Origin of the sequence: Nostoc sp. DedQUE08, from assembly GCF_034530895.1 — a bacterium.
Classification (GTDB): Bacteria; Cyanobacteriota; Cyanobacteriia; order Cyanobacteriales; family Nostocaceae; genus Nostoc.
On sequence record NZ_JAVRCD010000042.1, the window covers coordinates 1 to 57671 of the forward strand.

Annotated in this window: 49 protein-coding genes (1 of these 49 running past the window's edge); 26 read left to right on the plus strand and 23 right to left on the minus strand. The window is 41.8% G+C overall.

The genetic code is table 11. From position 1 onward, the window contains the following. Positions 1-269 precede the first annotated feature (269 nt). Complete coding sequence (locus tag RMY64_RS24455) at positions 270-1328, minus strand: serine/threonine-protein kinase (RefSeq protein ID WP_322701360.1); 1059 nt, start codon at positions 1326-1328, stop codon at positions 270-272. A 125-nt stretch (positions 1329-1453) separates the two neighbouring features. Then, positions 1454-2347 (minus strand): alpha/beta fold hydrolase, encoded by an 894-nt coding sequence (locus RMY64_RS24460; protein ID WP_322701361.1) that lies wholly within the window; start codon positions 2345-2347, stop codon positions 1454-1456. Between the two features lie 186 nt (positions 2348-2533). Here RMY64_RS24460 and RMY64_RS24465 point away from each other — a divergent pair, with 186 nt between their 5' ends. Next, the gene (locus tag RMY64_RS24465; protein WP_322701362.1) at positions 2534-3280 is read left to right on the plus strand and encodes a Uma2 family endonuclease; all 747 of its coding nucleotides are present in this window, start codon (positions 2534-2536) and stop codon (positions 3278-3280) included. A gap of 137 nt (positions 3281-3417) precedes the next feature. Next, positions 3418-4197: an MBL fold metallo-hydrolase gene (locus RMY64_RS24470; protein ID WP_322674219.1), complete on the plus strand. Its 780-nt coding sequence runs from the start codon at positions 3418-3420 to the stop codon at positions 4195-4197. 50 nt (positions 4198-4247) lie between these two features. Here the strand turns inward: RMY64_RS24470 and RMY64_RS24475 are convergent, their stop codons facing one another. Beyond that, positions 4248-5273: a mechanosensitive ion channel family protein gene (locus RMY64_RS24475; protein ID WP_322674220.1), complete on the minus strand. Its 1026-nt coding sequence runs from the start codon at positions 5271-5273 to the stop codon at positions 4248-4250. Positions 5274-5386: 113 nt separating this feature from the next. Between RMY64_RS24475 and RMY64_RS24480 the strand changes: the two genes are divergently transcribed. Next, positions 5387-6304: a histone deacetylase gene (locus RMY64_RS24480; RefSeq protein WP_322674221.1), complete on the plus strand. Its 918-nt coding sequence runs from the start codon at positions 5387-5389 to the stop codon at positions 6302-6304. A 202-nt stretch (positions 6305-6506) separates the two neighbouring features. Beyond that, positions 6507-10985 carry a translation initiation factor IF-2 N-terminal domain-containing protein gene (locus RMY64_RS24485; RefSeq protein WP_322701363.1) on the plus strand — a complete coding sequence of 1493 codons (4479 nt, stop codon included), beginning with the start codon at positions 6507-6509 and terminating at the stop codon, positions 10983-10985. A 347-nt stretch (positions 10986-11332) separates the two neighbouring features. On the opposite strand, the gene RMY64_RS24490 is transcribed toward RMY64_RS24485, so the two are convergent. Beyond that, entirely contained in the window at positions 11333-11707 is a 375-nt protein-coding gene (locus tag RMY64_RS24490) for a cytochrome c (RefSeq protein WP_322674223.1), read from the minus strand. A gap of 208 nt (positions 11708-11915) precedes the next feature. Here RMY64_RS24490 and petG point away from each other — a divergent pair, with 208 nt between their 5' ends. Next, the gene (gene petG, locus RMY64_RS24495; RefSeq protein ID WP_063721252.1) at positions 11916-12029 is read left to right on the plus strand and encodes a cytochrome b6-f complex subunit V; all 114 of its coding nucleotides are present in this window, start codon (positions 11916-11918) and stop codon (positions 12027-12029) included. A 61-nt stretch (positions 12030-12090) separates the two neighbouring features. Here petG and rsmD read toward each other — a convergent pair whose 3' ends face one another. Beyond that, positions 12091-12681 (minus strand): 16S rRNA (guanine(966)-N(2))-methyltransferase RsmD, encoded by a 591-nt coding sequence (rsmD, locus tag RMY64_RS24500; protein ID WP_322701364.1) that lies wholly within the window; start codon positions 12679-12681, stop codon positions 12091-12093. Between the two features lie 75 nt (positions 12682-12756). Then, positions 12757-13392, minus strand: a complete 636-nt coding sequence (gene hisH, locus RMY64_RS24505) for an imidazole glycerol phosphate synthase subunit HisH (protein WP_322674225.1) — start codon at positions 13390-13392, stop codon at positions 12757-12759. Positions 13393-13450: 58 nt separating this feature from the next. On the opposite strand from hisH, the gene RMY64_RS24510 reads away from it, so the two are divergent. The 3 genes from RMY64_RS24510 (at position 13451) to RMY64_RS24520 (ending at position 15980) form a co-directional block, all read left to right on the plus strand. Further along, positions 13451-13972, plus strand: coding sequence for a peptidase C15 (locus RMY64_RS24510; RefSeq protein WP_322682957.1), 522 nt, complete (start codon positions 13451-13453; stop codon positions 13970-13972). Between the two features lie 31 nt (positions 13973-14003). Next, the gene (locus tag RMY64_RS24515) at positions 14004-15371 is read left to right on the plus strand and encodes a DUF3370 domain-containing protein (protein WP_322701391.1); all 1368 of its coding nucleotides are present in this window, start codon (positions 14004-14006) and stop codon (positions 15369-15371) included. Between the two features lie 171 nt (positions 15372-15542). Next, positions 15543-15980, plus strand: a complete 438-nt coding sequence (locus tag RMY64_RS24520; RefSeq protein ID WP_322701365.1) for a response regulator — start codon at positions 15543-15545, stop codon at positions 15978-15980. Positions 15981-16131: 151 nt separating this feature from the next. Here RMY64_RS24520 and RMY64_RS24525 read toward each other — a convergent pair whose 3' ends face one another. Then, positions 16132-17463 (minus strand): hypothetical protein, encoded by a 1332-nt coding sequence (locus tag RMY64_RS24525; RefSeq protein WP_322701366.1) that lies wholly within the window; start codon positions 17461-17463, stop codon positions 16132-16134. A 184-nt stretch (positions 17464-17647) separates the two neighbouring features. Here RMY64_RS24525 and RMY64_RS24530 point away from each other — a divergent pair, with 184 nt between their 5' ends. Then, positions 17648-17974 (plus strand): ABC-2 family transporter protein, encoded by a 327-nt coding sequence (locus RMY64_RS24530; protein WP_322701367.1) that lies wholly within the window; start codon positions 17648-17650, stop codon positions 17972-17974. A gap of 484 nt (positions 17975-18458) precedes the next feature. Here RMY64_RS24530 and RMY64_RS24535 read toward each other — a convergent pair whose 3' ends face one another. The 4 genes from RMY64_RS24535 to hetZ all read right to left on the minus strand — a co-directional run bounded on the left by RMY64_RS24535 (position 18459) and on the right by hetZ (position 23939). After that, complete coding sequence (locus tag RMY64_RS24535; RefSeq protein WP_322701368.1) at positions 18459-19007, minus strand: Shedu anti-phage system protein SduA domain-containing protein; 549 nt, start codon at positions 19005-19007, stop codon at positions 18459-18461. Between the two features lie 97 nt (positions 19008-19104). Beyond that, positions 19105-21408 carry a DUF3488 and DUF4129 domain-containing transglutaminase family protein gene (locus RMY64_RS24540; protein ID WP_322701369.1) on the minus strand — a complete coding sequence of 768 codons (2304 nt, stop codon included), beginning with the start codon at positions 21406-21408 and terminating at the stop codon, positions 19105-19107. Positions 21409-21763: 355 nt separating this feature from the next. Next, positions 21764-22741, minus strand: a complete 978-nt coding sequence (locus RMY64_RS24545; RefSeq protein WP_322701370.1) for a PatU — start codon at positions 22739-22741, stop codon at positions 21764-21766. Next, on the minus strand, positions 22734-23939 hold the full coding sequence (gene hetZ, locus RMY64_RS24550) for a heterocyst differentiation protein HetZ (protein ID WP_322701371.1): 1206 nt from the start codon (positions 23937-23939) through the stop codon (positions 22734-22736). Before hetZ ends, RMY64_RS24545 begins: the two co-directional genes overlap by 8 nt. 205 nt (positions 23940-24144) lie before the next feature. On the opposite strand from hetZ, the gene RMY64_RS24555 reads away from it, so the two are divergent. After that, positions 24145-24618 (plus strand): hypothetical protein, encoded by a 474-nt coding sequence (locus tag RMY64_RS24555; RefSeq protein WP_322674233.1) that lies wholly within the window; start codon positions 24145-24147, stop codon positions 24616-24618. A gap of 553 nt (positions 24619-25171) precedes the next feature. Here RMY64_RS24555 and sds read toward each other — a convergent pair. After that, positions 25172-26143 (minus strand): solanesyl diphosphate synthase, encoded by a 972-nt coding sequence (gene sds / locus RMY64_RS24560; RefSeq protein WP_322674234.1) that lies wholly within the window; start codon positions 26141-26143, stop codon positions 25172-25174. A 967-nt stretch (positions 26144-27110) separates the two neighbouring features. On the opposite strand from sds, the gene RMY64_RS24565 reads away from it, so the two are divergent. Next, positions 27111-27263 carry a hypothetical protein gene (locus RMY64_RS24565; protein WP_322690443.1) on the plus strand — a complete coding sequence of 51 codons (153 nt, stop codon included), beginning with the start codon at positions 27111-27113 and terminating at the stop codon, positions 27261-27263. A gap of 72 nt (positions 27264-27335) precedes the next feature. On the opposite strand, the gene murI is transcribed toward RMY64_RS24565, so the two are convergent. The 4 genes from murI to RMY64_RS24585 form a co-directional block, all read right to left on the minus strand. After that, positions 27336-28202: a glutamate racemase gene (gene murI, locus RMY64_RS24570; protein WP_322701372.1), complete on the minus strand. Its 867-nt coding sequence runs from the start codon at positions 28200-28202 to the stop codon at positions 27336-27338. A gap of 129 nt (positions 28203-28331) precedes the next feature. Next, positions 28332-30245, minus strand: coding sequence for an N-acetylmuramoyl-L-alanine amidase (locus RMY64_RS24575; protein ID WP_322701373.1), 1914 nt, complete (start codon positions 30243-30245; stop codon positions 28332-28334). 501 nt (positions 30246-30746) lie between these two features. Beyond that, entirely contained in the window at positions 30747-32621 is a 1875-nt protein-coding gene (locus RMY64_RS24580) for an N-acetylmuramoyl-L-alanine amidase (protein ID WP_322682947.1), read from the minus strand. 628 nt (positions 32622-33249) lie between these two features. Next, positions 33250-34728, minus strand: a complete 1479-nt coding sequence (locus tag RMY64_RS24585) for a cation:proton antiporter (protein WP_322674238.1) — start codon at positions 34726-34728, stop codon at positions 33250-33252. A gap of 325 nt (positions 34729-35053) precedes the next feature. On the opposite strand from RMY64_RS24585, the gene RMY64_RS24590 reads away from it, so the two are divergent. Then, positions 35054-35797 carry an SIMPL domain-containing protein gene (locus RMY64_RS24590; RefSeq protein ID WP_322701392.1) on the plus strand — a complete coding sequence of 248 codons (744 nt, stop codon included), beginning with the start codon at positions 35054-35056 and terminating at the stop codon, positions 35795-35797. Between the two features lie 138 nt (positions 35798-35935). On the opposite strand, the gene RMY64_RS24595 is transcribed toward RMY64_RS24590, so the two are convergent. Beyond that, positions 35936-36298, minus strand: coding sequence for a single-stranded DNA-binding protein (locus tag RMY64_RS24595; protein ID WP_322682945.1), 363 nt, complete (start codon positions 36296-36298; stop codon positions 35936-35938). 375 nt (positions 36299-36673) lie between these two features. Here RMY64_RS24595 and RMY64_RS24600 point away from each other — a divergent pair, with 375 nt between their 5' ends. From RMY64_RS24600 to ribD, 4 genes are all read left to right on the plus strand, one after another. Then, positions 36674-37681 carry a rod shape-determining protein gene (locus RMY64_RS24600; RefSeq protein ID WP_322674271.1) on the plus strand — a complete coding sequence of 336 codons (1008 nt, stop codon included), beginning with the start codon at positions 36674-36676 and terminating at the stop codon, positions 37679-37681. 101 nt (positions 37682-37782) lie between these two features. Next, positions 37783-38577, plus strand: a complete 795-nt coding sequence (gene mreC, locus RMY64_RS24605; protein ID WP_322674239.1) for a rod shape-determining protein MreC — start codon at positions 37783-37785, stop codon at positions 38575-38577. A gap of 25 nt (positions 38578-38602) precedes the next feature. Further along, complete coding sequence (gene mreD / locus RMY64_RS24610; RefSeq protein WP_322701374.1) at positions 38603-39220, plus strand: rod shape-determining protein MreD; 618 nt, start codon at positions 38603-38605, stop codon at positions 39218-39220. 350 nt (positions 39221-39570) lie between these two features. After that, on the plus strand, positions 39571-40812 hold the full coding sequence (ribD, locus tag RMY64_RS24615; RefSeq protein WP_322701393.1) for a bifunctional diaminohydroxyphosphoribosylaminopyrimidine deaminase/5-amino-6-(5-phosphoribosylamino)uracil reductase RibD: 1242 nt from the start codon (positions 39571-39573) through the stop codon (positions 40810-40812). Positions 40813-40942: 130 nt separating this feature from the next. Here the strand turns inward: ribD and RMY64_RS24620 are convergent, their stop codons facing one another. From RMY64_RS24620 to RMY64_RS24630, 3 genes are all read right to left on the minus strand, one after another. Next, positions 40943-41161 carry a hypothetical protein gene (locus tag RMY64_RS24620; RefSeq protein ID WP_322674241.1) on the minus strand — a complete coding sequence of 73 codons (219 nt, stop codon included), beginning with the start codon at positions 41159-41161 and terminating at the stop codon, positions 40943-40945. 367 nt (positions 41162-41528) lie between these two features. Beyond that, on the minus strand, positions 41529-43343 hold the full coding sequence (locus RMY64_RS24625; protein WP_322701375.1) for a protein kinase domain-containing protein: 1815 nt from the start codon (positions 43341-43343) through the stop codon (positions 41529-41531). Between the two features lie 270 nt (positions 43344-43613). Continuing rightward, a complete protein-coding gene (locus RMY64_RS24630; RefSeq protein ID WP_322701376.1) occupies positions 43614-44663 on the minus strand; it encodes a hypothetical protein in 1050 nt (349 codons plus the stop codon). Between the two features lie 485 nt (positions 44664-45148). On the opposite strand from RMY64_RS24630, the gene RMY64_RS24635 reads away from it, so the two are divergent. The 9 genes from RMY64_RS24635 to RMY64_RS24675 all read left to right on the plus strand — a co-directional run bounded on the left by RMY64_RS24635 (position 45149) and on the right by RMY64_RS24675 (position 55180). Further along, positions 45149-47077: an alpha-amylase family glycosyl hydrolase gene (locus RMY64_RS24635; RefSeq protein ID WP_322690420.1), complete on the plus strand. Its 1929-nt coding sequence runs from the start codon at positions 45149-45151 to the stop codon at positions 47075-47077. Positions 47078-47235: 158 nt separating this feature from the next. After that, the gene (locus RMY64_RS24640; protein ID WP_322674245.1) at positions 47236-47910 is read left to right on the plus strand and encodes a hypothetical protein; all 675 of its coding nucleotides are present in this window, start codon (positions 47236-47238) and stop codon (positions 47908-47910) included. 150 nt (positions 47911-48060) lie between these two features. After that, positions 48061-48498, plus strand: a complete 438-nt coding sequence (locus RMY64_RS24645; RefSeq protein ID WP_322674246.1) for a DUF29 domain-containing protein — start codon at positions 48061-48063, stop codon at positions 48496-48498. 279 nt (positions 48499-48777) lie between these two features. After that, positions 48778-50352 (plus strand): type II CAAX endopeptidase family protein, encoded by a 1575-nt coding sequence (locus RMY64_RS24650; protein ID WP_322701377.1) that lies wholly within the window; start codon positions 48778-48780, stop codon positions 50350-50352. Positions 50353-50859: 507 nt separating this feature from the next. Next, a complete protein-coding gene (locus tag RMY64_RS24655; protein WP_322701378.1) occupies positions 50860-50985 on the plus strand; it encodes a hypothetical protein in 126 nt (41 codons plus the stop codon). Between the two features lie 144 nt (positions 50986-51129). Then, positions 51130-51405, plus strand: coding sequence for a TM2 domain-containing protein (locus tag RMY64_RS24660; RefSeq protein ID WP_289798872.1), 276 nt, complete (start codon positions 51130-51132; stop codon positions 51403-51405). Between the two features lie 179 nt (positions 51406-51584). After that, positions 51585-51845: a hypothetical protein gene (locus RMY64_RS24665; RefSeq protein WP_322701379.1), complete on the plus strand. Its 261-nt coding sequence runs from the start codon at positions 51585-51587 to the stop codon at positions 51843-51845. 159 nt (positions 51846-52004) lie between these two features. Further along, positions 52005-54494, plus strand: a complete 2490-nt coding sequence (locus tag RMY64_RS24670; protein ID WP_322674250.1) for a heavy metal translocating P-type ATPase — start codon at positions 52005-52007, stop codon at positions 54492-54494. A 254-nt stretch (positions 54495-54748) separates the two neighbouring features. Beyond that, on the plus strand, positions 54749-55180 hold the full coding sequence (locus RMY64_RS24675; protein ID WP_322674251.1) for an FHA domain-containing protein: 432 nt from the start codon (positions 54749-54751) through the stop codon (positions 55178-55180). A gap of 80 nt (positions 55181-55260) precedes the next feature. On the opposite strand, the gene RMY64_RS24680 is transcribed toward RMY64_RS24675, so the two are convergent. Next, entirely contained in the window at positions 55261-55608 is a 348-nt protein-coding gene (locus RMY64_RS24680; protein ID WP_322665545.1) for a hypothetical protein, read from the minus strand. Between the two features lie 422 nt (positions 55609-56030). On the opposite strand from RMY64_RS24680, the gene RMY64_RS24685 reads away from it, so the two are divergent. After that, on the plus strand, positions 56031-56951 hold the full coding sequence (locus tag RMY64_RS24685; RefSeq protein WP_322701380.1) for a TIGR01777 family oxidoreductase: 921 nt from the start codon (positions 56031-56033) through the stop codon (positions 56949-56951). A 156-nt stretch (positions 56952-57107) separates the two neighbouring features. On the opposite strand, the gene RMY64_RS24690 is transcribed toward RMY64_RS24685, so the two are convergent. After that, entirely contained in the window at positions 57108-57353 is a 246-nt protein-coding gene (locus tag RMY64_RS24690; RefSeq protein WP_094352470.1) for a hypothetical protein, read from the minus strand. Positions 57354-57518: 165 nt separating this feature from the next. Beyond that, positions 57519-57671, minus strand: the 3' portion of a protein-coding gene (locus RMY64_RS24695) for a hypothetical protein (protein WP_322674253.1). It continues 270 nt past the right edge of the window; the window shows 153 of its 423 coding nt (coding positions 271-423); its start codon lies off the right edge, out of view; the stop codon is at positions 57519-57521.

Here is a 57671-nt window from a genome sequence, read left to right on the forward strand (position 1 = left end):
TTTGAACTGGATTCATCCACCTTTTATCTCCGTTAACGAGTATTTGAACTGGATTAATCCACCTTTTATCTCCGTTGACGAGTGTTTGAACTGGATTCATCCACCTTTTATCTCCGTTGACGAGTATTGGATACTCATGCAAATTCCAGCAATTTTTACAAGCGTGGAATACACATAATTTTAGGGACACAATATATTGTGTCCCTATGCGTGTAGTCTATTCAATTGAAAACCGTTGTAACTCTAAGCCAGATGCAACCTAATTAATCTTAATTTCCGATTTTTTCTTGGCAATCAGAGCTTAAATCAAAGCTTTGACATTCTCTAGCTTCCAGTAATTGCCTAACTGTATTACCAGGCTGATAACTTATCAAAGTTCCTGCAACCGCAGTCAGTGTAACAAAAGTAGCTAGTCCCAGCAAAGTCGCTCGTTTTCTAGGTTTGATTGTACTGATGAAATTATCTAACCCAGTCGCACTACCAACAACCTCAATTGTCCCAAGTGCTTTAAAAGCAATAGCTGCATTAGCATAGCGGCGTTTTCGGTTACGTTCCACCATTTTCATCAACCACCATCGGAAACGCGGACTAATTTGAGGAACTAATTGCTGGAAATTAAAGCGATAGTTATCATCAATTAATTTGCCAATCTCAACAGAACGGGTATTAGTAAGTAAGCAAATTAGTGTTGCTCCTAAACTATATAAATCTGATGCCTCTGTCAGAGAATGACCAAACTGTTCCTCTGGTGGCATAAAACCTAGAGTTCCGGCTATAAAGCTGCTCAGAGCTACTTTCGCACCCTGTCTTCTAGCCAATCCAAAATCAACCAGGTAAGCATTTAGTTCTTTATCAACCAAAATATTCTCTGGCTTAATATCCCGATGAATAATTGGGGGAACTTGCTTTTGCAGATAAACCAAAATTTCTAAGATTGACAGAGCAATTTGCTTAATTTCTTCAGGATGAAAGCTGCGTTTTAATCCCAAGGATGGGGCATTTTTATATTCCTGCACCAGATAAAAAGCCCCTGGCATTTCAAAGCAATCTATATAGCGAGGAATGCGAGAATGATTCAGTTGTTGCAAGATTTCTATTTCGCGCTGATATGCTTTCACACCTGATAAATCTGCACCTGCACGAGCAAAACAAAACTCTTTAATTACCACCTGTTGATTAGATTTGAAAACATTAGCTAGATAAGTAATCCGTCCCCCTTCTCGGTTGCGTCCTAGTTCGCTGATGACTTGATAGCCAAGTTCTGAAAAATCTGGATGGTGATTTAAGGGTATTACCCCTTTATCTCCATTACGCATATCAAGCTCCATTTCACACATCATACGAGTTTGATTATGTCAAGGCGCAATTAAAAGATTAAGATCCACTCACCCAGATTGTTAGCCCCATTTTTACCCTGCTTGGGCTAATACATATCGGCACAAAGGCGAAATTATCACCTTTGCGCTAGCCAATGGACAATCTGGGCATTGACAACCTCTGGAACCTCATCGTGAGGACAATGACCGGCATTGGGAATGGGAACAATTTTGATATCTTTGCCATTCTCCCGTGCCTTTTCGTAAATCTTGGCCCCGGTAATTGGTGTCCAAGGGTCGTCAGCACCCCAAATTACTAATAAAGGACGTTCTACTTTGGGCAAAAGTTCCTCTGGGCTTGGGCCAGGAGGGGCTGTGAGTATAGATGCGAAGACTTGTTGCGCTCCTGGGTCGCAAGAGGGAGTATAAAGTAGATCAACTAATTCATCGGTGACAGCTTCACGGTTCCGGTAAACTTGGTACAGAGTGCGGCGAATTTGGGCTTTTTGGCGGATGCGATTATAGACCAATTTACCTGTAATTGGCGATCGCACAAACCGATTAAAAGCTGCCATCACCATCCGTAGCGGTGGGTTCAATTCGTGAGGACGATGGCTCAATCCACCCGCAGAGTTAATTAAAATACCACCAGCCGCGATTTCTGGATGTTCTACCAGTACAATCAAGCTCAAAAGTGCGCCGATGGAGTTGCCAATAAATACAGCAGGTTCGTGTATGTGTGCTGTGCAGAAATCTTTCAGCAGTTCCACCCAAACTTCCACACTGTAATCAATGGGCGCTTTATCGGAACCACCAAAACCCAAAAGGTCTATGGCAAATACCTGGTAGCCAGCATCAGCTAAAACCGGGATATTTTTGCGCCAGTGTCCAATGGAAGCGCCAAAGCCGTGAACCAGAACCAAAGGGCGTCCTGTACCCATGACAGTGTACTGAATTTTGTAACCCTGCCAAGTCCAAATAAATTTTTCAAAGGCGTCTTGAGTTGCAAGCGGTTGTGTAGTTACAGTCATTATTAAGATTAATAAAGTCTTTCTTCAAATATAGTAATTTTCTCTGACCTAAAATGAAGTTTCAACAAAATGCTATTTTAAAATCAGTTCCAGTTGAGTTAAAGTCTTTGCCCTATAACCTATTTTGAATTGGAGCGTACCCCTTTGGGGATCTTGCTACGCATAGCGTCTCGGAGAGAAGCGACCATGACCCTTTCTGCTAACCAACTCAAGACCGAAATTATCTACCTCAGTTCTGATGGTAAACCAATGGCAGAGAGCGATCCAGCACGGGATTATCTAATTTATGCTGTAGAAGCCTTAGACATTTATTTCCAAGACCGAAGTGATGTTTACGTATCAGGGAATCTATTTGTTTACTACAAAAAGGGCATTCCTAGCGCTGTGATTGCTCCTGATGTCTTTGTGGTATTTGAGGTAGACAAGAAAAAGCGCGTCAGCTACAAGGTTTGGGAAGAAGGGGGTAAAGTCCCTAATTTTATTTTGGAAATCACTTCTGCAAGCACCCAAGAAAACGATGAAGAGGATAAACCCAAGAAATATTCACTTTTAGGTGTGCAAGAGTATTTTCAGTATGACCCAACCGGAGATTACCTCAATCCACGACTAAAGGGTTCTTATTTATTGGAGGGCAAATATCAACCGATTACATCCAACTTTTTACCCGATGGTGTCTCGTCTATTCACAGTGAAGTATTGGGTTTAGACCTCAGATTGATTGACGGAGAATTGCGGTTTTTTAACCCCCAAACTGGGAGAAAATTGTTAAGTCATAAAGAAACAGAACAAGCGCGACAAGAAGCAGAACAAGCGCGACAGGATGCAATACCTAGATTATTGGAGTTAGGCTTGAGTATAGAACAGATTGCCAGTACTCTTAGTTTATCGGTTGAAGATGTGTTACTTATTTTATCGTTGGATCTGGGGAGATGATCTTTAGAGCTATAGGTAAAAATTACTATAATTGAAATTACGATCGCTCTGTGGTGAGAACGCAGTAGTAACTTCAATGCCTGCAATAAAGCTGACATCATTGATAATGAAGGTAGGCGTTATCTTCACATAAGTTTATGTTTCTAACTTGGTTAGACAGCAACTCTTGGCTGCTGGAAATTGGCGGACAACGAATACTAATTGACCCTTGGCTGGTTGGTTCGTTGATTTTTAGCAATTTGGATTGGTTATTTAAAGGTTCGCGATCGCAAAATCGTCCAATCCCAGATAATATTGATTTGATCCTGCTATCTCAGGGTTTAGAAGACCATACTCACCCACCAACGCTCAAGCTGTTAGATCGCAGCATCAAGGTTGTAGCTTCTCCCAATGCTGCTAAGGTAGTACAGCAGTTAGATTACACCCAAGTAACAGTATTGGCTCATGGTGAAACTTTCACTTTAAATAATCAAGTAGAAATCAAGGCTTTCCCCGGCTCTCCAATTGGCCCGACTCTGGTAGAAAATAGTTATCTCCTCAAAGAATTGGAAAGTGGTTTAACTGTATACTACGAGCCTCACGGGTATCATTCTCCACAACTTCAGCAATCTGCACCTATCGATGTAGTGATTACGCCGTTTATTGATATGACGCTACCTTTGCTTGGGCCGATTATTAAAGGACAAAATAGTGCTTTAGAAGTCGTCAAATCATTACATCCTCAAGTAATAATACCTACTGCTGCTGGTGGGGATGTGTCCTTTGAGGGCTTGCTGATGAAACTCATTCAAACTAAAGGAAGTGCTGAGGAATTTTGTTCGTTATTAGAAAAGAACAATCTTTCGACGCGGGTATTTGAGCCAAAACCAGGCGATCGCTTTGAACTACCATTAGAAAAACGAGCATTAGCAATTTAAATTCGAGGACAGATACTGCTTGCCATGTTATTAAACTAACATGGCAACTACTAATTTTTTTCCATAGCTGAATTATCTTGCATATATACTTCTCTAATCGGAAAAGGAATTTGAATTCCTGCTTGCTGATAGCGTTTGTGTAATTTTTTGACAAATAGATGTTTCCCAATCCGCTGATCGAAGTATTCACTTACCCGCATATAAAGCGTAAAATCTATACTAAAATCATTAAAAGTATGAAATCTGATATATGGTTCATTTTCTTTTAATTCTGGTGCAATTTCTTGCATAACTTCTTTAGCAACTTCTACAGTCACTTTTTCAACTTGTTCTAAATCGCTATCATAACTGACACCCACATCCATTGTTAAAGTAATTTCCTTTGCAGGTAAATGATAATTGGTGAAAATAGCCGAAGACAACTTAGAATTAGGAACAATGACTATATTATTGGAAATTTCTTTAATTGTCGTATTCCGCCAAGAAATATCTATAACATATCCCTCATGACCAGCATCTAATTTTACATAGTCTCCGGTTCTAACTTGCTTAGAAATAACTAAGTAAAAACCAGAAAACAAATTTGCAAGTGTGTCTTGAAGTGCCAAACCAACTGCTAGACCACCAATACCTAAAGTTGTGACTATTGGTGTAATTTGAACGCCTACCGTTTGCAAGATGATTAATGTTCCTAAAACTAAAACAGTAATCTTAGCAAGGTTAGAAATTAGTGATGTGGGAATCCCTTCTGCTCTGCGAATATATAAATTCAGGAAACCAGCAGTCAATTTAGCCAAGACTAAAGTTATTGAATATAGAAATGCCATCGTCAGAATTTTTTGCAGTACGATGGCAACATTTGGCTTGAGGGGAGCGCTCAGAACTGCCCAAAAAAAACCGCCAATGACAAACCAAAGAAAAGTCATCCGGTGTAGAGAGTGAAATAGAATTTTACTCCCGGCAATTCGTTTATTAGTAACGAATGTTTCTAGTTTTTTAAAGATAACTTTTTCACCAATTATTCCAGCCAGAAAGCCAGATACAATAAACACTATCGGCGTAATCCATTCCATCATATAAATTTTAAATTTGGAGTTTTACATTTTAGGATAACAGCACTATTGCTGCAATTATGGCTAAATTTTACCTTGTTATTTGCCGGATTATCTGCTTGAGATTTTCTTTCCTTATGGACTTGCCAATTATTTACCACCCAGATTACATTGCTCCTCTACCTGAAGGACATCGTTTCCCGATGTCTAAGTTCCGACAACTCTACGAATTGCTGTTAGCTGATGGTGTAGCGAATCAAGAACAATTTCACACTCCTGAACGTCCGCTACTAGAATTGATAGAGTTAGTCCATACTCCAAGCTACGTTCAAGCTTATTGCGAAGGAACCCTAGACCCCAAAGCACAACGTCGCATTGGTTTACCTTGGAGTCCAGCACTAGCAAATCGTACTTGTGTAGCGGTAGGTGGTACGATACTGACTGCAAAACTGGCACTAAGTCAGGGTTTAGCCTGTAATACGGCTGGTGGAACTCACCATGCCTTTCCCAGTTATGGGTCTGGTTTTTGTATTTTCAACGATTTAGCGATCGCTTGTCGCGTTTTACAAAAATTCGGACTCGTCCAAAAAATCCTGATTGTCGATTTGGATGTCCATCAAGGAGACGGTACAGCTTTTATCTTCCAAGACGACGACAGCGTTTTTACTTTCTCCATGCACTGCGAAGTCAATTTCCCCGGTACGAAACAAAACAGCGATTTGGATGTTCCTTTGCCGATAGGAATGGAAGATGACGCTTATTTACAAACCTTGGCGAATTATTTATCAGATTTATTGTCTAAAGTCAAGCCAGACTTAGTATTTTATGATGCAGGCGTTGACCCTCATATAGGCGATCGCTTGGGCAAATTAGCCTTAACTGATGCTGGCATTTTTCGCAGAGAAATGCAGGTTCTGAGTACCTGTATGAGTAGCGGTTATCCAGTCGCCTGCGTTATTGGCGGCGGTTACGCTGATGATATGAAATCTTTAGTATGGCGGCATTCCCTGCTACATCGGGCTGCTAGTGAAGTTTACCGTCACTATAAACTATAGTCATTTAGTGGGCAATACTAGCCAAAATCGTAAAGTTTTTAAACGCAGAGGAACGCAAAGTAAACGCAAAGGTACGCAGAGTATTGCCAAATTTAATTCGTAGCGAATAGGACTAAAATAAACTTTGCGCTCCTCTGCGCTTACCTTTGCGCCTCTTTGCGTTTAAATTTAAACCCTATTTTGAAGGCATTGGCAGTACTGGATGAACAACGGCAAACTCAGAATATACGAACTAGCAAAAGAATTAAATTTAGATAGCAAAAAGCTATTAGTAATTTGTGAAAAACTCAAAATTGTAGTCAAAAGCCATACTAGTACAATCTCAGAATCAGATGGAGAACGCATTCGTCTAGCGGTAAATAAACTAACAGCAAAATCCTTAAAAACTAAAACAACCTCTGAAGATTGGGGCTATACATTTATAGCTTCAGCAATTGATAGCTTTATCCGCCATCTTGAAGGTGAGGCTGCCTTGAAATCATATTCCGATTTTAGGGAGCGGCGCGATCGCGCCAATCAGTTAATGTATGAATGTGTCGGTAAAAAGCCTTCTCTATTTTATGTGCGTCGCAAAGGTGCGGGGAAAGAAACAAGAGAGGAAATCTGGGATTTGACAATAGCAACAGACTCCGATGATTTTCCATTACCCGCAAGACTTGACAAGCTCAGAAAAACATTAGGATTTAGAGCAGCTGTACAAAAAGATGGACGCGACGGTATAAAAATACTTTCGGCTCAATTGTTACAACTCTCACGGGGACACGCCGACAGCTATGCCATAGCTTGTCGCTTGCGTTTACTGGCTAATCATCAGCATCATCTCGATATTCCGCCAGCGACATTGAAGCGCATCGCTACCGCGCCAGTTTGTGGCGACCATATACCTACAGAAGATCAGCTAAAAGCTTGGAAAGCATTTTTGCAAATTGAAGAAAAAATCGCGAAAGCGCGTCAATTTTGTGTGCGTTACGTAAGTCATAACTATAACTTCAAAAGACGAATCAGTTTTGAAATTGATCTAAACTCAGCCACCCTTGACGGCTTTTATCAAAATTCCCTCGAAGTAGATAATTTTTGGGAACGAGCAAGAGGCACAAAAAACGAAGATTTAAAACTTTTTGAAACTGCTCCCGTTGGTAAAAATTGGATTAGCGGTCGTCAATTAGGGACTGTTGAAGAAATCGATCCCAACCGTTGTATTATCAGCCTCAGATTAGAACGCGATTTGGCTGAATTCATGGCAACAGAGCGTTATAAGTTGCCAGATACAGGATTTTTGTGTTTCGAGGCAGTTGGTGATATTCAACAGATTCAGCGCAAGAAAAAAGCTTTAGATGATTTGAATAATGGTTATACTCAAAATCCCTATTTGGGTAACTTTTTATTCGATGCTTCTCAAGCTAGACAGATCAAAACAACTGTTGAACTGCAACCACAAGATTTATTATTATCTTCTGCAAATCCTGGGCAGAAAGCAGCAGTGGAGAAGGTACTTGCCGCAAAGGATCTTGTTCTCATCCAAGGGCCACCAGGTACTGGGAAAACTACCGTAATTGCGGAGATTTGCTATCAAATTGCCCTTCGCGGGGGACGCACTCTAATTGCTTCTCAAGCCAATTTAGCAGTAGATAACGCCCTGAGTCGATTAGTTCACAACCCAGTAATTCGCGCTGTACGCAAGGGGAAAGCCGAAAAAGTTGGGGAAGAAGGACAGCCATTTTTAGAAGACCAAGTGATTGGCAGATGGCTAGAAAATACTGCAACTGACTGCGAAAATAATCTGACTCAACGGCTGGAAAATATTAAAATTTTCACTCAATTGCTGGCATCATCACAAAGATTTACCGCTTATTTACAAGCAGAGGAAGAATTTAATCAGCAACAAACTAAATTCAATGAAAATAAGATAAAACTAGAGGTAAACTTTCAAAATCAAGAAAAAGATTACAACGAAAATGTAGATAAACAGAACGAGGTTGAATCACTAATTGCCAAATTAGAAAATATATTAAAGACTTTACCAAATATCAACTGGGAAGCTTCAGAAGTTACAAATTTATTGCCACTTCTTAAACCCTACACAGAAGGTAACAGTTTAGTAGAAGAGTTTTTAGCAAATGTTCGTAAAATCATCAAATATACTGATGAGCTTGGCTTTGTGCGTCCGGCGCTTGGTGCTTTTGGTTTAGCGGCTTGGTTGCGTAAAACTGTAGCAATAGAAATTTCTGGATTTAAAACTTCTTTGACTGATGCTCAAGAAGCAAGTAAAGCCATCTTAGAAGTTGCAGCATCAGTGGAGGTTATCAAACAAAATTTCGCCTCGTTAAATCAGTTACAACCAGATTATCAGCAATATCTTACCAAGCTGCAAAATATACAGCAAACAATCCAGATATGGCAAAACCGCAAACGGGAAATAGATTACATTATCTCAGCAGTTAAAGAATGGAAAGCTACAGCACCTTCTCATCTCTATCAAACTTTAAAAGATTGTTATCAATCAGTTATACCACTCACAGAAAATTTAGTTGACTTACCGCTAGGTTTATTGATGTTTGCTAATACATTAAAAGTCCCAATCTTACCAAACAATCATAAAATAAATCTACCTGAATGGGAAGTATTAGCAAAGGCGATCGCTTATGAAATAGACGGAGGTTTTACTGACAGGCGGGGTAAACAGCATAATTTTAGCTATTTTTTACAAGAAAATTTTAGTCAGATTCCAATGGTGCTATCAAAAAGCGATCGCACTCAATGGCAAGAAACCTATCAACAGTTTAACAATTATCAGCTACTCAACCCCAAACAACGAAAATTACTGGTTGAGAATACCCAGGTTTTCTTAATTAGAATGCAACGGACTTATGGTACATCATGGGAATGGAATAATATCGACTCTACTCTCACCCGTATTACACAAGAATTGTTAGATATTATCCTTGCAAATGCGCGTCAATGCGTTTTAAAAGTCAAAACGGAAACCGAGCAACAACTTCAGCATCTACAAGGACAATTAAATGAACTTCAGAAAAATAAAGTTAGCCAACAGCAAATATCTATTACTCAAGCTGAGGTAGAAAAAGCACAGCAGGATGCTAATTTCCAACTAGGACAAGTGATTAATATCTTGCAAGAGCTTAATCAAAAAAATATCCCTTCTCAATTACGTATTTTAGTTGAAAAATATCTGGCAACACAATCAAATATTTGGGAGCATCCCCAAGAATTTGCAAATCAAGTAAATTACTGGGAAACTTCCATTAGTCAGCTTGAAACCTTAATCTCATTATTAGAACCTTTTGCCGTAATAGAGATAATTAAACATTCTCTAAATGAGCATTTATCAAAGTTACAAGAAGAAACTGAAACTTCTATACAGCATCTACAAAAATTACAAACTAATTTACGTGAAATAGATCAGAAGTCACAACCGCAGCCATCAGGAAACCTAAGAGAAGAACGAAGCTGGTGGTTGACAGAATGGCAAACAATACCTGATAAATTTAAACCAGAAAATTCCCAAGCCGACTTATTTAGTATAGAGTTTTTACGCAATATCAATACTCAGTTTGAATCTTGGCAGCAACAACTCCAGATAGACGAAACTTATCTCAATAAATATCATAATTTTGTTCAAGATTGGATAGGAAAATTAAGAGAGCCAACTGAAGGCGATAGGGACGATTTAAGGCGCATTTATTTAGATAATGCTAATGTCGTTGGTATCACTTGTGTTCAGGCTGCAAATAGAGGTTTTTCAGAAGAATTCAAATCTTTTGATGTCGTTATCATTGATGAGGTTAGTAAGTGTACTCCACCAGAGTTACTAATTCCAGCTTTGAAAGGCAAAAAGCTAGTAATGGTAGGCGATCATCGCCAATTACCACCCATGCTTGATACTAGCACTTTAGAAGAAGTAGCTCAAACAATTGGCAATACACGAGACGAACTACAGTTTTTAGAAGAATCATTATTTAAAAGTCAGTTTGAATCTGCTGATGAAAGCATCAAACAAATGCTAACTACACAGTATCGAATGCATCCATTTATTATGGGTGCAATCAATCAGTTTTATGATGGTAAACTAGAATCTGGTATTGTAGAGGCGGACACGAAACGCGCACATCATCTAGCAAGCGAAATCATCCAAGAATCTCAGCATCTTATTTGGGTAAAAACGCCTATAGAAAATCAATTTTTAGAGCAACGAAATGGAACTTCTTACTTTAATATTCCAGAAATTAATGCGATTGAACGTTTGTGTCATCAGTTTGAGAATACTTGGGCTTCTAAAGTTGCTAATGGGGAACCAAAAAAAGAAATTGCTGTAATTACATTTTATGGCGCTCAATTAAGAAAAATCGATGAACGTCTGCAATCTGAACTTTTTCCTTCGCTAGAAATTCGTACTGGTACAGTAGACAGATTTCAAGGTATGGAAAGACCTGTTGTAATTGTCAGTATGGTTCGCAACAATAGCAAAGGAGATGTGGGATTTGCCAAGAAACCAGAACGGGTTAACGTTGCATTTTCCCGCGCTCAAGAACTATTAATAATTGTAGGTTGCCATAATTTATTTACCCATCAATCAGGTAAAGTCGGAAGTATGTATTCTGAAGTATCAAATATTGTTAGTCTTCACGAAGGTTTCGTTGATGTTTCTCGCCTCTTCAGCTAAATCTGTGGTGTGCTTACGCATAGCCCGCCGCAGGTATTGCGCGCGACATAAAAACCTAAATTTCATAAACTGTAACTTAGGCTAAGTATCTTAACGGAATTTGCTCCTAAACAGGACTTACGCAACTGGCACAGTGCGATCGCTAGCCAGTAGTACATAAGTATTTAATTACCCAGAATGTATTTGATATTTACAAGCTCAAGCACAATTTGCTTTTTAATTATTTAATTGAGCAACTAAAACGTCCAGATATTGCTGCCTTCTATGTAGTTTTTGGGTGCTCGGTGCGCTTCGCACATCATTGCTTGTGCCAGTTGCGTAAAGTTCTGAACCAAAAATTCTTAGGTCTACAAAGACTCTAAATAGTTCAAAAGATCCGCCATTTCTTGAGGACTAGGTTGGAATTTTGGCATTGGCGGTGTTTCGCCACTGATCACTTGGTGAATCAGCCCATACCGAGACTTGTGCTTTGAAACAGCTTGCAAACTGGGCCCCACTCGCCCGTCTGCTTCCAAGCCATGACAACCAGCACAGTTAATTTGAAATATCGCGTGTCCTTGAACTGGGTTTCCTGTTAGGGATAGAACACTCTTGACGTATGGATCGGAGGCTTGAACCAACTGAACACCAAAAAAGCCCAAAGGGACTCCTAGCAGTATAGTCAGCGTCAATAAAACGATCCGCTGAATCAAAATTTCAGGTTTGTTAATCTGGTTATCCAAAAGGTTTGCTGTGAAAGTCTAGGTGTGCTAAAAAGTTTTCATTTCCTACACATAGCTTAAAAGTTCTTGATTGTGTCTGCAAGCACAGAAGACTATTTTTTTGTGACCAGTCGCACTCCAAAGGGCTGTAGGGCGCAGGATTCATACGAAATTTGGTAAAATCAAAAACAGGCAACGAATATTTAATAATTACAAAGAGGAGATTACAGTGGTTGAACCCCTGCTATCAGGTATTGTCCTTGGTCTAGTTTTCGTAACTCTCGCTGGACTTTTTTACGCTGCATATAAGCAATACAAGCGCCCCAATCAGCTGGGGGGATGAGGGAGTGCTGGGTTAGGAGTTAGGAGTTAGGAGTTAGGAGTTAGGAGTTAGGAGTTAGGAGTTAGGAGTCATATTCTTCTTCATCTCCTTTATCTGCTCCTGATTCCTGATTCCGAATTCTGTAGAAAGTAAGTGATGTGTTGCCGTAAACTTTCTGGCGGCAAATTTCCCAAGCGGGAATCTCTGGCGGTGTCCAACCTTGTGAGGCGTGTTCAACTGCGATTTCACCGCTAGGATCTAAAAGTTGATAGTGAGCGATCGCTTCTAATACTGGCTGGTACAATCCACTGGCATAAGGTGGATCGAAGTAGATTCTATCAAACTGCTTACCTGATAAAATCTTTAACTGCTGGGTAATATCTCCCCGCAATACCCGAAATTGCTGGTCGGCATTAGTTAACTGCTGCCAATTTTGTTGGATGGTGGCACAGGCTCGGCTCGATTGTTCAATTCCCATTACTAGGCTGGCTCCTCTACACAAAGCCTCTGCGCCCATTGAACCAGTACCAGCGCATAAATCTAGCCAGCGACAAAGAGCAATTTCTCCTTGCCAAATATTAAATACTGCCTCCCTTACCCGCGCACTAGTGGGTCTAGTTTCTTTCCCTGGTAAAGTTTTTAGCTGGCGATTACCGTAAATTCTCAGGCTCATTATTCATTGGGCATGGAGCATTGGGCATTGATTTTTGATAATTGGACTTTGGACTTTGGACAAATGACAAAATAATTATGCAGGAATTTTTTCGCGGACTTGAGCAACGAAATTAGATAGGATTTGCAATCCGATATTAGAGGATTTTTCGGGGTGAAATTGTACTGCCATCAGGTTTTCGTGAGCGATCGCAGCTGTGACGGTTTGAGTACCGTGAGTGATAGTTGCTGCACGGATTAGCGGGTCTATTGGGTCAACATAGTAGGAATGGACAAAATATACCCAAGGATCGGAGGGTAAATGCTCCCACAAAATACTTTTTGGTTGAGTGATTTCTAGTTGATTCCACCCCATATGAGGAATAGTTATGTCAGCTTCTGGACGAAACCGCCGCACTTTTCCTTTGATAATTCCTAGCCCTGGTTGAGTACCTTCGGCACTTGATTCAAAGAGAATTTGTAATCCTAAACAAATTCCCAAAAAAGGTTTACCAGATGCGATCGCTTCTTTAATAGGTTGTTCTAAACCACGCGATCGCAGGTGTTGCACTGCTGGATCGAATGCTCCCACTCCCGGTAGGACTATAGCATCTGCCTGCTCTAATTCCTTTGGAGAATAAGTAACATTCGGAGTTGCCCCAGCTTTTTCCAACCCTTTGCAAACTGAGTGCAAATTTCCCATCTCGTAATCTACGACCGCAATTACTGGCATTTACCTGCTCCTTGTAAATTTATTATGGAGGGTTTTTCTATTCTAAATAATATTTGTTATGAAGAAAAGAATTCTATTAACTTCTTTTGACATTTGGCTAAAAGATCAACAGTCAAATTCTTCTGATGATTTATTACTTGAAGTGAGCAAACTTGAGTTGATACCACATGACTTAACTTTTTTACGCCAGTTACCCGTAGATGTGCAACTTGCTAGTACTCAGGTAATGGAAAAAATCAAGGCAATCCAACCTGATTACATCATCTGTTGTGGCATGGCTGCAAGCCGTACACAATTAAGTGTGGAAGCAGTTGCTAGCTGTGGAGAAATTGTTTTGCAGACAGAAGTTGATTTAGAAAAATTAGTGGCGGGAGCAGCAAAAATTCAGATTAGCTATGACTGTGGAAAATTTGTCTGTGAAGGTCTTTACTATTCAGTGTTGGACTACTTAAGCCAAAATAAACTCACAGCACGTTGTATTTTTGTCCACGTTCCGGTTCTCAATCAAGAAAATTTGATGGGTATTATTGCCGATTTCGTATTAATTATTAACAAACTGGCACTTTCATCAAGTTGTTAATGTCTGTATGGTGAAAGAAATATCTAAGTATATGTTGCCATTGTTACTAATTTTTCCAATTGCCCAATCAACTCCTGCCAAGCTACCACCTGAAGAAGTCGTACAACCACAAGAAGTACGTCCTTTACCAGGTCAATTGGATACAGTGCCAACCTTTAACAGCAATAGTCCAGAATTGGTTTTGAAAGAAGGGATTTTACTTTCCACCTTTCCACCAGATGGGAAAAAAGTGCCAACAGCGCATCTGAATTTTCCCTTTCGGGGACGATTTGATATTTTTGCCCATCACGTTGCGAAGGCTGAACCACCAGAGAATTTGCGTTCTCTATATTTAGGGATAATTTTGCATAACCCTAGTTTGGAACCAGTGAAAGTAAATATTTGGCAGGCGGCGAGTTATTTAAGTCAACCGGATGCACCATTTATTCAGTTACCATCTTTTAGTCAAAATCTTTTAGGTAAAATTTTTGCCGGGCCAGGCGATCGCGTCATGTCTGATGTGCTTCGGGGAGTACGACAAGAGATTTTTCCTGCCCAAATTGAGATTCCACCAAAGCAAAGTCGGATGTTACTCAATTTACCAATTCCTGTACAGGGATTGACACCACCTTTAAATGGTCGGTCTACATTCATACGACTGCAAAGTGATGGCACTGTCTATGCAGCTAGCCTAGCGATGTTTGCACGGGAGAATCCTGATGGCAGCGAGCGATCGCCTACCTTAGAAAAGTGGCAGAATTTACTAGATAATGGTGATTTAGCTGGGCCACGAGATAAAATTCCTACTCCCTTAGAGGAAACTGGCAAACCAAGAATTTATGGGCGTGTTGCGGGAGTGGTTGGTGGTTCGCGATGGAGAGCCTTATTAGTAGATAATCCTAAAGCTAGATATCTAACCATTCCCCAGCCTGGTCAAGTGTTTTCCTACGCTCTGAGTACCCTGCATGGCGGTACATTAGGAACTGGTCAAATTCAAAGTGCGCCTATGCTGGTGCGCTATCCTGATACCGCATATCGCGCTCATGGCAACTATGGAATTCAATATAATCTGAAGTTGCCGTTATACAACAATACTCAAAGTCCTCAAACTGTTAGTGTGTCGATACAAACACCACTCAAGGAAGATCGGTTAGTCAAACCAGGGTTACGCTTTCTGAGTACACCCGCTCCTCAAGTATTCTTTCGAGGGACAGTGCGAGTACGTTACAAAAATGACCAAAATCAGCCGCAAACTCAGTTTGTGCATTTAGTACAAAAAAGAGGTCAACCAGGGGAACCGTTAGTTTTATTAAAGATGAAAGCTGGCGATCGCTCTTTGGTAGAAGTAGACTTTCTTTATCCACCGGATGCTACACCACCGCAGGTATTAACAGTTTCAACTCAGGCTGAACCTCGGTAATGAGTCATGAGTAATGGGTAAGGACTTTTTTCTAATTACCTGTTACCAAAAAATAATTAAAGCCTGTTCTAGAGCTTTTCACCCCAAGTTTCTATATTTAGGGTGAATACTTATTCCGCTGCATACACTGCAATAGAAATAGCAGACTTTAGCAGGAAATAAAAGGACGGCATGACAACAGATCAAAAAATGAATCAAGAAACTGAATTAAATTCGCTCCAGCCGCTTGTTGGAATCTTGATTTTACTGGTAGAGGATGAGCCAGATATTGCAGACTTACTCATCTTCATTTTGGAAGCAGCCGGTGCAGAGGTGATGGCTTTAACTGATGCAGAAGAAGCTCTTGCCTTAGTTGAATCGCTTCATCCCGATATTCTGCTGTGCAATATGAAATTGCCCGAACATGATGGAAATTGGTTAATTGAGCAAATTCGAGTGCATTCTCGCCAATTTTTAAGACAGTTACCTGCGATCGCTATCACTTCTTATACACGGGAAGTCTCAAGCTATAAGGCTTTGAATGCTGGTTTTAATCGATTTCTAGTCAAGCTTGAGAGTCCAGAAGAAATTGTAGATGAGATTGTTCATTTGTTATCTACCGATCTGTAAATATAACTAGCCAGCCTCAATCTCGTTTTTGATACTGATTTCACACAATACTCTATGGGAGCGCACAGCTAGCTATACACTCCTAAAAACGATTTTAAGAAAGGAAACCATAGAACCCTAAGTGAGTAGGGTAAAATGTTGGATATATTTGTTAGCTTCGTTGAAAACCCTTTGCTGGCTTTTGTTGCCCTTTACCCTTGGGCTTAGATTTGCTAACTTCTCCTAAAGCTTCCTGAAATAAGTTATGCAAATGTATGGGTACACTGGCAATGTCTGGCAACTCTGGCTCAATCGGTTTGTGGAATTCTTGCAAAAGTGTATCCAAGTCACTTTCAAGCCTAAATGGACGTTGCAAAAATGTTTGCAACACCTTTTCTAATTGAGTTGGATACTGTTGCGCCAATCGATGCCAAATAAAAGCATTAATACTTTTATCTTCGAGGTAGTAGCGAATTAGTTTTTCTGCCCCTTGAACACTTTGCCAGTCCTCTGCCGACAAGATTGCTTGTACTTTACTATAGGTTGGTAAAAACATTTGTCCCCAACGGGGATGAGAAAGAGCCGTTACCTGTTCTGCTTTCTTGAGTTCAGCAGGTAAATCAACCTTTGGCATCACCATTTTGCTCTTGCTGCTTTTGTTGTTAAACATCTCAGAGACTATGTTGGAATCTGCACCAAATTCTTGTGCAGCTGCTTTTATTTCCTCATCGCCAATTCCAGCTGCTTCTGCTACTTCCGCAAGAGATTTAGAAGTATCAATTCCTGCGGCTGCAAAGGTTTTTTCAGTAATTACTTCTTGAAGCTCCGCTATTTTTTTATTAAGCTGGTATCCAGGTAGTGTGATTTCATCAGTGCCAAAAAAGTCCACAAACTGCTGATGATATTTTTCTACTGACTGCCAAGCTTCTTCTAGCAAGTCTGGAGCATCGCTGTAAAGATTACTTTTATAGTTTTCTTTGAAATTACCAATTGCTACGGCAAGTTTTGGTTTACCTAATTTACCCATGATTGTGTAGGGGCCAGAAAACGTCCAGTAGCTATCGGTAACGGGAGAAATGCGAGTTAGCAAGATTTCTCCAACTTTCAACCGAGATATTGCCTGTAATGTTTGGGTATTGTTTGGCTTGACGATGTAGCGTTTATCTGTCAACCAGTTTGTCAATTCAAAGCCATCAGGTACAATATTATTAATGGCAAATAAGCCAATAAAAGTATGATGCCAACTGTTAATTAGGCTGCGATCGCTTTCTGCTAAATCTGGATGGCTTTCGATAAATAACTCTAAAGGAGACTTATCACCGACTTTCCCGGCTGTCAAAAAGCTATCGATGGTTAAATCCTGCTGTGTATTATCACCACTTCCACGGCGCAACTGTTCTGCTGCATAAGTTTCCAGCGCTTGTGCCAGTTCGCCTTCAGCATCAAGGACAAAATCAACTAAGGCTTGTTTTAATTCGTGCGATCGTTCTAATATGACATCCACAAGTTAATCTCTCGGTGCAACAGATGTAAATTATAGCCTTTGAGAGAATTTCAGCATCTAGCAATAGCTAGATTTATGGAGATGCACACTTAGCAGAATGGCTTTTTGGATATGGGATTTATTTGTTTTTTGTCAAGCCCTGATGCTGTGCATTTGGGGTTGTTCACTGGATTGACAGTTTTCAGTGGCGACATTGTTTGTCAGCTTTAATATTTTGACAGGTAGCCTCAGCTTTTATCTGGGCAATTCCGAAGGACTGACACAACAGTGGCGAAATGCCATGCTTACCTTCATTACCTATTCAGCGACTTTGTTTGAGAAAACAGTGAAACTGCTGCTGTACAAGTTGATTCCAGTTGGATTTGTGACTTATTTGCCGATTGAGGCATTGCGATCGCTAGCTTTGATTCATTCTGTACTATCTGTGGCTGGGTCAACTACCGTGCTATTGGTTGGTGCAGGTGTGTTTTACCACGGTTTATGTCGCTACTCCTCAGGCAATTTGATGTAGATACGAGGCTAAGTTCTTCCAATGTTTAAAGTAGAGCTATCTTGAGGTAATTAATGAGACAATACACGATTTAACGTTTTAGAAAATTACTGTTAAAGCAAAGTTAGCCTCATGCTCATTTAAAATGGCGAATTTTCTTCATCTATATCAGTTTCTATTACATAATACTGTACATCATCCCCAGGTTTAGTAGTCAATAAGTTTATTTGTAGTTTCTGTAACCAAGGTAGCTTGTAATAAATCTGCCCAGCCTCAGCTATTTTGCGAATCAGAGCATCGTAGGTTCGGATTTGAAGATGAGGATTATTTTTATTATGACTAGGACTTACGCACTATACAAATCAACCAAAACGTGTATTACGGTATTTAGTCTTTTCAGAGGCTTCAGATAACCCTGATTTATTCCGACATTTGCGATCGCTGGATGCAAAACATGGCTAAAATACCCAAATTGTGTTTAGTACTTATGTACGATGCGTAAGTCCTAATGACGTGCTTTTAATCTTCGTTTTTCTTCATTATTTTTAAACTCATGCTCCCTTCCAATGATTAAAACACCTTTTGGTTCTGTAAATGTAGTTATTCCATACGCACTTCTGATTGTTTCTTGATTAGTAGTGCAATAGTCAATGTATCTTGTAAGCTGATTAATTCCTCTATTCGCTGCATCTCCAAACCTGAAATCACCGTTCTTATCTTCAATCCAAATAGTCTCATTTGCTCCTTTTAACTCTAGAACCCACCATGTAATTCCATCCGAGTTCTCTCCTGCAAATAAGTAATCAGGTTTCAAACCTTTTGTTTGTGAGCCAACACGCGGACGAATAAGCTGTTGAGGAATAACCCAAGCGTTGTGATGCCCTGTTAAAAAGAAAACAGAAACAAATGCTAGTATTTCCGGATTTACTCTCAAAAAAACATCGATTTCTGTCTCATCACAACTTCTAAATACAAGAAAAAGAAATTTATTTAATTGTTCTGGAGTAACGTCAAAACGATTAACTTGAAATTCCTCAGGTGGATAGACACTCATTACTTAGTAATTTACAATTTTAGGTTTGCTTCACTTCCGTGTTATTTGCTACCAAGGTTTCTTAATGGACAACCTTTTTATATTATTTATCAATGAGTTACTTAGCAGTCTTTTTAAGACTTTGCCATCTTTGTCGCAGTTGCTGCAAGTTAGGTGTATGACCGCCATAACGCCAACTAACATAAGCTTGACAAATTTCATCTATGACCTCAGCAGTTGCTAGAGTATGATGCTGGTATGAGACTCTGGCATACTCTAAAGGTGTTTGTGCTGGATGTTTGCCTAAACCTTTTTGGGTTGTCCATTGCAACATTTGTTGATAAAGGTTCTCCATCGCTGGCAATTTCTTTAACCATCGGCGGTTGCGCCACTGTCGCCACTGACCCCAACCCAGCCAAGCGAAGAAAGCCGTTGTAGTCCCCACAATTAAGCCAGTTAATACGCCGAACCAGCCTTGAGAGAATAAAGCTAAAAACCAAGCGATCGCTCTAATCACCCAACTCAATATTGTCTCAAATACATTATTCAACCAACCTGTCAGCGGAGAAGGTAGCCAGCCAGCAACCCAATGCCACAATTGGCGTAACACACTAAAAGTTTGAGTGTCTTCAATTGAAGGTGGTATCAGAGGATGATTGGGAATAGGGTCAAAGGCAAACCAACCATATTTCGGAAAATACACTTCCGTCATCGCATAAGCGTCAGTATTACGGACAACATATAACCCTGTAAATGGATTAAACTCTCCCGCACTAAACCCTGCTACCAACCGCGCTGGGATACCAATGGAACGCAACATTATTGTGAGAACTGTAGAGAAATGGTCTGGATAGCCTCCTTTTTGCTTAAACAAAAAAGTTTCTACCAAGTCTTCTTTTTCACTCAAATAAGGTAGTTCTAAGGGATTTTGGGGAACAGAGTAGCGTTGCTTTAAATATTGAGCTAAATAGAGAGCCTTTTCGTAGGGTGAATCCAGGCTTTTAGCAGACTTTGCGACTTTTTCTTGATTATAGTTAGCGAGGATTTCTTCGCTACGTTGCCGGACTTTTTCGGCAATTTCGGGAGGAATTTGTAGATAATGCTTTTTAATTTGTTCTGGATATTTAGTAGAAGCTTCACCTAATTTAGTGCGATCGCGATATGGTACTTCTGAAACTACTGTGTAGGTGAATCCTTCTGATAATTCTACAGGCGATCGCAATCCGTCTTCTTTATCAAGAGCGATCACTGGTGCTGGAAAATAAACTTCCTTGGGATTAGCCATCGCTGGAATTAGGTTAGGCAAATCCGATACCACTGTATAAGTTTGTACGACCTCTTGGGTTTTAGCAGTGAGTACAGATGGGGGAATAAAAATTTGGTAAGACCAAGGCGATCGCCTGATAGTTGTAACATTTTCATTCCGAGAAACCTCCCATCCCTTACTTGTATAGCGATCGAATCCTAATACTCGCCAAAAACCCTCAGCTTGCGATCGCACCCGCATGACAACCTTGGGTTTCATCTCGCCCCGCAGGTTTTGATTCATTTGGCTATTAAAACCGTAATAAAAATTATTATCTACTTTACCTGGTTGACCAGTTTTATTTTGTCCCGTACCACCGCTACCACTGCCTTGATTCTCACCTTTCCCTTGACGGACATAACCGGGATTAATGATACTACGACCTGTGAAATTACTTTTTACTTGAATAGCAGAACTTACAGGAAAATTCCGTAATTGATAACCAGGAAATCTGGGTAAAACAGCAAAAATTGCCAGCCCCAGACCGACAATTAGTAAAAAAGTTAGAATTAAAAATTTAAAATTAAGACTTGAGGAATTCTTCTGATTGAATTTTTCCTTTTGAGTTTTTAATGGCTGCAAACCCAAGCGCGAGCGGTAATCTAGTACTAAAGTTGGCAGAGCGATCGCTAAAAATAACAGCAACACAGGTGCAAATGCTAAAGTCTGACTTAGGGTTGCTGCTACACCCAATAAAATCAGTCCGATCACAATCGAATAGCCCAAATTTTTCCGGCGCGGTGTATCAAAGCTGTGTAACACCTGGAGTTGAATTAATAACTCTGCCAAACCCAACCGCGTATCATTCAACTCTCCGACTAATCGCCCAAAGAAAGCACCCAGTGCTACTAACATTCCAATGGCGATGCAGAATTTAATTGCAACATTGCGATCGCGGCGACGATAATAACTCCAAATTGCACCCACAACACTCAGGGGTAACGCCCAAAAACTGAATGAAGTCTCAGCGGCAATATCCGTCGCCACAATTCCCAAAATAACCAACGCTAGCACCAGCACCCGCAATAAAATTGAATCTTCCACTTCAATCAAAGGCGACCCCTGCGGATTTTGCCGCCAGAAACTACCTACAGGGATACGCCAAAACCGATTCATCCTGGATAAGTTAAACATTTGAGTCTAGTAGAAGCAATGATGTAGATGCAAAAAACACAATGCGGGGGACGTAATTGCCTACCCTAGTACTGTGTCAAAAAAATTAATTATGGATAGGGGTAGAGATGGAGATATACGAGAAATGGGTGATACGGTGAATTGAGAAATAATCAAATACTTTCTCAATATCCCAATGTCCCCATATTCTCGCGTCCCTGTGTCTTTGTAATAACTGCTTCTCGTAGACACCCTAATGACCGCTTGTTGAAAAATAGGATGAGCTTCAAAACCAGGAAAATCCTCTTAATATATATCGGCGTTGATTGACATAGTGTGCTAGCGGTGGCAATTTCAACTAAATCGTGGGATTAATCACAAACAACAACGACTGTTCGTCTATTTCTGGAAATTCAACTTCTAGGGTATAAGTTGGGTTAAGTTGCTCGCAGCCTAACTCTACATTTAAGTATCCCGAAGTCGAAGATGTTGTCATTGCTAAAGTGCCACTTCCCCGCAGCGTCAAAGTTCCTTTAACAGGTAACTCAGCTTGAACAAGCAACTTCGTAAGTTTACCTAGAGACTGGTATTCTACTCTGATGTTCAAAGCACCAACACTGGTTAGCCACTGTCTTTCTACTACCGGACTGGTTGCTGAAACTGGTAGAGTCAGATTTTCCAGCAGTTGTTTAGCTGCTAGCAACGACAAAGCCATCTGTTGACGCGGTTGTAAATCTGAGTAATCGCTCTGAATAGCGGGCATTGTCTCCAGTGTACTTGCAGACCGATAAGTGCTTCTTAGCACCAATCCAGCTATATCATTTAGTGCTTGAGACTCATTGGGAAAAAAGTTCTCCACCACTTGAACTAATTTTGCCCCCAATGGCACTGAAGATGTCACTAAAGCCTGACATTGTTCTAGCAATTGCTGGAAAACTCTTTCCGGTAAGCGGGTTGGCAAGGTCAACTTTGACTGTTGTACCATCCATCCCCAGCTAGGAACGAGTGTCATTGACGGCTCATCAACAAAATCAGGATATTCGATTAATTGTGTTTCCCAAGGAAACAACGGTGGATGTTCTTGGGCTTGGATTTGTAGCCGATGCTTAAGGACAGCTTGAAAACGATCTTGCACAGTAGGAATTTCTCCCAATTGAAAGGTCTGGGGCGTTCCTCCTAATTTTGGCTCACTGCTTTTTGAAGCAGTGGCTTCCTTGAGGAGGTTTTTTACCCCGTCATTTTCCTCACATTCTACCGATCGCTCGTTATTTTTGACATCATCTGTCAATAACCAATCGAGACACCGGTGTTGTAAGGATTCTGAGTCACTATTCATGAGTAGATGCACCCGATCCGGAAACTAATGAGTTACGAATTTCCCAAGCTTGCTCAAGAATCTTAAACCATCGTTTTTGCAGTTGTGCCATTGACAGCCCTAAAGTTTTTGCTATTTTTTCATCAGCTTGTCCTTGTTGCTTCAACTCTAATAAAGACCGTTGCTTATTGTCCAGCTGTGCTGTATATACTTGCCATTGCTGAGGAGTTAAACCCAAGTTTGTGTGTAAAGAAGCTTCCAGCCACTCGTGAACTAATTCCCAACGGTGCAACAGGGCGAAGCGAATCAAATGATACTTAAAGCGCTGCTGCAAATAATCTCTCTGACGAGGAGTTAAACCTAAAATCGACTCAATTTCCTGTGCTGATAAATCTTGGAGGCGGAGGGAAAAATAATCAGCGCAGTCAGATTGTTGTCGTTGTTCGAGATAATTCATTAATTCCGTAACCACAACGGAGCGCAAGGTGTCTTCTTCGGGTTCGGGTTCGGCTTGCGTTGCCATTGTCGAGCGCAATTGGTGAATTGCTGGTTCTTCCCAAGAACCGTCACCTTCATTATTGCTACCTTCTGCGGCTTGTTCTATATCTACGCTGGTTTCTGGAGGTTGCTGTTGGGAAAAAGTTTGTGCCCGGAGGATAATTAGCTGTTGCTGGCGACCTGGTAAGGGAATGCGTCGCTTGCCGTAGCGCTCGGTAAATGCCATATACTCGGACAATTCCAAGAGTGTCTGAGGGCGATAAGTGGCACCAAGCTGATTTTCTCGCCGGAAAGCATTTAATGCCTCTAAATAAAAACTTTGGAGAAAATCTTCAATTATCGTCAGCCGCCCTTGATAGCTCAATTGCTTCTGAGGAGGATTAATATATCGATAAATAATTGCACTCAGAGTACTGTGTAATTCGACTCTGCCCCGATTTGAACCCAACTGATAGTACCTGAGACACTGTTGCAGCCGATGCCGAGCCAAGGTCATCGCCGAGCTTTCTACAGATCCAGAAGCTTGGATACGTTTACTCTCATGACAAATCCGGTAGACTTCGGTGGTAATACGTGTTGCGACATCGTGGCAATTTTGTTCCGAAGCTTTGGTTGACTGCTGAAACTCCTTGGACAGGAGTTGAAAGATCGCCTCCACGCCTGTAGAATTTTCTCCCAGAATAGTTGCAGATGGAATAGTTGCGGTTGCGGCTGAATTCATAGTCTCGGTTTTCAAAAGACCCTAACTTAACTTAAATACAACCTGTAGGACTGTGGGTATTGGCTAGTTTGGTTTTACGTATAAGCTAAACGCAGGCCAATCCTATATTGAGGATATGGCTGATTTTATTATTCCCAATTCTGATGGGATTGTTCACACTTGATAGATGTTATTGCCATTACCCAGGAGCCGTATACAAGTCATTATGGATTTAGAAGCACAAATTCAATTGCTGATTGACAATGCACCCCGCGATGGTGTGACACCACACCTTGTTGCAGCAATTGCTCCTGCCCTTAGAGCGATCGCTCAAAAATTACGCTACTCCCAGTACTATATTCTCCAAAATTCGGAGTCAAGCTGGGTTTTAACTACATTAAGCAATCGTGCTAACCCAGGATTGGAAAAACGTGTGATTTACGCTTTCCCTACCATACAGGATGTCTCTCTAATTTCCCCTGATGGGCTTGACCCTCAAATGCTAGCTAAAATTACTCCTGTCACCCATATTTTGTTCCAATTGGTGGCATTAGAACCCGTAGATAGTATCGTTTTTTTGGAGACGCCGGGTAAGACCACTCATACCGTCGAAGTTCGGCGAACTGAACTAGAAAAACTCATGCAGAAACAGTTACGACAACAGCGATCGCCTAAACAGATCCCCCCTGATATTGCATAGAAAAAATTTGGATGTGGGGTTTTTTAGATACAATCCCACATCCAAATTTTTAAATCTCAAATTTCTTTAAAAAAGTTTTTTAAATCAGTGAAAAAAGAAATTTTTTCTTTCCGTTACACCATACGATTGACTCAACTTTCGATGAAACCTAAAATTGATTAAAAAATAGTTATCAGTGAACATTTTCCCTTTTCAAATTTTAGTTTCCTAGTGAAGCAGAGTTTTATACTTAAGAACTTTCACATAAAAAATATCCCATTTTTGATTGTGAAGTACCCAGTAACCAAAAACGGGTAAGTCTTTAGAGTGAGCGCTCAGTCAAACACTATTCACTCCCCAAGTAGTAATTTATTTTTTGGAAATCCTTAAGAACCTCCAAATAAAAACCCCACTTTCTAGCTGTTCAATAAGTGGATTGAATTAAACATAAAACTGCTTTAGTGCATTAAAGCGTTAACACAACACAACATTTCAGCTTTTCGGTACGTTATGTAAGCCACAACACACCTACATCTAAATCCCCACTTTCTACCTGAGAACTTTGATAACTGATTTAATAGAGGCGACTCAGTGTGTACTCAGCGATGTTAATCAATGCCTGGTGTGATTCTGAGAATGGCAGAACTGCAAGATGTTCAATTGCCAACTTAGCATGATGAGTAGCTAACTCTCGCGCCTGCTGTATACCTTGACTATCTTGAATCAATGCTAGTGCTTGCTCTAAATCTCCTTCTTGAGCAAACTTTCGTTCAATCAGCACTTCCAAGGATGGTTTTTGGGCTAAAGCAAATAAAACAGGTGCAGTTAAATTACCACTTTTAAGATCCGACCCCACCGGTTTACCCAAGGTATCTGCTGTACTGGTGAAATCTAGAATGTCGTCAACAATTTGAAATGCTATACCAAAATGACGACCGTAGTTATACAGATGCTCAACAGTTTCTTGTGAGACTTCACTGAGTAACCCAGCAGCTTTAGAACTGTTAGCGATTAATGAAGCTGTTTTGTAATAACTCTTCTGGAGATAAGTATCAATAGAAATGCCAGCATCAAAACGATTTAATCCCTGCTGGATCTCCCCAGTAGCCAAATCCATAATTACTTCTGAGAGGAGTTTTACCACCTCCAAATTGTCCAAGTTTGCTAAATACCAGGACGATTGAGCAAAAAGAAAATCTCCTGCTAATATGGCAATGCGATTACCGAACAAACTATGAACGGTAGGAACGCCTCGCCGCGTATCTGATTCATCTACCACATCGTCATGTACTAAGCTTGCTGTGTGAATCATTTCTGTAATCTCAGCTAGGCGGCGATGACGCGGTGTAATCTCTTGAGCTAACATTGTAGCCCGCGATATTAGCAGGACAATTGCTGGTCTGATACGCTTTCCCCCAGCTCCGAATAGATGTTCGGCTGCCATAAACAGGATGGGGTGGCGATTTCCAACTAGCTGCTTTAGGTTATCTGCTAGTAGTCGCAGGTCTGCTTCCACAGGGGTAAACAGGGAGGTGGCTGGGGTCATGGATGGGCGGACTCTGACTTAGGTTACGAAAGTTTACATATCCTATACTCATTTTAAGATAACCCTGTGCCAGCGCAAAGTTTTCATCAGGTAATCCCGTTTTTATGAGTCTATGGGTGATAATTAAGGTTGCCAAGATTTTTGTCAATAAGCAATTGTACTTAATTAGTGGCTGCTCAAACTTTAAACTAACTTAAAACAAGAATTCTCAGTACACGAAAAAAATGTTAGATTAAATTGTGTTAAGTAGTTTCTCATCTCACCTTTCTCGTCACAGTTCTGAAAATATTCAAGCAATATTACTTATTGACAAAAATGAAGTGATTTAAATTCGTCGCAAAGAGTAAGGCTAAATTTCTCCAGATTAAGGTGTAGCTCTTCAAAAAATTTGAAATTTAGCAGCCGAATAAGCTCAAAATTCAGGGTCGTTGTGTTACGCTAAAATATAGGAATTTTAAATTTTGTAAGATATTCGCAGCCCAAAAGTTAAGTCAGCTACTAGTTGATTTTACTTAATTGGTGCTGTGAGCCTAAAATAAATATTCGTCGGTTAGATTAAGGGAATAAATTCTTTAATTTTTCCTACGATGGGTAAAACTCCTGGTTTGGAGCTATGTGATATCCCTATGGGAAGCCGCTACACGTACTTAGCGCACGTAGAGCGCAAGCATTGCTCTTTATTGCAGCAGTTTAAGCAAAAATAAAGCAGATCGAGTAGACCGCTGAGAATCGTAGTTTTAGATTGCTAAACGGCAAGCTAACTGCTGTGGGATCTATGGTTTGCAAGAAGTCGCATTAGGTCATAAATTCTTTGTCCGTAGAGGATTTTATCTCTATAGGTAATTTTACCATAGGAAACTACAGTCATCAAGAATGTACTTGCTTGGCTGAGGTTCTACTAATTTTATGAAATTTTATATTCGTTTAGAAGGGTGCTAGTAGAACAATGATTTACGGAAGTATACCTATGATGATTTTTATTTTAGCCTCTGGATATTTGTTCACAGTCTACCTGTTATTAGCACTGGCGAAGCGAACGGGTACAAAAACTGTTCCTACAAGTTTCTCTTCATCTACCAAAGGAAAACATAAGCAGGAGATATCAGTTAATAGTCAATAGTCATTTGTCATTTGTCCTTAGTCCTTCGTCATTTGTTTCGATAAATGACTAAGGACTAGGGACTAATTAGTTTTATTGGAGTTGGGAAATAGCGATATCGGTGAAAGAAACCTCTTCAACCATTGGTGTATAGCCTAGCCACTGCACTCCTGACTGAGAAAACTGTTGCGGACAACCGCTGACGGCGAAGCGAGTTGGTAATGGTAGATGAGTATTTCTTAAGCCTAGTAAGTCTAGTTCTTGCGCACAAGCCGCCACAACATGAACAGCTGGATCGACCAACTGGACTTGAGAGGGGAGGAGCGATCGCAGTACTGGTGTAAGGTGGGGATAATGGGTACAGCCGTGAACTAGGGTGTCAATTTCCTGCTCTAATAAAGGCTCTAGGTAGGCTCGTGCGACTTGTGCAGTGTAAGGATCGTGAATGCGGTTTTGCTCAATCAATGGCACAAACTCTGGACATCCAACTTGCCAGACTTGGACATCGGGAGCAATTTCGAGAATAGCGTGCTTATAAGCATTACTTTTAGCTGTAGCTGGAGTGGCAATTACACCAATCCGCTTTCCTTGCTGCACCGCAGCTTTTGCACCCGGTAGGATTACTCCCAAAATGGGTATGCTAAATTCTTGACGCACGGTTTCTAGGGCTAAAGCAGAACTGGTGTTGCAAGCCATAATTACCATTTTTACTTGCTGCTGTTGAAGCCAGGTAATAATTTCACGTGTAAATCGTAAAATTTCTGCTTGGGAACGAATTCCATAAGGAAGTCTAGCTGTATCCCCAAAGTAAACAATTGATTCATTGGGGAGTTGTCGATATATTTGTCGCAGTACTGTCAGCCCACCCACACCACTATCAAAGATGCCAATTGGGGCACGTTGGGGTTCTCGATCGGAAAAATCGTCAAGATTTCCTTCAAAAATGGAAGATGAATACACAGGCAGATATATATTTAGGTTTTGGGATTTAAAATACAGAATTTAGCAGACAATCTCTAATTTGACTACTAAATTCTGCGCGTCAAAGAAGTTTAAATACCACCTCTTTAATTAGTAATTTGTACTATATTACCTCTGCTGTAAGTATTTTAGAATGCCACGAGCGATCGCTTCTGCCATCCGATTTTGATATTCTGGTGTTCCCAATCTGGGATTATCCTCGTAACCAGTCATATAGCCTGTTTCTACCAAAATCGAAGGCATGGAGCTTTTCCTGAGAACATAGAATCTCGCTTTGCGAGTTCCCCGATCTTTAATAGTACCGATGTCCTGGAGAATGGTTTTACGAACTACTTCAGCCAGACCATAACCACTATCGAAATAATATACTTCTAACCCATTGACATCAGGGCGATTATCAACGGAATTAGCGTGAATACTGACAAACAAAGTCGCATTAACTCGCTTGGCAATATCTACCCGTCCCTGAAGTTCTACGAAAAAGTCGGCATCCCGGGTTAGTACCGCTTGTACACCATTTTGCTCTAAAATTGCTCCTACCCTTTTCCCAATAGGCAGAATCACATTCTTTTCTAAAAGTCCTCCCAATCCAGGGGCACCTGAGTCTTTTCCACCATGTCCTGGGTCAATAACTACTAGCAATTTCCCTCTGGGAACTGAGGGGCGTGGCTGTGGCTGGGAGATTGGACGGGGATTATCTATGGGATTTGGTAATTGTCCTTGGTCTGGTAATGGCAGAGGAGGTAAAGCAATGGGTGGTGTGATGCTGCTACTACGTCGTAATTCTAAAGCTAAAAGCTGGTCGCCAACTTGGTTGAGTTCCCCAATTTGTACTCCAGCGGCTGGTTGAACCAAGACGGTGACAGTGTTGGATTCTTGTGGTTGCAGGCGTACCCGCAAAATCGGGCTATTAGGATTAAAAGTCGGGCCTGTGACTTTCGGAGCTAACTTAGCATTGTTGATAGTGATGCGGAACAGACCAGAGGTTCTATCCCAGCCTCCTGTAGCAGACAAAGTTTGGTCGGCTCGAATCAGCAGTTGTGTACCATTATTAGCCAGTTGTACAGACTGAATGCTAGCAGGTGTGTTACTTGGTGCTATGGGACGTGGACTGTTACTTCCAGGCAACTGGGCAACTCCACGACTGGGTAGAATCACAAAACCACCAACACTGCTAGTGGTTGCTCGCCAATTTGGACTATTTTCATCTACTTGTAAAGTCAGGCGAACAACAGATGGACTAGTTTGCAGCTGGCTGAACTGGATACGGCTAACACCATAGCGATTAATTGACAAATCTCGCTGTTCTAAACTTGGTGATAGAGTTGCGCCAGCAATATCGATGTTAATTGCTTTTTGATCGTTGCTACGATTTACCTGAATCTGAGGATTACCACCATTGGTACGGACAAAAAAACCATCACCAGTGACTTGTAAGTTCTCAATTTGAGTAACTTTGGCGACAACCATTCTGTTGTTCAGCGCTCTGGTATTCAGTGGATTTACAGAGCCGCTTGTTACCACATTATAAATATTCCTTGGGGGAAATGTTGGTGTAGATGTTCTGGGTGAAGTATCAGAGACTATAGCTTGTTCTGGTTGCCCTTCAGTGTTTCTTGCAGGTACATTGTCCGCTTCTGGTCTAGGCAATTGCACTGTCCAGCGATCGCCAGTTGTACCTACAAATTGCACTCGTTTGGGGTCTAAACTATAACCCGGAGTCAGTTCAACCACTATGCGTGTTGTTTGTTCGTCAAACTGCCCAACACGAATAGAACGAATTGCACCCCCCACTTGTTGGGTTAGCTGCGGGCGGCCAAATGTGGTTCCTGGTAAATCAATTACTAGACGAGTCGGGTTAAATATTAATTGTGCTTGGGGTTGAACATCCCCTTGAGTATTAATTTCCAGCTTGTTTTGATTGGCATCAAAACGCCAAGATTCAAGTCTCGCGGCCATTGCCGGCGACGATAGCATGAAGATGGTTCCAATAGTACTGGATAGTAACCAGCGTAATTTCACAGTCTTTTCTCCTGATTCACATTTATGGGAGCCGTCAACATCTCAACATATTGGCTAATCCTCACACCGTCACCGCGCACACTTGAGTTTTGCGCTGTTATTAAGACACAGCTAATGGCGTAAAATATAGCACGCTCCTCTGATTTTGCCATGCCATTAGCCTATATAAATTTGACTGCCAATTTTAGATTTTAGATTCCCGATTTTAGTTTTCTGCCAGACTAGGGTCTTGCTACACTACCACCTGTTGTAGGTGATACAAATCCAAAATAGTTTGACTGAGTGTAGCCGTACCTTCCAAAGAAGCAAGCTACACATAGCGTTCCGCAGGACAATCTAAAATCCAAAATTTGTTGAATTGCAAAGTATCAAATGACAATAACAAAGAAGCTACTCTTATTCCGCCGCAAGAATACTTAAATTGTTTTACTACTAAATTGGATAAAAATGGTAAAGATTAGATGTACTTACTCAACAATTTAGAAATTTAGACTAAATTACTTATCTTCTCTTTAGATACTGAAGAACCCCACGAGCGATCGCTTCTGCCATTTGATTTTGGTAAGCTGAGGTTCTGAGCCTAGCCATATCCTGTCGACCAGTCATATAACCCGTTTCCACGAGAATAGAGGGCATAGAACTTTTTCTGAGGACATAAAATCTGGCTCGCCGCACTCCCCTGTCTCTGACATTCAGGCTTTGGAGAATACTGTTATGGACAATGCGAGCTAGACCCAAACCACTGTCGTAATAATACGTTTCTAACCCATTAACATCGGGACGACTCGCACCTGCGGAATTAGCGTGGATGCTAACAAATACATCAGCATTAGCTCGCTCTGCTAATTGCACCCGTCCCGGAAGAGTAACAAAATAGTCAGAATCCCGCGTCATAATAACCTGTACGCCATTTTGCTGCAAAATCTCACCTAGCCTTTTACCAATAGGCAAGATAACATCTTTTTCGCGCGCCCCACCTATGCCAAGCGCTCCTGAGTCTTTACCACCATGTCCGGGGTCAATAATAACTACCACTCGCCCATTGGTAACTCGGCGCTGTGGTTGTATTAGGGGTCGCGGATTTGGATTGTTTGGGTCTGGGAATGGCCCGCGGTTCGGCGGTGGTAGCCCAGGTAAAGCATAGGGTGGTCTTCCGGGAAGGGTGACAACTCGCCGAGAACCTTGTATTGGTACCAAAAGCTGGTCGCCGATTTGCTGGGGTTGCCCAATTTGCACTCCTCCTGCGGGTTGAACTAAAACAACCACTGTATTGGATGCTTGAGGTTGCAGACGTACCCGAAGAATGGGGCTATTGGGAGCAAAAGTAGGCCCTATAACTCTGGGAGCTAACTTGGCATTGGTAATTGTGACTCTGAAAATACCTAAGGATCTATCCCAGGTTCCCGTAGCAGATAAAGGTTGGTTGCCTCTAATTAGCAATTGTTTGCCATTATCCGCAAGTTGCACAGATTCAATTGTTGCTGGCGAGTTATTGGTAGATGCTCTACTGGGAAAGGAAACGGCTTCTGACTGATTGTCCGAATTATTACTTCTAGGCAATCTGACAACCCGACTAGGTAAAACAATCAAACCACCATCGCTACTATTAGTTGCTCGCCAATCTGGGCTATTTTTATCTACTCGCAAAGTTAGGCGGACACCAGGAGGTTGGCTTTGCAATGAGGTGAATTCGACGCGGCTAATACCATGTTTGTTAACGGGTATATTACTCTGCTGCGTCAGACGTGGTGATAAAGATGCACCAGAGATATCTAGAAAGATGGTAGCGCGATCGCGGCTACGAATTACCTGAATCGGAGGATTACCACCACTGGTACGAATGAACAACCCATCACCTGTTACCTGTAAGCTCTCAATTTGAGTTGCCCCTCGTGTAGTAGTAGCAACCCTTGAAATATTAGATTGACGTTCGGAGTCTGGGGTAACTACACTGTAAGCACTTCTAGGAGATGAAGCTACTTTTTCGACTTCTGGTTTCGGTAATTGCACCGTCCAGCGATCGCCAGTTGTACCAACAAATTTCACTCGTTTCGGGTCTAAACTGTAACCAGGAGTCAATTCGACAACTATGCGTGTTGTATCGATATCAAACTGTCCAACACGAATTGAGCGAATTCCACCACCCACCTGTTGGGTTAACTGTGGACGACCAAATGTAGTTCCCGGCAAATCAATTACCAGCCGAGTTGGGTTGAAAATTAGTTGTGCTTGGGGTTGAACTGCTCCCACAGTATTAATTTCCAGCCTGTTTTGATTGGCATCAAAGCGCCAAGATTCAAGTCTCGCGGCCATTGCTGGCGACGATAGCATGAAGATAGTTCCAATAGTGCTGGCTAGTAACCAATGTAATTTCACAGTCCTTTCTCCTAATTCACATTCATGGGAGCCGTCAATATCTCAACTCATTGGTAAATCATCACACCATCACCACTTAAACTTGACTTCTGAATCCCTTGTTTGATTTTTAAGCCAGTATTTAGACACACTTAAATCATCGATCGGGTTTCAAATTAAGTTTAAATCCCCATGCGAAACCTTCCACCTTTACAGGTGGAGAACTCTGACTCCCAATAAAGCTAGAAAACTGATAATTGATAGCTGTTTACTGATAAGTGTTTGTTCTTTGCTGCCATCGATGCACTGAATAAATAATTCCCATTACTGTCAAACGATCTAGCAAAATTATGGGTGTTACTCCCCAATTATCTGGAAAATATTCAGATAAAGGCTCACAAGCCCAGGGAGACTAGAAATTAAGTAACATTCTGAATGCTGGTAGAAATTATAAACAAATGATTATTCTACAATCACACGGGACGGAGATTTGAGGATAGAAGTTTCCACTGCACAATTGGAGCAGAGGGGCAGGGGAGCAGGGGAGCAGGGGAGCAGGAGGAGAATAACTCCTAACTCCTAACTCCTAACTCCTAACTCCTAACTCATTACTCCTAACGCCCCATTCCCCATTCCCCATTCCCAATAATTAACGATCGCCAGAATCTGGAGTTACTCCCAAATTGCTGCTGTCATTTGATGCTGGCACCCTCGACTGAGGTGGTTCAATTACCAACGAAGTCCCAGAGGAACCGTCTAAAATTAGTTGCTCTGAATTTCCGTCCACGGTTTTTGGATCTGGAAACACAAATCGTAACAATGGAGGAGCTAAAAAGGTTGTCAAGATAACCATCATGATAATTGCTGCCCCTAATGGTTTCGAGAGAGCGCCACTGGCAGCGCCGACACCAGCAAACACTAACCCAACCTCGCCTCTAGGAATCATCCCCACACCGATCGCTAAACGGTTGATTTCCGGTTGACCAAACACGCTTAAACCTGTGATTACTTTACCGAGAATGGCTACTGTAATCAGGAAAGTTGCCATAATTAGACCTTCACGATTGTCGGGAATTGCTGGGTTTAAAACTCCCAAATCGGTTTTTGCCCCAACAGTCACAAAGAAAATTGGCACTAACATATCGGCAATGGGACAGACTTGCCTTTGCAGTTCTTTACGCTTATCTGTTTCTTCTAGAACTAAACCAGCTGCAAAAGCTCCTAAAATTGCTTCTAATTGGATGACGGCGGCCAGGTATGCCATAGCAAAAGCGAAGACGAATGCTGGGATTACTAGTCCACCGCGTGTTTTGAGTTGATCGGCGATCGCTACAAAGGACTTATTGAAAACATTCCCTAGTAGGATTGCTCCCAAAATAAAACCAGTGGCACTGATAATCAAATAAATCACTTTGCTGACATCCACCACGCCGTCTTTAGCTAAACTGGCAACTACCGCTAAAACGATGATTCCTAGTACGTCATCAATTACCGCAGCACCCAAAATAATCTGCCCTTCTTTAGAATTGAGCCGCCCCAATTCTGACAGCACTTTGGATGTCATCCCAATACTAGTAGCAGTCAAAGCCGCCCCTGCAAAAATTGCAGGTATAGCGCTAATCCCAAACAAAGTCATTAGACCCACAGTCCCAGCAGCAAAGGGTACTGCTACCCCAACTACTGCGACAACAGTAGCTTGAATACCAACTGCCATTAAATCTTTTAAATTCGACTCCAAGCCGATTTCAAACAGCAAAATGATCACACCCAATTCTGCCAGAACGGAAATGACCTCGGACTGGGCTGCAAACACTGCTGGAGCGGCTTCAGGCGTTAAACCAGCAGTGGTTTGAAGGAAGGACACAATCAAAGAATTAGAACTGTCTGTGCCGCCTTCTGGAAACACTAAAAGATGGAAAACAGAGATGCCAACTACCACACCGCCAACGAGTTCGCCTAAAACAGGCGGCAAACCCACTTGGTTTGATAACTCTCCACCAACTTTGCTGGCGAGATAAATGACTACTAAGCTTAGTAGCACTGCTTCGACTACCATTGAACTGTCTGCGGCTTGTGTTGCGCTAGCCAGCAGAGGAAAAGAGAAGTTGATTGGTTCTAACAAATGCATTAGGTTCTCTGAAAATCCTTCTCTTTGATTTTGACGCGTTTCTGAAAAACATCCTATGGAGAAGCAATCCGAATTCAAAATGAATACGGCGTAAACGTTTCATTTAGGCTGTGCAGTACTAGTGTAATTTTTTTAGTTTCAAAAAATGTAACCATTTCAGCTTTTGACGATCGCAGTGTCAAAGTAAGAACATACGAATCGTATCTGGCGATCGCACTTAAGTTGTGAAAAACTTGTGGTGGCTGTTGGTTCTCAACGACCAGCAGCAGATTGCTATATACCTTTATTTAAAACATCTGTGGATACTTTGAGGAGTGCAAATATGATGACTAGAGCCGCTTTACCCGGTTCTCATTTTCCATCGGCAAACCTGTGGAAAATACTGCCTTTAGCAATGCTTGTATGTGCAACTTTTGCACTACCTGCATTCGCACAAGAAAAAGATAGATTGTCACGAACCCTTAGTGTCAGTGGTCGCGGAGTCGAAACAATTCCGACAACTCTGGCACAAGTTAGTTTAGGAGTGGAGATTCAGGGGAAAACAGCCCAAGAGGTACAGCAAGAAGCCGCTCAGAGGTCATCGGCGGTGGTTGCGTTTCTCAAGAGCAAAAATGTTGAAAAATTACAAACTACCGGTATCCGTCTCAATCCGGTTTACAGCTACACCAATAATGTGCAGCGAATTACAGGCTATGCTGCCACTAACACTGTGAGTTTTAGTATTCCTGTTGAGCAAGCTGGGACATTATTGGATGATGCAGTCAAAGCCGGTGCAACACAAATTAACGGCATTACTTTTGTTGCGAAAGATGAAGCGATCGCCGCGGCTCAAAAGCAAGCATTAAAAGAAGCTACTCAAGACGCGCGGCAGCAAGCTGATGCCGTTTTTAGTGCCTTGGGTTTTAAATCCAAAGAAATAGTCAGCATTCAAGTTAATAATGCCAGTGCGCCTCCACCACTACCAATGTTTTTACGGGCTGAGGCTGCGAAATCAGCTGATGCTTCCACCCCGATTGTTGGTGGTGAACAGCAAGTAGAAGCATCGGTGACGTTGCAAATTAGTTATTAGTCATTTGTCATTAGTCCTCTCTTACAAAGTTCTGATCGCCGGAAGCCGGCGCTCAGACTTTGCGCTTTGTCATTTGTAAAGGCAAAGGACTAATAATCAATGCCCACTTGCCCTGAGCGGAGCCGAAGGGATGCTCAATTAAAAATGTTCTGAAGACATATCTCCTGTACCGCCTTCTGCATCTCGCTTAGAGCCTAATAAATCAAGTTGATCTACTTGAATCACTGGTGACGATCGGTTTGCTCCTGTTTGGCGATCGCTCCATGTGTCAAACTTCAAAGAACCTTTGACAGCAATTTGCCTGCCTTTACGTACATAATTGCCTGCCACCTCCGCCGTTTTTCCCCATAGTTCCAAATTAAACCAGTCGGTATGTTCACCTTCTTTTGTGCGACGATTAACAGCTAGTGTTAATTTACACTTCACACTACCAGACTCAAAATACTTAATCTCCGGGTCGCCGCCTACACGACCAATGAGGGTGACAACATTGATACTCATCGTGTTACCTTTCAGTACAAACGTACTTAGCAATTTCGACTTTCATCATAGCGAATTGTGAAAGACTTGAAAATAATCTGTTAAACAGTTAACAATATAATTGACTTGAAAATTTATACACATTATTTGGAGTAAACACATAAAAGTATACGGATATACTAAGTTAACCAGAGAATATTAAAAAGTACGGCGCTTGAGACATACTAAATATTTCTGGGAATCATATAAAAATATTGTCTAGTTTACTCAACTTAGGATACAAACATAATCGAATCAAGCACGATTAACTCTTACCGTTGTAGTCAAAAAAAGTATCGCACATAGGGGGCTTACAGACGCGTGGGTATTTTTAGGAACTTTCGCACTTCATGGGATATGGGTATCGACCTTGGTACTGCAAACACCCTGGTTTATGTATCTGGTAAAGGTATTGTACTACAAGAACCTTCTGTAGTTGCTATCGATGTCAACGAAAAGGTTGCACTAGCAGTAGGAGAAGAAGCCAAAAAAATGCTCGGTCGCACACCGGGAAATGTGATTGCTTTGCGTCCTTTGCGGGATGGTGTAATCGCTGACTTTGATATAGCCGAACTGATGCTGAAAAGCTTTATTCAGCGTGTAAATGAAGGTAAATCTCTAATCCTACCCCGAATTGTCATTGGTATTCCCAGTGGCGTCACAGGAGTAGAAAGACGAGCGGTGATGGATGCAGCTCACCAAGCAGGAGCCAGAAAAGTCTATTTAATCGATGAACCTGTAGCTGCGGCTATTGGTGCAGGACTACCTGTTGCCGAAGCGACTGGCAACATGATCATCGATATTGGTGGTGGGACAACAGAAGTTGCAGTGCTGAGTCTTCAAGGTACGGTAATCAGCGAATCTGTACGTATTGCTGGAGATGAACTGACTGATGCGATCGTTCAGTATATTAAGAAAGTTCATAATTTAGTCATTGGTGAACGTACTGCCGAGGAAATCAAGATTCGGCTTGGTTCTGCCTATCCGACTAATGATGATAATGACGCGATGATGGAAGTCCGAGGCTTACACCTGCTTTCGGGTCTACCGCGAACTGTAACCATCAAAGCCCCAGAAATCCGTGAAAGTATGATGGAACCGCTATCAGTAATTATCGAAGCTGTGAAGCGGACACTAGAACGCACACCGCCAGAACTGGCAGCAGACATTATTGACAGAGGGATTATGTTAGCTGGTGGCGGTGCTTTGCTCAAAGGCATAGATACCCTTGTTAGCCATGAAACAGGGATTATTACCCACATTGCTGCCGATCCTTTGAGCTGTGTTGTGCTGGGAACAGGTCGTGTGTTAGAAAACTTTAAACAGTTGGAACGAGTTGTTATCGAAAGCTCTCGCAATATGTAACAAAAAAAATATCAGACTTGAGTTCTATTTGAGTTCTATTTGGGTTCTATATACATAGAATCCAAGTAGAACTTAATTTATATAAGTACATGTAGGTATATATGGTGACAATACGGCGTTGGTGGGATCGTAAAGGGTTGCAAATTGGCTTGTTAGCTTTAGTAGTTGGTAGTGCTTGGATATTGCGACAGACTCAAGGAGAACTAGTGCTTGAGACATATCAGGCAATTACCCGTCCATTAGAGATGTTGCAGTCAGGGCCAACTCCAGAAGAACGTCTTAGAGATGCCCGGATAATGGAATTGCAAACCCGTATAGTAGATTTGGAAAGTCAAAAGACAAAATTACAAGATTTATTAGGCTATGTGGAAAAAGAGCCACTAGCATCACGGCCAGTTCCAGCACGGGTGGTGGGACGTAGTGCTGACCAATGGTGGCAACAAGTGACGCTGAATCGCGGTGCAAATGCAGGGATTCAGGAAGGCTTCATAGTCAAAGCAGAAGGCGGATTGGTGGGTTTGGTGGAGAGCGTAACTCCTAATACTAGCCGCGTGTTGTTAATCAGTGACCTCAAGAGTCAAGTGGGTGTATCGATTAGCCGCACAGCAGCTAAAGGCGTTTTACGAGGAGATTCTTCTGCTGAAGCTGTATTGGAGTTTTATGAAAAAGTTCCAAATGTGAAAGTAGGAGATTTAGTTTCCACATCTACTTATAGTCAGAAATTTCCCTCTGGTTTGGCAGTAGGACGAATTAAGTCGTTGGATTTAAAGAAACTCCCGGCATCAGTGGCGAAAATTGAGCTTTTTCCGCCAATCCGTTCTCTTGATTGGGTAGCTGTTTATCCCAAACCAGAAAACCAAGAGTCGGCAAATCAAGTGCCGCAAAAGTCTAAGTAAATTCTTTGAAAAAATCACTAGAAAAATGAAGATTCCTGCATTTGGTGGTAGCAGGCAGAAAAAGCCAAAATCGTCAGAGCGAAAATCGAAATTCCAAATCCAGCCGCTGGCTCGTTGGCATCCCGGTATACGTCAGTTGTTTGGTTGGATAGTGACGGCTAGTTCTGTACTGTTATGTTTGCTATTATTACCAACCCGATTCCCAGGTATGGAATTGTTGGGAATTGGCCCTAACTGGTTATTAATTTGGGTAGTAGCTTGGAGTGTGAAGCGCACGGTGTTTGCCGGAGCATTAGCTGGTATAGTTCTGGGGCTACTTCAAGATTCGATGACATCACCTAGCCCGACTCATGCCATCAGTTTAGGGATAGTGGGGGCTTTAACTGGTCTGCTCCAGAAACAGCGTTTTATCGAAGAAGATTTTATTTCGATTGCTGTAATTGTCTTTGTTTTGGCAGTTTTGGCAGAAACTATCTTTGGGTTGCAATTAACTTTGCTGGGCAATGAGCGCAAGGTGACAGATATTTGGACATATTATCAGCGCGTCGCTCTTGCCTCTGCCATTCTGAGTAGTCTGTGGGCACCTGTCGTCTATTATCCGTTGAATCTTTGGTGGCAGCGGCTGAAATTATTGGAGCAATAGTAAAGTTAGAGACGCGATTAATCGCGTCTGTACAAGAATTAGGAGTAGAGACAGGATTAATCGCGTCTGTACAAGAATTAGGAGTTAGGAAGGGAATAGGTTACAGGTGACAGTAAAGAAAATTATCTTTTGTACCCTGTAACCTAAATCTTTATGAATTTGAGCAACCTCTGGCAATATGGATTCAAGTTACAGTGAACTGTAAGTCTGAATATTACAGACTCATGTAAGTTGAGACAGCCAATAATAGCGCCTAGATATTACTGTTTAATTATCAGGAGCAAAGCGCGATTCTCTTGTGGAGAGGCTGCGCGATCGCGTGCAGAATATTTACAGTGTTGCCTAAAATTATGGATAATTCCCCAGTAATCGCTCAAGCAGATGCATCCTTACCAAATTACACTCAGGAAAATACACCAATAGTGGAGTCAGCAGCTGGCTCGAATTCACCACCGAAGCAAAAGGTAGGAACTGACTTTGACTCTCGTATGATGCTGCGGTGTTTAGAACTTGCCCGTCGCGCTTTAGGGCGGACTTCGCCCAATCCGTTAGTGGGAGCGGTGATTGTCAAGGATGGCGAGATTGTCGGCGAAGGATTTCATCCTCGCGCAGGTGAGCCTCATGCAGAAGTGTTTGCCTTGAGGGCAGCAGGCGTTGGCGCAGCCTCTCCTCAGGAGAATCGCGCTCGTGGTGCAACAATCTATGTCAGCCTCGAACCTTGCAATCACTACGGACGTACTCCCCCTTGTTCGGAAGGATTGATCGAAGCAGGGGTGGCAAAAGTAGTAGTGGGTATGGTTGACCCCAATCCACTGGTGGCTGGAGGTGGCATCGCCCGTTTACGAGCGGCAGGAATCGAAGTATTGGTTGGAGTAGAAGAGGAAGCCTGTCGTCAGCTAAATGAAGCTTTTGTGCATCGCATTCTCTATAAACGACCTTTGGGAATTTTAAAATATGCCATGACTTTAGATGGCAAAATTGCTACTACCTCTGGTCATAGCGCTTGGGTGACAAGTCAAGAAGCCCGCAGTGAAGTACATCTAGTGCGGGCGGCTTGTGATGCCATAATTGTCGGCGGTAATACAGTCCGACAAGATAATCCTTACTTAACCAGCCATCAGGTGGGGGCACATAATCCCCTACGAGTGGTGATGAGTCGCCATCTTAACTTACCGGCCAGTGCCCATCTGTGGCAAACCGCGGATGCTCCAACTTTGGTGTTGACACAGAAGGGTGCTAACCCCGATTTTCAAAACCTGTTGCTCAACCAGGGTGTGGAGGTGGTGGAATTAGCATCACTGACACCGGATAAGGCAATGGCGTACTTATATGAACGAGGTTTTTGTAGCGTGCTGTGGGAGTGTGGTGGTACTTTAGCTGCTAGTGCGATCGCTCAAGGAGCAGTGCAAAAAGTTTTGGCATTTATTGCCCCAAAGATCATTGGTGGTAGTATTGCTCCCACACCAGTGGGCGATTTAGGTTTTACTACCATGACTGAGGCGTTGTCTTTAGAACGTGTTCGTTGGCGTGTAGTAGGCTCTGACTGCTTAGTGGAAGGTTATTTTTCCCCAAAAGCTAATAGTCAACAGTAATAACACTTGACGATCGATCTATTTATTTATCTTGATTTTGCGTTGGCGTAGCCCGCACTTCTCTGTGAGACGCTGCGCGTAGCTTGCTTCCACGAAGTGGTACGACAAAGCTCAGTGACCGCCGTAGGCATCATGAACATTGGCGTTCATGGGCAAGATCGCGTATGAGGGCTAGTCGAGATTGAATGTAATGGCTAAGAAAATCAGTTTCGTTAGAATCTAACAACACTTGCGTTTCGGTTTGTTTCACTAACCACTGTACCAAGCTAGCATCATCCAGTTGTAAAAGGAGCTTGGCTTGAGCGGTTTCAACCACTGACCAAAGCTGACGTATGATTGTAGGAGTCATCAGACCTCAATTGAATAATTTAGCTTTGCTGTCTTCAGATTACACAATTCCAATCGAACTTTACGACATGAATGTAGAAGCTGAGACAAGTATTATTAAAAACTTAATAATGGTATTTATAACTTTATGAAGATTAAGAATTGAAAATAAAGAATGGGGAATGGGAAACACAGATTTTTATGGATTTAGTTGCAAAATTTAGAAAACAAATGCACTAATTCTAAAAATTGGGTTTTTGTGTTTGGGAAGACTGAAATTATCTTGATTGTAGCCGAATAAAGTCAGTTTTTGAATCACTATGTTGAATACTGAGTCTGTCTTGTAGGATACAAAAATCTAACTTTTGAGAATAATGTTTGCCAGAAAGTTAACACTGTTTGGCTGTAGATGGATTTACAAAATCATGTAAATCTGCATCCCAAATGCTGATGTAAATAAAATCACATTGTTGGCGGATAATTTGACCCTTGACTGAGCCATTTTTAAAACTAAAATTATCAGATTGACGCTGTTGTACCTGTTTGAGTCCCTGCTTAATTTCTTCAGTGGCTTGCCCTGCTAACATTCCATTCAAGGTAGTCTCCATTACTTCTGGATCTACCGATTGAGCAAAAGATACCTCAGTTTGACGCAGCGTTTTAGAATTGCGATCGAATAAGTAGCCAAGGTCAATTTTGTTTGGCACTAGTTTGTAAACGACAGCACGAGTTTTGCCCCATGCGCCTCTTAAATCTTGATTTGGTTTGCCGAGGGTAGCTTCTACGATGTTTCTTGTTGTACCTGTAGGGAATGCGGGAACGCTTTCTCTGCTGGCAGTGGCAGCTAATTTACTGCGCGGCTTATTTTGTGGTGTAGAACGAACTTCTGGTTTAGGAACTGCGCTTACCTCATCCTTTGGTTCTGGCTGTGGTGTGGATACTGCTATCGGCGCTGGAGTATCTGAAGTGAGAGGCTCTTTTTCTGGCTGTGGTATGGGTACAACTGGAGAATTAGAGGTTGGTCGCCGTCGTGGTGGTGAGCTAGGGATAACTGGAACTGGAGACGTTTGGGAGGAAATGGGCGGTTCGGTAGATGCAGAAGTAGGAAAAGATTCTGGCGATGGCGTGGGATTTGTGCCAATGGTTGTTTCTGGTTGTTGCTGACGAATGATGCTAGGAATTGCTACTGCACCAATCAAGCCGCCTATCAACAAACTACCAACAATCACAGCAGGTTTTTGCCAGTTTCCAGGATTGGAAGACTCTGGAATCGCAGAATTGTTTTGTGGAGAATATAATGGCTGAGTTTGCCGAGTCGATGCGGTGGGAGAAAAACTAACTCTAGAAGGATTTGCAGTTAACTCAGTAGGTATATTACTAGCAGATTGCAGGGCGTATAGCATTTTACTAGCAGTGCTGTAGCGATCGCCAGCATGAGGCTTAATTGCCTGATTGAGTACCGCGGCCAATTGAGAAGAGACGTTAGGGACGTGCTGCTGCCAAAGTATTTCCCCAGTTTTTAGATCGGTTACTAGTTCTTGCGGGTGTTTGCCAGTCAGCAGATAAATTGCTGTTAAACCTAAACTGTAGATATCAGTGGCGTAAACTGGGCGACCAACGGCTTGTTCGCTAGGCATATATCCCGGCGTACCAATGACAAGCGATCGCGTGGGGTATCCTGGAGAATTCACCACTGAACGGATTGTTTCTTTGACTGCACCAAAATCAATCAACACTGGCTCGTTATCAACAGAACGCAGAATAATGTTATCTGGCTTGATATCCCGGTGAATAATGCCTTTACTGTGAACATAATCTAAAACTGAAAGCAGACTCAAGAGAATTTGCCGAACAGCAGTTTCACTCTCAAATCCTTTGGCTTCGACAATTTTTGTCAGAGTTTGACCGTGAATCCATTCTTGGACGAGGTAAAACTGTCCATTCTCAGAAAAGTAGGCATAGAGTTTGGGAATTTGGTGACTACTTTCACCCAAATACTCCAAGGTTGCGGCTTCCCGTTCAAACCGTTGTTGGATAAGTTGGTAGGTTTGCGGGTCATTATTGGTTATTGGTTTTAGTTGCTTGATTACACAGCGACGGCGAGAAGGCATGTGGACATCTTCTGCTAGAAAGGTTTCGCCAAACCCACCAGCGCCGATTACCTGGATAACTTGATAGCGATTGTTCAGCAGGGTTATTGTCATGAAAAATTATAAGCGTAGACACCCAGTGCGGAGCCTGAGACTTCTTGTCTTCTCCAAACTTGTCGTCAGACATCGCCCTTTCCAAATGTACATCACATGAGCGAAGGCAAGGCGAATATACTCTGGTGAAATTAAATATGCGTTATCCAAAATTCTTGTAGAGACGTAGCAGTGCTACGTCTCTCCATTCTGATGTTTAATGCCAGCCAATGCATTGGTATCGCACAATCCTGCCAAATTTACTTCGCTACGAATGAATGAAATACTGTACTAAGTGAACTCTATAGTCTCAACAAACTCTAAAATACTTTCTTTGATGTCTTCAGCCTCTTCCTCAACAGAATCAGGAGTTTCGCCGTTAATAAAACTGTGCTGACTACTAACTATATACAAAAATTCACCACTGATGAAGGTGAGCAACCCCCGGTACGCATCTAATCTGCTCGCAGTTCCATTATTTTCTTGCTTAGAAATTGTCGAACCTTTGGGCATATTAATTAACACGTAGTAAGCACCTCGCAAAGTATTTTCCAGATATTCGGTATATTCCACAGAAGCATCTGGTACATTGACAAAAATCGCTTGGGGTACATACTTGTCTACTAAAATTGTTTGTAAATATTCTTCTTGTCCAACAGACTCCAATTCCTCTAACTGTTCTAAGGGAAAAGGATAATAATCGATTCTCAGTAAAGTACCGATGTCATCAGAAAAGCCAACTACTCCTTCCTGGCTTTGAATTCTACCGCCCTGCTGCGGATCGACCGGAATCGGCACGATGAAATTACCTAAAGGGGATTCATAGGTCTGTTCGCTAAAATCTTCGATGACTACTGTCTCATCTTCATCGTCTGTATATTCTTCATCTTCTGCTTCTTTAAAGGCTGCAATTACCTCCTTGATGATTTCGTCTGCTTCTTCATCTTCCAGTTCTAAAGCTGCCTGTAGCTTTTTTAGGTAGATTTGTTTCGATTTGGGGATGGCGAGGTCATCGTCTAAAAGCACTATTACCCCAGCTGCAAAACCATCTAGCACTAATTCATCTGAGAGAGATACTTTAGCGGTATTAAACAAAGGCCCAATTCCCTCTTCTTCGGCAATGGAGATCAGTCTATCAACTATTTCTGCAATGTCATCTTCTGAGTATTCCTCGAAAACCTCGAATTCCCAGAGGATACCCGCTAAACTTTCTGCATCTACCTCTTCAATAAATGAATCAGCGATCGCAGTCACAGTTGCGATCGCCGCCACCGCTTCCTCTGGACTTAGTGATTCCTCTGATGTCTTTGGTGAGTTAAAAACCTTGTCATATTTAGTCATAATTGCTACCTAAATTAATTCCTTGATAGTAATAACAGGTTGAAAGTGACAATGGTCAGTTTACCAATGGAGCGAATCTTCTAGAGAAAAAGTTGGCTGATACGTGGTTTACTCAGTATTACTCAGGTGTAACAACTAAACCTTATTGACAACTAATATCATCTAATGAGTTGAGGTGTTCTAAAATCTTTTCTCGAATATACACCTAAGTACCAGACAAACTCAGTATTTACTACAGGTTAATTTAATTAAATATTGTAAATTTTTGTAACCCAGCAATTATCTTTAATAACTGCTATATTCTTTTATTTTTATCCTCTAGCAGATGAATTATATCTACCGATAGAATTATAAACTAGCTAGCGATAGATACCTACACCGTAAGCAGGATGTCACAATACCCAAGTTTGTAGTGACACACAATACCTGAAACGTTGTACTGTTGGTTCTGCAAGTGTGAATTAGATGAAATTTTGAGTTTTTTTATGGTACAAACCCCACCATCTCAGTTTTCACCAGATCAATATAAAGTAGATCCTGCAAAGGAAAATGTAGAAGCTCTTATACAAGAACCGCAGTTAGATATTGAGATTGCTCTAGAGTTCCTTTACACCAGAGATATTGAATTTCGTCAGGAAACAATTTATTTTCTCGTAGTCGATCGCTTTTATGATGGCGATCCAGATAACAGCGAAGGTGCAAACTCAGAACTGTACGATCCAACTAGACAGGATTGGGGTAAGTACTGGGGTGGCGACTTGCAAGGTGTCATCGATAAATTAGATTATCTCAAAAATATGGGAGTTACCGCTCTTTGGCTAACTCCCCTGTTCGAGCAGGTTGAGGAGTTATTTGTTGGTAATGCAGCAATACATGGCTATTGGACAAAAGACTTTAAACGGCTTAATCCTCGATACATTGCGGAGGGAGATAACCCTTCTTTAAACGCAACTCAAGAAGAAAAAAATACGACCTTCGATCGGTTAATTACAGAAATGCACAAGCGCAATATGAAGCTAGTGCTGGATATTGTCTGCAACCATAGCACACCTGATACTAGCGGTAGTAAAGGTGAATTATATGATGATGGTGTCAAAATTGCTGATTTCAATAATGATGTCAATAATTGGTATCACCACTATGGCGAAGTCCAAAATTGGGAAGACGATTGGCAAGTACAAAACTGTGAATTATCTGGTCTAGCAACCTTCAATGAAAATAATGCGGAATATCGGGAGTATATTAAGTCAGCAATTAAACAATGGCTAGACCGGGGTGTAGATGCACTGCGGGTGGATACTGTCAAGCACATGCCGATTTGGTTTTGGCAAGAATTCACTGGCGAGATGACCAATCACAAACCAGATGTATTCATTTTTGGTGAATGGATTTATAGTAATCCCAGTGACGATCGCTCAGTGGAATTTGTTAACCACTCAGGCATGACACTTCTAGACTTTGGCTTGTGCGTGGCAATTCGAGCCGCACTAGGACAAGGTTCAGAAAACGGATTCCAAACAATTCAATATATTTTTGACCAAGATCATCGCTACAACGGGGCAACAGAGCTAGTTACCTTCATTGATAACCATGATATGTGCCGTTTCCAATCGCTGAATCCCGATCCAGCGATGCTGAAGGTTGCGATCGCCTTAATTATGACCTGTCGCGGCATTCCCTGCATATATTACGGCACAGAACAGTATCTGCATAACGACACTGATGGCGGCAACGACCCGTACAACCGCCCAATGATGGAAAATTGGGATACTGAGAGTGAGATTTATCGTTGCATCAGACTGCTGTCTGGCTTACGGCGACTGAATCCAGCCGTATCAATGGGTAGCCACTGGCAAAAATACTTAACAGCGGATGTTTACTGCTATGTACGCCGTTATCGTGACTCTGTGTGTTTTGTCGCTTTAAATCGGGGAGGAGAAGTTACTTTACCAGAAGTAGAAACAGAATTGCCCGATGGCGAACATACCTGCGTAGTGACTCGCAACAAGTATGAGGTGAAAGATGGCAAGATTTATGACCTAGTACTAGAAGAAAGGGGAGTAATTGTTTTCAGCCACGTTGGCGAACGGTTAAAAGCACAAACAATTGTCCGCGTCCAACTCAATGGCGTAGAGACCCAACCTGGTGAAATTATTGTGGTGACAGGAGATTGCCCAGAGTTAGGTAACTGGGATATTGGCAAAGCCTATCCTTTAGAGTACATCAACACCAATACTTGGTTTGCCGAAATTCCCTTTGATGAAAGTGCTGGTAAGCTAATTGCTTATAAATATGCCATGTGGCGGGAAGGGCGATCGCCTCTGCGCGAAAATCTCGTAAATCGTCGCTGGGTGATTGCGAAAGAAGGTACTGTCAAATGGCGTGATACCTGGGCATCGGGAAGAGAATCTTAGAAATATAGAAGGAGTTATGAAGAGTGAAGGATTCAAATCTTGATTCTTCACTCTTCATTATTTATGAACTTTAAGTAACAAAAAATACACAAAGATGCGTATTTAATCGCAGTGTAGGCCATAGTGTAGTAGTTATACACTTTAGTAATTTTGTACTCATGAGACTCTTCTCCTACTGCCTACCTTGTGATAATGGCTCCGCTCCTAACCCATTCTGGGAACTTTGCACTCTCGCAATTTGCAAGCCTGATATCCGACGAGTAGCAAGCATTGGAGATTGGGTTGTAGGACTTGGTTCCAAAAACTCACCAATTGGCGATATCAGGAATTGCGTTGTGTATGCGATGCGGGTAACGAAAAAGATGACATTCCAAGAATACGACGAGTTTTGCCGAGTTCATAGTCCTGATAAAATTCCAAAGCGGGACAGCAAAATATTCAAGTATCATGTTGGCGATTGCATCTACGATTACAGCAAAGGAGAACAACCACTACTGCGACCAAGTGTTCATAACAAGAGTCATCAAGAAAGAGATTTACGCGGTATAAGTGTTTTGATGTCGCAGCACTTCTACTACTTCGGTAACAAGCCTGTTCATTTGCCTGATCAGCTCACTTCAATTGTTCATAAAGGGCCAGGACACAAATCAAAAGCAAATGATCCATACAAAGATGTATTTGTAACTTGGATCAATAATTTAGGTTACACGCCTAACCAATTACATGGTGAACCCCAAGGCAAAAAGAAATTTACCTTAGAACGAGATATCAGCAGTTGCCGTCCTCAATGCAACCGACAAGATAAAAAAAGTAATAAAAGGAGTAATTGCTAGATTCCTTTTGAAAGATTAAGTAGGACAGCATAAATAATTAAAAGTTTGTAGTCAGCGCTTTCGCCCTAGTTTGTTTGTAAAATGTCTAGTAAAGCACTGCATTGAGCAAAAATAGGCAAAATGTTGCTGAAAACAAAGAGGTAACTGTTGATGAGTAAAACGACACTCTACAATCAGGACTTTCTGGTGTGGACGCAGCAACAAGCTGAGTGCCTGAAGAAAGGACGCTGGGCTGAATTAGATGTTGAACATTTGGTAGAGGAACTAGAGGCTTTGGGTCGGAGTGAACAAAAGGAACTTGGAAGTTATTTACAGGTGCTTTTAATGCACTTACTCAAATGCCAATATCAACCAGAGCGAAAAACTAAAAGTTGGGTTAACACAATCTCAAACTGCCGAAACCAAATTCAAGATTGCTTGGAAGACACTCCTAGTTTGCAGTGCCTTCTAGAAGACAGGGAGTGGATACAGAAATATTATCGCCGCGCTCGTCGAGATGCCGCAAATGAAACTGAAAAGCCAATAGAAACTTTTCCGCTTGAGTGTCCTTTTACTATGGAACAAGTTCTTAATTCTGAATTCCTGTAAGTTAAACTGCTGAGACTCAGTAAGTAAGCATAATTAAACATAAAAAAATCCTAGTCCGTAGTGAGTGATTGATCGCTCAAAACAAAGATTATCAGCTTCCTCAAGGTGGGAGAACACTACTGTAATTTAACATCGTGGGTGCATAGGCGAGCATTTACCGCAGGCATCGCACATTCATTACAAACTTATAATATTGATGATATCTATCCACCTCTGACTTTTTATTGCGATAATTCCCAAGGGGGACGCGCTCTCCACTGGTCAGTTAAAGGGGGATAGATGACACTCAAGCGGTTGGTTTTATTTTTTGTGATGACGCCGATAGCAGTTCTGTTGGCAGTTTCGGCTTTATTCGGTAGTTGGCAAGAACCTCAATTTCAAAGTCGTTTGGAACTATACCAAACAAATATTGCTTTACAAGCTCAAGCTTGGCAATCAGAAGATAGCAGTGATGACAAACTCCAAGCGATTCGGGAAGCAATACTTGGTGAGCAACCTCTAGAAAGCGCTACAAAGCAGTATCAGGAGGCGCGTCAATCAGTTCAAGCTAATTTAGACAAAGTTAACAACAAACTTGCACAATTACGCTCTCAAGCGGAAATAACTCCCGCACCTCCAAAGCCTCTACCGGACGCTCCTCCCACTATTAAAACTTCTAAACAGGAACAGCAACAGTTACAGCAGTCTTTTAAGCAATTACAAAAATTACTGGCTGAATTAGACCTGCGCTTGGGAATCTTACAAGCACAGCAAGGACAGACGGATACAGCCTTCAAGACTTGGAGCGAATTACAACAACGCTCAGATATTAATTCAGGGTTTTGGGAAACCGCCGCTGTATTGACTGGACTGTGGAGCAATCCTCCTCGTATCCTCCCAAATGCTCAAGAACCAATTCAAAAGAATTTAGAAGGTTGGTTTCGGTCTACTGCTTTGGTTAAGTTATACCAACTCCAACAACGACAAGATGCGTTATCAGCAGTAAAAGCCGCACAACAAGAATCTTCTGCTCAAGCAGTAATTAAATTGGCAGTTATTGGCACTATTCCCACCTTGGCAGCTTTAATTGGTCTAATACTGCTGATTTTATTATTTGCTCAACGCTTGTTGAAAGGAAAAGCCTCGTTATTAGCTCAAAATGCTGATATCCCCTGGTCAACCCCTTGGGGTGGTGAAACGGTTTTGCAGGTTTTTATCATTGGCTTTTTCTTTATGGGGCAAATTTTTGTGCCCTTAGTAATATCGTTGCTACCCATCCCGCGTCCCATTGTGGATGTGCGACTTCAGGCATTTTCTGTGTTGGTTAGTTACTTTTTAGTAGCATTAGGTGCGCTGTTAGTACTGTATTTCTCTCTCAAGCGCTTTTTTCCACTACCGGAATTCTGGTTTCGCTTCCGTTTTCAAGATAACTGGTTTTTGTGGGGACTGGGAGGTTATTGCACGGCTTTACCTGTAGTTGTGGTGGTATCTTTGATTAATCAGCAGCTATGGCAAGGACAGGGTGGGAGTAATCCTCTGTTGCAATTAGCGCTGGAAAGTCAAGATGGTGTAGCGCTAGGTATATTTTTCTCCACAGCGGCGATCGCAGCTCCATTTTTTGAAGAAATCCTCTTTCGCGGTTTTTTGTTACCCTCTCTAACTCGTTACTTACCCGTGTGGGGAGCAATTCTGATCAGTAGTTTGTTGTTTGCGATCGCTCACCTCAGCTTATCGGAAATTCTCCCCCTGACCGCATTGGGCATTGTCTTAGGAGTAGTTTACACGCGATCGCGCAATCTCCTCGCTCCTATGCTCCTCCACAGCCTTTGGAATAGTGGTACACTATTAAGTTTATTTGTTTTAGGTAGCAATTAATACAATTACAGTACTGTTGCCAAAAACAAAAATATCTGATTTTATCTCCTTAGATAGAGACAATTTACTAGTAATAATTGGTTACAAGCATAAATACTAGCTGAAAACCCAATTACGATAATGGCAAAAGCAAATTAAAGAATGCTATTAACATAGACAACAAACTATCTAGTTAAGCATTTATTCTCATTCAGGTAGATTTTAGCCATTTTTCGAGATGTTAATTGCCTTCTTGAACCATTTTTAGCTGTCATAAATTGGAATTCAATTCCGGTTTGCGCTCATGGAAGTGGGGATCGGTAACTAAAAAACGGTTATAAAGATATGGAAGCTGCCTTTTGCACTTCTAGATTCCCACTAGCCACGCAGTTGTCTTGCCATTGGTGCGATGTCTACGACGGGCTACGCCTACGCAAAAACATCCGGAAATAATACTGATGGACTTGTAAAAAGTGGTGTATGTAGCAGCTTTTGCTGATTATTTAAGATTGATTCTGCTCAAGATAAATGTCTGAGCTAAAAATCTGCAAAACTGCTGCACCAAGGTTTGCGATCGTCAAATCCAGCAAAAGTCATCAAGGAGCGCCAGTTCGGGCTATAGCGCAAGACATCTTGGCGTCTCCTTTGGAATAGAAGCACGCTGATTTTAATTATTCATCTTGAGATTTACTCAGACTGAAAAAATTAAAAATCTATTTATTAAGCAAGTAAATGTATTTGCTTCCATTACAATAAAGACTTTATTTTTATACTCACTTATCAAGGAGCAGCACTTATATGGCAAATCTTAACCCCAGTCACCCTACCAAACAACTTCTAGCTGGTTACTGTGGCATTATCCTGGGAGCATTCGGGGTTCATAAGTTTATTCTAGGATACGCTTCGGAAGGCTTTATCATGTTAGTGATTTCTGTAGTTGGGGGTTCTTTTACCTACGGCGTTGCTTTGTTAGTTATGCAACTTGTAGGTCTAATTGAAGGCATGATTTACTTAAATAAATCCCCTGAAGGATTTGTAAATACCTATTTTGTGAATAAGCAGGGCTGGTTCTAGTGCAAGAATAACTTTCTTACTGGAAGCAGAGAATGATCCTCCCTGCCAAGTTTAGGATTGCAGCAAAAGCGCAGGGATAAAGAGCAACCAAAGAAACATCCTTTTTCCCTTCCGCTTCACCTTTTACCTTTAACAAAAGTTATACAGCACTTTTACTTTCTATATTTATTTTTAATAATATGCTTATTTTCAAACCTAAACAGCTTAACTGGACAATGTTCTTCTTGTTAGGCTTAGGATATTTCAGCGTTATATCTCATTTAGAAATCAACTATTTCTTCAAAAACCTGATTGCGATCGCGCCAATACAGATGGCAGCTGTTATTTATGTCACTTATCGACGTTGGAACTGTCAACCCCCCGTAGGGGAATTTAAAATTAAAAATTTAAAATTTAAAATTCAGAACCCTACAGAAAAATCTGAGAACTTGGAACGTTGAATTAAAATGCAGCGATAGTCTTGATGCTCAACGAAGTACGATAAATTAATAATTTTAATATGGTTGACATTGAGTCATAGTTCCATATTTAGCCTACGCTCGAATTAGAGACGCTTTTAGTCAGGCGTTGAATTTCTGTAGCGAATCTAAACACAAGCCATGCAACTCGTCCCAAAAACTAAGCCAGCCCTAGAACCTGACCCAATCCTAGAGAAGATTATTCTAGATGTTGGGGGTATGAAGTGTGCTGGGTGTGTGAACGCTGTAGAGCGACAGCTGACCCAACATCCAGGAGTCAAGAGTGCCTGTGTGAACCTGGCCACAGAGGTAGCAGTTGTAGAGTCAGAAGTTGGTGCAATAGATGTAGATGCACTGGCACAGCGATTAACAGCCGTTGGATTCCCGACTCAACCCCGAAAAGCTAATGGCACAGTAGCAGGCGAAATATCAACCTTACCAGATCCAGCAGAACGACAACGCCGAGAAATGCGTTCTTCTCTATGGCAGTTAGCGATCGCAGCGGTATTGCTGATATTGTCGGGAAGTGGACATTTTGGTAATCTTGGTAGCTCAGTGCTGCCAGTGCTAAATAATATTTGGTTTCACTGTGGACTAGCGACAGTAGCGCTGTTAATTCCCGGTCGCCCGATTTTAGTAGATGGCTGGCTGGGCTGGCGGCGAAATGCGCCTAACATGAACACCCTAGTGGGATTGGGAACGCTGACAGCCTACATTGCTAGTTTACTAGCGCTGCTTTTTCCCCAATTGGGTTGGGAGTGCTTCTTTGACGAACCAGTAATGATGCTGGGCTTTATTCTCTTAGGAAGGACATTAGAGCAACAAGCTAGAGGTCGAGCGGCTGCTGCATTTAGGAAATTGCTAGCACTCCAGCCACTCTTAGCGCGATTGATTGCCAACCCAGAGAAAGCTGGAATGGGTTCTTCTAGTGTTGAGATTCCTGCTGAACAGGTTCGTGTCGGTGAATGCTTACAAGTGCTGCCAGGTGATAAAATCCCCGTTGATGGTGAAGTGGTGGTTGGTCAAACAACGGTTGATGAATCGATGCTAACCGGGGAAGCAGTGCCAGTAATCAAAAAACCAGGAGATACAGTGACAGGAGGGACACTAAACCAGTCAGGAGCGATCGCTATTCAAGCAACCCGGATTGGAAGTGATACAACTCTAGCTCAAATTGTTGCCCTAGTAGAAGCCGCCCAAACTCGCAAAGCCCCAGTACAGAAATTAGCAGATACAGTAGCTGGTTACTTTACTTACGGGGTACTAACAGCATCTGTCTTAACATTTGGATTTTGGTACTTTTTCGGCACTCACATTTGGACTGATATCACCATGTCTGGTGGCATGGAAATGATGAGCCACGCTCACCACTCCACTCCTCACTCTTCCCTGTTAATTAGTTTAAAACTAGCGATCGCAGTTATGGTAGTCGCCTGTCCCTGTGCTTTGGGACTTGCCACACCAACAGCCATTCTGGTTGGAACTGCTATGGGCGCAGAAAGAGGTTTGTTAATCAAAGGTGGCGATGTTTTAGAAAAAATACACCAGTTAAATACCGTAGTATTTGATAAAACTGGTACTCTCACCACAGGTAATCCCATAGTCACAGATTGTCTGTTAATTGAGGAATCGGGGACTAGGGACTGGGGACTGGAGAAGAATAATGCTCAATCCCTAATCCAACTAGCAGCAGCCGTAGAAAGCGGTACTCACCATCCCCTAGCAAAAGCGATTCAGCAAGAAGCACGGCGGCAACAGTTATCTATTCCAGAGGGTGTAGACTTTCACACGGAACCAGGGCTAGGAGTATCTGCTGTGGTAGAGGGCACAGTTGTATTGTTGGGTAACTGGGAATGGTTGAGTTGGCACGGCATTGCCATTAACGAAACCGCACAACAGTTAGCACAGGATTTAGCAACAAATGGTAAAACAGCCGTTTATGTAGCAATTGGGGGAACCTTAGCCGGACTAATTGGTGTTTCTGATACCCTTAGATCGGATGCTCGATCTACAGTAGACAAGTTGCGTCAAATGGGCTTACGGGTAATGTTGCTCAGTGGCGATCGTCTAGAAGCAGCTAGCGCCATAGCTAAACAACTAGGATTAGATAGCGCTGATGTAATAGCAGGTGTTCCCCCAGCTAAAAAAGCAGCTGCAATCCAGTCTCTCCAGTTAGAAGGGACAAGGGGACAAGGGGGACAAGGAGACAAGGGGGACAAGGGGACGAAGAAAACTCTTCACTTCTCACTCAGCACTCAGCACTCAGTAGTCGCAATGGTAGGAGATGGAATCAACGACGCTCCAGCTTTATCTCAAGCTGATGTAGGAATTGCTTTACACTCCGGGACAGATGTGGCGATGGAAACTGCTGAAATTATTTTAATGCGCGATCGCCTAAACGATGTCGTCGAATCTATTCAGCTTAGTCGCGCCACATTCAACAAAATCCGCCAAAATTTATTCTGGGCTTTTGCATATAATACACTTGGCATTCCTTTAGCAGCAGGTGTTTTATTTCCTAGTCTGGGTTTTGTACTTAACCCATCTGGTGCTGCTGCATTAATGGCTTTTAGCTCTGTTAGCGTCGTCACCAACTCAATATTATTACGGCGATTCGCTCATCGCCCGTAGAATACTCCTTTACACGTCCAATTTGCCACCACAAATTTTGGATTGTCAAAACACAATTCAGGAGTCAGTCGTCGATTTAAGACACTTACCAAAGCTATCATAGCTACTGGAGTAGAACGGATATGTTCTACTCTTTCAAGGTATTATGCAATTTTAAAGCTTATTTAGATTAGCACCACAAACTTATGGTGCGCAAAAATGGCAAGATACGATACTAAACAAAGTTTAATCAATTACAGTTCCACGATTTGTCAATGGCAGCAGAAACCAATGAAAACCATCTACTAATTATTGAAGACGATCAAGGTCGCAAAGAATTTTCTCTGGAGCACCCCGTCTACTCTATTGGTAGAGACCGCGAATGTAATATCCGTTTGATGTCGCAGTTTGTCTCCCGCCGCCATGCCACATTAGTGAGATTGCCACGAGAGCATAATAGTCATAGCTACTATTACCGGATTGTAGATGGCGATGCCAAAGGTAAGCCTAGTTCCAATGGTTTGATGATTAATGGACGTAAAATACCAGCCCACGATCTCAGAAATGAAGACGAGATTGTTTTTGGGCCTCAAGTACGTGCCATTTATTACCTTTTAAGAAACACTCAGCGTTTAGGACAAACGGATTCGAGCGAGTACGACATTACACTAATAAACCCCGGTATGGCCGAGGATTTAGAGGATTAAGAGAGTGAATTATAACTACCAATCACAGTCTGATACTTCCACGGTTTGAAGCCGTGGAAGTATCAATTCAATCACCAAAACTATCCTGCAATACTTTCAATCAAATGCCAATGGCGGCTACTTTCAATAGCTTGCTTGATTAACTCAAACATTTGTCGGCAGTAATTATCTAGGTGAATTGGTAGTTCTTCATTTTTAATCACAATACTCATCCGAGTTTCTGTTTCAGTAGATTTTGATTTGTCAATCAGTACTTCTACTGTTATTAATTTAGGAAAAGGAACATTTCCAGGAACCTCACGACCGATAATATATTCGGCTGTGTGATATTGAATATCCAACTGACAGTCCTGTAGAAGTTCTACAAGTAACGGCACCAGATGGTCACTAGGAACAGAAACAATAAATGAACAGGTATAGCGAGCCATAATAGCCCCAAGCCTTGCAACACTCCGTCCATCCTATAATACCGAAGTATCTAAATATAAAGTCATTAAAAAATCAAAGTTTTTGAGAGCAGGTATTACCAGATATACAGTCAATGAAGAGGCAGGGGGCAGGAGGTAGGAGGTAAACGTCATAAATAATTTAGGCGTTCCGTGAGTGTCAGCTGAATGGGGTTTCAATAAGGACGCAGTATTTTTTGTGGCACTTTCCGCTCGAAATACATACTTTGTTCTTTCTTCTCTAAGACACGCTTCGCGAACATAAATAAATTTACTCGATCTAGAAGAAAGTGGTAGAGGGCAAAAAATGTGTTTTCTTCCTCCTGTCTCCTGCCTCCTGCCTTCTTTGGTAAGCTGAAAGTTTGATCGAAAACTTTACAATAAAGGTTTGGCTAAGGTAGAAAATGAAAGTCGCAATTACTGGAGCAACAGGATTTGTCGGTAGTCGTTTGGTACAACGATTACACAAAGAAGGTCATAAAATAGTAGCATTAACTCGAAATACCGCTTTTGCTCAAAAGGTTTTTCCATCTGAGGCTTTCCCTAATGTAGAAATTGTTGCCCATACACCAAATGCATCTGGTTCTTGGCAAAGTATCATTGCTAATTGTGATGGCGTAGTTAATTTGGCAGGAGAACCTATTGGTGAAGGGCGCTGGACACCAGAACGGAAACAAGAAATTTTCAATAGCCGAAAGTTAGGTACACAAAAAATAGTTGAAGCAATAGCCAATGCTAATCCTAAACCATCAGTGTTAATTAACGCTTCGGCTATTGGCTACTACGGCACCAGTGAAACGGCTACCTTTGATGAAACCAGTCTATCTGGTAACGATTTTCTTGCCCAAGTCTGCCAAGCCTGGGAAACTGAAGCGAGAAAAGTAAAAGATGCTGGTGTGCGACTAGTAATTCTGCGTTTTGGGATTGTCCTGGGCAATGGTGGTGCTTTAGGTAAAATGATTCCGCCTTTCAAACTCTTTGCTGGCGGGCCTATTGGCAGTGGTCGGCAGTGGTTCTCATGGATTCACGTAGACGATTTAGTTAGCCTGATTTTGCAAGCTTTAACTAAACCGGAAATAGAAGGCGTATACAATGCCACTGCCCCCAACCCAGTTAGGATGGCAGATTTAAGCCAAACTTTGGGACAAGTGATGAATCGCCCTTCTTGGTTGCCTGTTCCTGCTTTTGCGATCGAAGCTCTTTTAGGAGACGGGGCTATAGTAGTTTTAGAAGGTCAGCAAGTTATCCCAAAACGCACCGTGCAAACAGGCTTTGAGTACAAATATCCTAATTTGCAATCGGCATTAACACAAATTCTTAATTAAAAGGGAGTGGGGAGTGGGGAGTGGGGAGTGGGGACTGGGGACAAGGGCACACGGGCAAAGAGGCTTAGGGGAAAGACTTACTGCAACTTCCTTCCCCTCTGCTCCCCTGCTTTTTTCCAGTCCCCAGTCCCTAATCCCCAGTACCCAGTTCCTTGACTATTGACTAGAAAGAAATTTTTTGGAAACCCAACTGATAATACCGCTGAGAATTGCACCGCCCATGAGAATGCCAATTGCGGGGTTAAACAAGGGTTGCCACAGTTGATGCCACAAATCCAAACCCAGGTTTACTCCAGCAGCATCACCGATCGCAGCGATCGCTAACCAGCCAAAGCCAAACAAAACCAAAAAAACATCGGCGACTAAAACCATGTTTAGCCAATTTAACAATTTATCTTTCATGATTGGATTGGGTACTGGGCATTGGGCATTGGGCATTGGGCATTGGGCATTGGGCATTGGGAATTGGGCATTGGGAAGAGACAGCCTAAAGAGTTATTTCAATAAATTCTCTGCCTTCTCCTCGTTGTCCCTAACCCCCAGTTCCCAGTTCCCAGTCCCCATTTTTTACTTTTCAAACAGCCAATTTTTGACTTTTGTTAAACTCTGCCAATCTGGTTTTCTACTTAAACCGTCCTCAATACTATTTTTTATTTCATCACTCCATTCTTCGTTGACAAAAATTAACTGTTGTGCTATATCAATATGTTCTCGCAAGCC

Bases quoted from the DNA above. Each gene is read 5' to 3' on its own strand.
- RMY64_RS24535 (WP_322701368.1), bottom strand. From the start codon at position 19,007: ATGAGTGTCTATCCACCTGAGGAATTTCAAGTTAATCGTTTTGACGTT.
- RMY64_RS24480 (WP_322674221.1), top strand. From the start codon at position 5,387: ATGGACTTGCCAATTATTTACCACCCAGATTACATTGCTCCTCTACCT.
- RMY64_RS24455 (WP_322701360.1), bottom strand. From the start codon at position 1,328: ATGGAGCTTGATATGCGTAATGGAGATAAAGGGGTAATACCCTTAAAT.
- RMY64_RS24470 (WP_322674219.1), top strand. From the start codon at position 3,418: ATGTTTCTAACTTGGTTAGACAGCAACTCTTGGCTGCTGGAAATTGGC.
- RMY64_RS24650 (WP_322701377.1), top strand. From the start codon at position 48,778: ATGACACTCAAGCGGTTGGTTTTATTTTTTGTGATGACGCCGATAGCA.
- RMY64_RS24540 (WP_322701369.1), bottom strand. From the start codon at position 21,408: ATGAATCGGTTTTGGCGTATCCCTGTAGGTAGTTTCTGGCGGCAAAAT.
- RMY64_RS24510 (WP_322682957.1), top strand. From the start codon at position 13,451: ATGAAGAAAAGAATTCTATTAACTTCTTTTGACATTTGGCTAAAAGAT.
- mreD (WP_322701374.1), top strand. From the start codon at position 38,603: ATGAAGATTCCTGCATTTGGTGGTAGCAGGCAGAAAAAGCCAAAATCG.
- RMY64_RS24555 (WP_322674233.1), top strand. From the start codon at position 24,145: ATGGATTTAGAAGCACAAATTCAATTGCTGATTGACAATGCACCCCGC.
- mreC (WP_322674239.1), top strand. From the start codon at position 37,783: ATGGTGACAATACGGCGTTGGTGGGATCGTAAAGGGTTGCAAATTGGC.
- RMY64_RS24595 (WP_322682945.1), bottom strand. From the start codon at position 36,298: ATGAGTATCAATGTTGTCACCCTCATTGGTCGTGTAGGCGGCGACCCG.
- RMY64_RS24655 (WP_322701378.1), top strand. From the start codon at position 50,860: ATGTCTGAGCTAAAAATCTGCAAAACTGCTGCACCAAGGTTTGCGATC.
- RMY64_RS24620 (WP_322674241.1), bottom strand. From the start codon at position 41,161: ATGACTCCTACAATCATACGTCAGCTTTGGTCAGTGGTTGAAACCGCT.
- RMY64_RS24660 (WP_289798872.1), top strand. From the start codon at position 51,130: ATGGCAAATCTTAACCCCAGTCACCCTACCAAACAACTTCTAGCTGGT.
- RMY64_RS24520 (WP_322701365.1), top strand. From the start codon at position 15,543: ATGACAACAGATCAAAAAATGAATCAAGAAACTGAATTAAATTCGCTC.
- RMY64_RS24465 (WP_322701362.1), top strand. From the start codon at position 2,534: ATGACCCTTTCTGCTAACCAACTCAAGACCGAAATTATCTACCTCAGT.
- sds (WP_322674234.1), bottom strand. From the start codon at position 26,143: ATGACCCCAGCCACCTCCCTGTTTACCCCTGTGGAAGCAGACCTGCGA.
- hisH (WP_322674225.1), bottom strand. From the start codon at position 13,392: ATGCCAGTAATTGCGGTCGTAGATTACGAGATGGGAAATTTGCACTCA.
- hetZ (WP_322701371.1), bottom strand. From the start codon at position 23,939: ATGAATTCAGCCGCAACCGCAACTATTCCATCTGCAACTATTCTGGGA.
- RMY64_RS24635 (WP_322690420.1), top strand. From the start codon at position 45,149: ATGGTACAAACCCCACCATCTCAGTTTTCACCAGATCAATATAAAGTA.
- RMY64_RS24690 (WP_094352470.1), bottom strand. From the start codon at position 57,353: ATGAAAGATAAATTGTTAAATTGGCTAAACATGGTTTTAGTCGCCGAT.
- ribD (WP_322701393.1), top strand. From the start codon at position 39,571: ATGGATAATTCCCCAGTAATCGCTCAAGCAGATGCATCCTTACCAAAT.
- RMY64_RS24515 (WP_322701391.1), top strand. From the start codon at position 14,004: ATGTTGCCATTGTTACTAATTTTTCCAATTGCCCAATCAACTCCTGCC.
- RMY64_RS24685 (WP_322701380.1), top strand. From the start codon at position 56,031: ATGAAAGTCGCAATTACTGGAGCAACAGGATTTGTCGGTAGTCGTTTG.
- RMY64_RS24460 (WP_322701361.1), bottom strand. From the start codon at position 2,347: ATGACTGTAACTACACAACCGCTTGCAACTCAAGACGCCTTTGAAAAA.
- RMY64_RS24565 (WP_322690443.1), top strand. From the start codon at position 27,111: ATGATGATTTTTATTTTAGCCTCTGGATATTTGTTCACAGTCTACCTG.
- rsmD (WP_322701364.1), bottom strand. From the start codon at position 12,681: ATGAGCCTGAGAATTTACGGTAATCGCCAGCTAAAAACTTTACCAGGG.
- RMY64_RS24625 (WP_322701375.1), bottom strand. From the start codon at position 43,343: ATGACAATAACCCTGCTGAACAATCGCTATCAAGTTATCCAGGTAATC.
- RMY64_RS24590 (WP_322701392.1), top strand. From the start codon at position 35,054: ATGACTAGAGCCGCTTTACCCGGTTCTCATTTTCCATCGGCAAACCTG.
- RMY64_RS24640 (WP_322674245.1), top strand. From the start codon at position 47,236: ATGAGACTCTTCTCCTACTGCCTACCTTGTGATAATGGCTCCGCTCCT.
- RMY64_RS24680 (WP_322665545.1), bottom strand. From the start codon at position 55,608: ATGGCTCGCTATACCTGTTCATTTATTGTTTCTGTTCCTAGTGACCAT.
- RMY64_RS24485 (WP_322701363.1), top strand. From the start codon at position 6,507: ATGAACAACGGCAAACTCAGAATATACGAACTAGCAAAAGAATTAAAT.
- RMY64_RS24675 (WP_322674251.1), top strand. From the start codon at position 54,749: ATGGCAGCAGAAACCAATGAAAACCATCTACTAATTATTGAAGACGAT.
- RMY64_RS24545 (WP_322701370.1), bottom strand. From the start codon at position 22,741: ATGAATAGTGACTCAGAATCCTTACAACACCGGTGTCTCGATTGGTTA.
- RMY64_RS24585 (WP_322674238.1), bottom strand. From the start codon at position 34,728: ATGCATTTGTTAGAACCAATCAACTTCTCTTTTCCTCTGCTGGCTAGC.
- RMY64_RS24665 (WP_322701379.1), top strand. From the start codon at position 51,585: ATGCTTATTTTCAAACCTAAACAGCTTAACTGGACAATGTTCTTCTTG.
- RMY64_RS24645 (WP_322674246.1), top strand. From the start codon at position 48,061: ATGAGTAAAACGACACTCTACAATCAGGACTTTCTGGTGTGGACGCAG.
- RMY64_RS24475 (WP_322674220.1), bottom strand. From the start codon at position 5,273: ATGATGGAATGGATTACGCCGATAGTGTTTATTGTATCTGGCTTTCTG.
- RMY64_RS24600 (WP_322674271.1), top strand. From the start codon at position 36,674: ATGGGTATCGACCTTGGTACTGCAAACACCCTGGTTTATGTATCTGGT.
- RMY64_RS24670 (WP_322674250.1), top strand. From the start codon at position 52,005: ATGCAACTCGTCCCAAAAACTAAGCCAGCCCTAGAACCTGACCCAATC.
- RMY64_RS24630 (WP_322701376.1), bottom strand. From the start codon at position 44,663: ATGACTAAATATGACAAGGTTTTTAACTCACCAAAGACATCAGAGGAA.